50 protein-coding genes (1 of these 50 running past the window's edge) are annotated in these 56533 nt (G+C 72.3%); 31 read left to right on the top strand and 19 right to left on the bottom strand.

The window, feature by feature from the left end:
* Positions 1-174 precede the first annotated feature (174 nt).
* From ACZ4Z5_RS03340 to ACZ4Z5_RS03325, 4 genes are all read left to right on the top strand, one after another.
* Positions 175-546: a winged helix-turn-helix transcriptional regulator gene (locus ACZ4Z5_RS03340; protein WP_468255941.1), complete on the top strand. Its 372-nt coding sequence runs from the start codon at positions 175-177 to the stop codon at positions 544-546.
* Between the two features lie 349 nt (positions 547-895).
* Entirely contained in the window at positions 896-2350 is a 1455-nt protein-coding gene (locus tag ACZ4Z5_RS03335; protein ID WP_468255938.1) for a DUF2252 domain-containing protein, read from the top strand.
* Positions 2351-2429: 79 nt separating this feature from the next.
* Positions 2430-3263 (top strand): J domain-containing protein, encoded by an 834-nt coding sequence (locus tag ACZ4Z5_RS03330; RefSeq protein ID WP_468255935.1) that lies wholly within the window; start codon positions 2430-2432, stop codon positions 3261-3263.
* Between the two features lie 392 nt (positions 3264-3655).
* Positions 3656-4000, top strand: coding sequence for a rhodanese-like domain-containing protein (locus ACZ4Z5_RS03325; RefSeq protein ID WP_468255932.1), 345 nt, complete (start codon positions 3656-3658; stop codon positions 3998-4000).
* Between the two features lie 129 nt (positions 4001-4129).
* On the opposite strand, the gene ACZ4Z5_RS03320 is transcribed toward ACZ4Z5_RS03325, so the two are convergent.
* The 6 genes from ACZ4Z5_RS03320 to paaA form a co-directional block, all read right to left on the bottom strand.
* Positions 4130-5263: an acyl-CoA dehydrogenase family protein gene (locus ACZ4Z5_RS03320; RefSeq protein WP_468255930.1), complete on the bottom strand. Its 1134-nt coding sequence runs from the start codon at positions 5261-5263 to the stop codon at positions 4130-4132.
* A gap of 306 nt (positions 5264-5569) precedes the next feature.
* On the bottom strand, positions 5570-6622 hold the full coding sequence (locus ACZ4Z5_RS03315; protein ID WP_468255927.1) for a 2Fe-2S iron-sulfur cluster-binding protein: 1053 nt from the start codon (positions 6620-6622) through the stop codon (positions 5570-5572).
* A complete protein-coding gene (gene paaD, locus ACZ4Z5_RS03310) occupies positions 6623-7132 on the bottom strand; it encodes a 1,2-phenylacetyl-CoA epoxidase subunit PaaD (RefSeq protein WP_468255925.1) in 510 nt (169 codons plus the stop codon).
* Positions 7126-7842, bottom strand: coding sequence for a 1,2-phenylacetyl-CoA epoxidase subunit PaaC (gene paaC, locus ACZ4Z5_RS03305; protein ID WP_468255922.1), 717 nt, complete (start codon positions 7840-7842; stop codon positions 7126-7128). Before paaC ends, paaD begins: the two co-directional genes overlap by 7 nt.
* Positions 7839-8129, bottom strand: a complete 291-nt coding sequence (gene paaB / locus ACZ4Z5_RS03300; RefSeq protein ID WP_468255920.1) for a 1,2-phenylacetyl-CoA epoxidase subunit PaaB — start codon at positions 8127-8129, stop codon at positions 7839-7841. Before paaB ends, paaC begins: the two co-directional genes overlap by 4 nt.
* Positions 8126-9142, bottom strand: a complete 1017-nt coding sequence (gene paaA / locus ACZ4Z5_RS03295; RefSeq protein WP_468255917.1) for a 1,2-phenylacetyl-CoA epoxidase subunit PaaA — start codon at positions 9140-9142, stop codon at positions 8126-8128. Before paaA ends, paaB begins: the two co-directional genes overlap by 4 nt.
* Before the next feature lie 124 nt (positions 9143-9266).
* Here paaA and ACZ4Z5_RS03290 point away from each other — a divergent pair, with 124 nt between their 5' ends.
* Genes ACZ4Z5_RS03290 through ACZ4Z5_RS03280 form a run of 3 tightly spaced genes read left to right on the top strand, consistent with a single transcriptional unit; the run spans position 9267 to position 11940 of the window.
* Positions 9267-10055: a DUF5819 family protein gene (locus tag ACZ4Z5_RS03290; protein WP_468255915.1), complete on the top strand. Its 789-nt coding sequence runs from the start codon at positions 9267-9269 to the stop codon at positions 10053-10055.
* Positions 10052-11284: an HTTM domain-containing protein gene (locus ACZ4Z5_RS03285; RefSeq protein WP_468255913.1), complete on the top strand. Its 1233-nt coding sequence runs from the start codon at positions 10052-10054 to the stop codon at positions 11282-11284. The genes ACZ4Z5_RS03290 and ACZ4Z5_RS03285 overlap by 4 nt, the downstream gene beginning before the upstream one ends.
* On the top strand, positions 11281-11940 hold the full coding sequence (locus ACZ4Z5_RS03280) for a TrmH family RNA methyltransferase (protein ID WP_468255910.1): 660 nt from the start codon (positions 11281-11283) through the stop codon (positions 11938-11940). Before ACZ4Z5_RS03285 ends, ACZ4Z5_RS03280 begins: the two co-directional genes overlap by 4 nt.
* Positions 11941-12409: 469 nt before the next feature.
* On the opposite strand, the gene paaN is transcribed toward ACZ4Z5_RS03280, so the two are convergent.
* Positions 12410-14110, bottom strand: a complete 1701-nt coding sequence (gene paaN, locus ACZ4Z5_RS03275; protein ID WP_468255907.1) for a phenylacetic acid degradation protein PaaN — start codon at positions 14108-14110, stop codon at positions 12410-12412.
* A gap of 123 nt (positions 14111-14233) precedes the next feature.
* On the opposite strand from paaN, the gene ACZ4Z5_RS03270 reads away from it, so the two are divergent.
* Positions 14234-15754 (top strand): 3-hydroxyacyl-CoA dehydrogenase, encoded by a 1521-nt coding sequence (locus ACZ4Z5_RS03270; protein ID WP_468255904.1) that lies wholly within the window; start codon positions 14234-14236, stop codon positions 15752-15754.
* On the top strand, positions 15751-16338 hold the full coding sequence (locus tag ACZ4Z5_RS03265; RefSeq protein WP_468255901.1) for a TetR/AcrR family transcriptional regulator: 588 nt from the start codon (positions 15751-15753) through the stop codon (positions 16336-16338). Before ACZ4Z5_RS03270 ends, ACZ4Z5_RS03265 begins: the two co-directional genes overlap by 4 nt.
* 84 nt (positions 16339-16422) lie before the next feature.
* Here the strand turns inward: ACZ4Z5_RS03265 and ACZ4Z5_RS03260 are convergent, their stop codons facing one another.
* Positions 16423-16962 (bottom strand): Lrp/AsnC family transcriptional regulator, encoded by a 540-nt coding sequence (locus tag ACZ4Z5_RS03260; RefSeq protein WP_468256605.1) that lies wholly within the window; start codon positions 16960-16962, stop codon positions 16423-16425.
* A 215-nt stretch (positions 16963-17177) separates the two neighbouring features.
* Here ACZ4Z5_RS03260 and pdhA (ACZ4Z5_RS03255) point away from each other — a divergent pair, with 215 nt between their 5' ends.
* The 7 genes from pdhA (ACZ4Z5_RS03255) to ACZ4Z5_RS03225 all read left to right on the top strand — a co-directional run bounded on the left by pdhA (ACZ4Z5_RS03255) (position 17178) and on the right by ACZ4Z5_RS03225 (position 25298).
* Positions 17178-18323 carry a pyruvate dehydrogenase (acetyl-transferring) E1 component subunit alpha gene (pdhA, locus tag ACZ4Z5_RS03255; RefSeq protein ID WP_468255898.1) on the top strand — a complete coding sequence of 382 codons (1146 nt, stop codon included), beginning with the start codon at positions 17178-17180 and terminating at the stop codon, positions 18321-18323.
* The gene (locus tag ACZ4Z5_RS03250; protein ID WP_468255895.1) at positions 18320-19324 is read left to right on the top strand and encodes an alpha-ketoacid dehydrogenase subunit beta; all 1005 of its coding nucleotides are present in this window, start codon (positions 18320-18322) and stop codon (positions 19322-19324) included. Before pdhA (ACZ4Z5_RS03255) ends, ACZ4Z5_RS03250 begins: the two co-directional genes overlap by 4 nt.
* On the top strand, positions 19324-20691 hold the full coding sequence (locus ACZ4Z5_RS03245; protein WP_468255892.1) for a dihydrolipoamide acetyltransferase family protein: 1368 nt from the start codon (positions 19324-19326) through the stop codon (positions 20689-20691). Before ACZ4Z5_RS03250 ends, ACZ4Z5_RS03245 begins: the two co-directional genes overlap by 1 nt.
* Before the next feature lie 549 nt (positions 20692-21240).
* Entirely contained in the window at positions 21241-22104 is an 864-nt protein-coding gene (locus ACZ4Z5_RS03240; protein WP_468255889.1) for an NTP transferase domain-containing protein, read from the top strand.
* Positions 22101-24026, top strand: a complete 1926-nt coding sequence (locus ACZ4Z5_RS03235; RefSeq protein WP_468256603.1) for a molybdopterin molybdotransferase MoeA — start codon at positions 22101-22103, stop codon at positions 24024-24026. Before ACZ4Z5_RS03240 ends, ACZ4Z5_RS03235 begins: the two co-directional genes overlap by 4 nt.
* On the top strand, positions 24023-24238 hold the full coding sequence (locus ACZ4Z5_RS03230) for a hypothetical protein (protein WP_468255886.1): 216 nt from the start codon (positions 24023-24025) through the stop codon (positions 24236-24238). The genes ACZ4Z5_RS03235 and ACZ4Z5_RS03230 overlap by 4 nt, the downstream gene beginning before the upstream one ends.
* A 70-nt stretch (positions 24239-24308) precedes the next feature.
* Positions 24309-25298, top strand: a complete 990-nt coding sequence (locus ACZ4Z5_RS03225) for an NAD(P)H-quinone oxidoreductase (protein ID WP_468255883.1) — start codon at positions 24309-24311, stop codon at positions 25296-25298.
* Between the two features lie 419 nt (positions 25299-25717).
* Here the strand turns inward: ACZ4Z5_RS03225 and ACZ4Z5_RS03220 are convergent, their stop codons facing one another.
* The 6 genes from ACZ4Z5_RS03220 to ACZ4Z5_RS03195 all read right to left on the bottom strand — a co-directional run bounded on the left by ACZ4Z5_RS03220 (position 25718) and on the right by ACZ4Z5_RS03195 (position 33514).
* Entirely contained in the window at positions 25718-26257 is a 540-nt protein-coding gene (locus ACZ4Z5_RS03220) for a bacterial proteasome activator family protein (protein ID WP_468255880.1), read from the bottom strand.
* Positions 26258-26438: 181 nt separating this feature from the next.
* Positions 26439-29300, bottom strand: coding sequence for an FtsX-like permease family protein (locus tag ACZ4Z5_RS03215; RefSeq protein ID WP_468255877.1), 2862 nt, complete (start codon positions 29298-29300; stop codon positions 26439-26441).
* The gene (locus ACZ4Z5_RS03210; RefSeq protein ID WP_468255875.1) at positions 29297-30067 is read right to left on the bottom strand and encodes an ABC transporter ATP-binding protein; all 771 of its coding nucleotides are present in this window, start codon (positions 30065-30067) and stop codon (positions 29297-29299) included. The genes ACZ4Z5_RS03215 and ACZ4Z5_RS03210 overlap by 4 nt, the downstream gene beginning before the upstream one ends.
* Before the next feature lie 20 nt (positions 30068-30087).
* Complete coding sequence (locus tag ACZ4Z5_RS03205; RefSeq protein WP_468255872.1) at positions 30088-30723, bottom strand: PadR family transcriptional regulator; 636 nt, start codon at positions 30721-30723, stop codon at positions 30088-30090.
* Positions 30724-30771: 48 nt separating this feature from the next.
* Positions 30772-30945 carry a hypothetical protein gene (locus ACZ4Z5_RS03200; RefSeq protein ID WP_468255869.1) on the bottom strand — a complete coding sequence of 58 codons (174 nt, stop codon included), beginning with the start codon at positions 30943-30945 and terminating at the stop codon, positions 30772-30774.
* A gap of 976 nt (positions 30946-31921) precedes the next feature.
* The gene (locus tag ACZ4Z5_RS03195) at positions 31922-33514 is read right to left on the bottom strand and encodes a protein kinase domain-containing protein (protein WP_468255867.1); all 1593 of its coding nucleotides are present in this window, start codon (positions 33512-33514) and stop codon (positions 31922-31924) included.
* Between the two features lie 303 nt (positions 33515-33817).
* Here ACZ4Z5_RS03195 and ACZ4Z5_RS03190 point away from each other — a divergent pair, with 303 nt between their 5' ends.
* Positions 33818-35458, top strand: a complete 1641-nt coding sequence (locus tag ACZ4Z5_RS03190) for a protein kinase domain-containing protein (RefSeq protein WP_468255865.1) — start codon at positions 33818-33820, stop codon at positions 35456-35458.
* Between the two features lie 63 nt (positions 35459-35521).
* Here ACZ4Z5_RS03190 and ACZ4Z5_RS03185 read toward each other — a convergent pair whose 3' ends face one another.
* Positions 35522-36568, bottom strand: a complete 1047-nt coding sequence (locus ACZ4Z5_RS03185) for a phosphotransferase (RefSeq protein ID WP_468255862.1) — start codon at positions 36566-36568, stop codon at positions 35522-35524.
* A gap of 304 nt (positions 36569-36872) precedes the next feature.
* On the bottom strand, positions 36873-37535 hold the full coding sequence (locus ACZ4Z5_RS03180; protein ID WP_468255860.1) for a response regulator: 663 nt from the start codon (positions 37533-37535) through the stop codon (positions 36873-36875).
* Positions 37536-37863: 328 nt separating this feature from the next.
* Here ACZ4Z5_RS03180 and pdhA (ACZ4Z5_RS03175) point away from each other — a divergent pair, with 328 nt between their 5' ends.
* The 5 genes from pdhA (ACZ4Z5_RS03175) (at position 37864) to ACZ4Z5_RS03155 (ending at position 43745) form a co-directional block, all read left to right on the top strand.
* On the top strand, positions 37864-39051 hold the full coding sequence (gene pdhA, locus ACZ4Z5_RS03175) for a pyruvate dehydrogenase (acetyl-transferring) E1 component subunit alpha (protein ID WP_468255858.1): 1188 nt from the start codon (positions 37864-37866) through the stop codon (positions 39049-39051).
* Positions 39052-39054: 3 nt separating this feature from the next.
* A complete protein-coding gene (locus ACZ4Z5_RS03170) occupies positions 39055-40035 on the top strand; it encodes an alpha-ketoacid dehydrogenase subunit beta (RefSeq protein ID WP_468255855.1) in 981 nt (326 codons plus the stop codon).
* 9 nt (positions 40036-40044) lie between these two features.
* Complete coding sequence (locus ACZ4Z5_RS03165; protein WP_468255853.1) at positions 40045-41475, top strand: dihydrolipoamide acetyltransferase family protein; 1431 nt, start codon at positions 40045-40047, stop codon at positions 41473-41475.
* 237 nt (positions 41476-41712) lie between these two features.
* Positions 41713-42432 carry a GntR family transcriptional regulator gene (locus tag ACZ4Z5_RS03160; RefSeq protein ID WP_468255851.1) on the top strand — a complete coding sequence of 240 codons (720 nt, stop codon included), beginning with the start codon at positions 41713-41715 and terminating at the stop codon, positions 42430-42432.
* Positions 42429-43745, top strand: coding sequence for an MFS transporter (locus tag ACZ4Z5_RS03155; RefSeq protein WP_468255848.1), 1317 nt, complete (start codon positions 42429-42431; stop codon positions 43743-43745). Before ACZ4Z5_RS03160 ends, ACZ4Z5_RS03155 begins: the two co-directional genes overlap by 4 nt.
* A gap of 222 nt (positions 43746-43967) precedes the next feature.
* On the opposite strand, the gene ACZ4Z5_RS03150 is transcribed toward ACZ4Z5_RS03155, so the two are convergent.
* The gene (locus tag ACZ4Z5_RS03150; protein ID WP_468255845.1) at positions 43968-44792 is read right to left on the bottom strand and encodes a maleylpyruvate isomerase family mycothiol-dependent enzyme; all 825 of its coding nucleotides are present in this window, start codon (positions 44790-44792) and stop codon (positions 43968-43970) included.
* A 147-nt stretch (positions 44793-44939) separates the two neighbouring features.
* Here ACZ4Z5_RS03150 and ACZ4Z5_RS03145 point away from each other — a divergent pair, with 147 nt between their 5' ends.
* From ACZ4Z5_RS03145 to ACZ4Z5_RS03115, 7 genes are all read left to right on the top strand, one after another.
* Complete coding sequence (locus ACZ4Z5_RS03145) at positions 44940-45773, top strand: carbon-nitrogen family hydrolase (protein WP_468255843.1); 834 nt, start codon at positions 44940-44942, stop codon at positions 45771-45773.
* Between the two features lie 404 nt (positions 45774-46177).
* Complete coding sequence (locus tag ACZ4Z5_RS03140; RefSeq protein WP_468256601.1) at positions 46178-46612, top strand: hypothetical protein; 435 nt, start codon at positions 46178-46180, stop codon at positions 46610-46612.
* A 302-nt stretch (positions 46613-46914) separates the two neighbouring features.
* The gene (locus ACZ4Z5_RS03135; protein ID WP_468256599.1) at positions 46915-47526 is read left to right on the top strand and encodes a toxin; all 612 of its coding nucleotides are present in this window, start codon (positions 46915-46917) and stop codon (positions 47524-47526) included.
* Complete coding sequence (locus tag ACZ4Z5_RS03130) at positions 47523-48791, top strand: MAB_1171c family putative transporter (protein WP_468255840.1); 1269 nt, start codon at positions 47523-47525, stop codon at positions 48789-48791. The genes ACZ4Z5_RS03135 and ACZ4Z5_RS03130 overlap by 4 nt, the downstream gene beginning before the upstream one ends.
* Complete coding sequence (locus ACZ4Z5_RS03125; protein ID WP_468255837.1) at positions 48788-49495, top strand: hypothetical protein; 708 nt, start codon at positions 48788-48790, stop codon at positions 49493-49495. Before ACZ4Z5_RS03130 ends, ACZ4Z5_RS03125 begins: the two co-directional genes overlap by 4 nt.
* A 280-nt stretch (positions 49496-49775) precedes the next feature.
* On the top strand, positions 49776-51002 hold the full coding sequence (locus ACZ4Z5_RS03120) for an MFS transporter (RefSeq protein ID WP_468255834.1): 1227 nt from the start codon (positions 49776-49778) through the stop codon (positions 51000-51002).
* Positions 51003-51006: 4 nt separating this feature from the next.
* Complete coding sequence (locus ACZ4Z5_RS03115) at positions 51007-52122, top strand: sulfite oxidase (RefSeq protein WP_468255831.1); 1116 nt, start codon at positions 51007-51009, stop codon at positions 52120-52122.
* Between the two features lie 290 nt (positions 52123-52412).
* On the opposite strand, the gene ACZ4Z5_RS03110 is transcribed toward ACZ4Z5_RS03115, so the two are convergent.
* Together ACZ4Z5_RS03110 and ACZ4Z5_RS03105 are read right to left on the bottom strand one after the other, a co-directional pair.
* Entirely contained in the window at positions 52413-53693 is a 1281-nt protein-coding gene (locus ACZ4Z5_RS03110; protein WP_468255829.1) for a DUF1254 domain-containing protein, read from the bottom strand.
* Positions 53690-54139, bottom strand: coding sequence for a hypothetical protein (locus ACZ4Z5_RS03105; RefSeq protein WP_468255827.1), 450 nt, complete (start codon positions 54137-54139; stop codon positions 53690-53692). The genes ACZ4Z5_RS03110 and ACZ4Z5_RS03105 overlap by 4 nt, the downstream gene beginning before the upstream one ends.
* Before the next feature lie 373 nt (positions 54140-54512).
* On the opposite strand from ACZ4Z5_RS03105, the gene ACZ4Z5_RS03100 reads away from it, so the two are divergent.
* Positions 54513-55913 carry a hypothetical protein gene (locus ACZ4Z5_RS03100; protein ID WP_468255824.1) on the top strand — a complete coding sequence of 467 codons (1401 nt, stop codon included), beginning with the start codon at positions 54513-54515 and terminating at the stop codon, positions 55911-55913.
* Between the two features lie 247 nt (positions 55914-56160).
* Positions 56161-56533 carry the start of an NADP-dependent oxidoreductase gene (locus ACZ4Z5_RS03095; protein ID WP_468255822.1) on the top strand. The gene runs 575 nt beyond the window's last position, so the window shows 373 of its 948 coding nt (coding positions 1-373); the start codon lies at positions 56161-56163; the stop codon falls past the right edge of the window.

Below are 56533 nucleotides of genomic sequence, written 5' to 3'. Positions count from 1 at the left end.
CCAGAAGTACCGGCGAGTAGCCGAAAGCAGCAGCTCAGGGTCTTTCGTAAGGCCCTTCACTTTTCGATGCACCTATTAATAACACAGGGACTTACTTTTTTTCATCCCCTGGGGTCTTGCCGGTACCCTGGAAGCTCATGGCGGGCAGGGCGACTGGGCGGCGGGATGAGGGGAATGGACCACGACGAGCAGACGTGCCGAAGCGTCGACGAGGGGATGACGCGAGTCTTCGAGCTGCTCGGCAAACGGTGGACCGGGCTCATCGTGTCCGTGCTCATGCAGCGCCCGGTGTACTTCGCGGAGCTGCGCCGTGCGATCCCCGGCATCAGTGAGCGCATGCTCTCCGACCGGCTGACCGAGCTGGGCACGGCGGGACTGGTGGTGCGCGAGGTCGACGAGGGCCCGCCGCTGCGGGTGTCGTACCGGCTCACCGAAGCCGGCGCGGCGATGGGACCGGCGCTCGACGAACTCGCCAAGTGGTCGAGGACCTATCTGCCGGGCAAGGCCGGGCCCGACGGCATGACTTGCCCGAAGTTCACTCGCTGACACCGGACGCCCGGGAGTCGACTCGGGTGGTCGGCACGGGGACTGCCGGCCCACGGGCGGTCGTCATGGCGCCGCCGGTTCGCGGACCTGTCGGCATGCGGGCCTGTCGGCATGCGGTCCCGCCGGGGAGATCGCCGGCATCCGTACGTGCAGGTGGGAGCCGATGAACCGAGCGTGGTCGCCACCCGGCGAAGGTGCTCCTCACCGTCCGCCGCCACCGCCACGCCAAGGTTTTCCACAGGGGGAGACGGCTTCCGTGCGACGGCTGTACGGTCTTGCCGGTTGATGTTGCGGTGACATGTGCCGCACGGACGGACGGTGTCCGGGAGCGGGGGAGGGGCGGCGAGCCATGAGCAGTGAAGAGACCGTGGTGCCGGTGCCGGAGGAAGTCGGCCGCGCACAGGGCGAGGGCATTCCCCGTCAGCGCATTCCGCATGTGCGGGGATTCGCCTGGCGGGGTGAGGACGGATCACCCAAGGCGGAGGGCAAGGCGCTCCGCAGCCGGGTTCCCCGGGCCGGCCTCGCCGATCTGGTGCTCGCCGACGACCGCCCCGACGCCGTGCAGGCCGTGGAGGAGTCCAGCCGCGGCCGCGTGCCGGCGCTCACCCCGATCCGGGTCGGGCGCATGGCGGCTTCGCCGTTCGCTTTCCTGCGCGGCGCTGCCGGACTCATGGCACACGACCTGGCGGGCACGCCTGTCACCGGGATCGCCACCCAGATCTGCGGTGACGCCCACGCGGCCAACTTCGGCCTGTACGGTGACGCGCGGGGCCGCCTGGTCATCGACCTCAACGACTTCGACGAGACGGTCGTCGGCCCCTGGGAATGGGACCTCAAGCGGCTCGCGACGTCCCTGGTGCTCGCCGGCCGCGAAGCCGGCGCCGACGAGGACACCTGCCGCAACGCCGCCTTCGACGCGGTCGGCGCCTACCGGCGCACCATGCGCCTGATGGCGAAGCTGCCCGTCCTGGACGCGTGGAACGCGATCGCCGACGAGGAACTCGTCTCGCACACCGACGCCCGCGACCTGGCCGGCACCCTCGAACGGGTGTCGGAGAAGGCCCGCAACAACACCAGCGCCCGGTTCGCCGCGAAGTCGACCGCGGTGACCGAGGACGGCGGCCGCCGGTTCCTCGACGCCCCTCCCGTGCTGCGTCGCGTCCCCGACGCGGAGGCGGCCGCCGTCGCGGCCTCCCTCGGTCCGTACCTGGAGACGTTGCCCCCGGACCGGCTGTCACTACTGGCCCGGTACGCGATCCACGACGTGGCGTTCCGGGTCGTCGGCACCGGAAGCGTGGGGACCCGTTCGTATGTGGTGCTGCTCCTCGACCACCGCGGTGAGCCGCTGGTGCTCCAGGTGAAGGAGGCGCGACCTTCCGTGCTGCTGCCGCACCTGGCCGCCGTGGGCTTTCCCGAGCCGGAGCGGCTCCACGAGGGCCGCCGGGTCGTGCTCGGACAGAAGCGCATGCAGATGGTCAGCGACACGCTGCTGGGCTGGACAACGGTCGACGGGCGGCCGTTCCAGGTCCGTCAGTTCCGGAATCGCAAGGGCAGCGTGGACCCGTCGGCACTGGCCGCCGACCAGCTGGACGACTACGGCCGGATGACCGCCGCGCTGCTGGCCCGCGCCCACGCCCACAGCGCCGACCCCCGGCTGATCGCGGGCTACTGCGGAAAGACCGACGAGATCGACACGGCGGTGGCCACGTTTGCCCTGGCGTACGCGGACCGTACCGAGGCCGACCATGCCGGTCTGCTCACCGCGATACGGGAGGGGCGCATCCCGGCCGAGGCAGGGGTGTGAAGCCGAGGCAGGGGTGTGAACCGGAACGCCCGGCGCAGTGCGGGGCGGACCCCGGCCGGGTCTGCCCTACGCTGGTCGGGTGACGCAGGATGCTCCCCAGGACACGACGACGGTCCCGGACGACGCCGTGCCGGCCGACGAACGCCCGGAGGCGCGGCTGGCGAAGGCCGTGCGCGCCGCCGAGCAGGCGCTGATCGAGTTCGAGATCGCAGTGGAGACCTTCCGGGTGGAGGTGGAGAACTTCTCCCGGCTCCACCACCAGAGACTCGGCCCGATGTACGCACGGCTCGACGAGCTGGACGCGCTGATCGCGGAGGCGCGGGCGGCCCGCACCGGTGATCCGGAGGACGTGCGCAGGGCCCAGGAGGCACGGGCGGCGGTGCTGCCCATGCCGGGAGTCGAGGAGCTGTTCCACGACTGGATGGACTCCGACGGGGTCTCGCCGGAGGCCGCGGCGATGCTGACGGGCCGGCCCGTGCAGCCGCCCCGCCGGGTGCGGCCGACCGAGGCGGCGCGGAAGCTCTACCGGGACCTGGCGCGCCAGGCGCACCCCGACCTCGCGCAGGACGAGACCGAGCGGGCCCGGCGTGACGAGTTCATCTCCCGGGTCAACGCCGCGTACGCCCGGGGGGACGAGGAACTGCTGAAGGAGCTCATGGCCGAGTGGGAGGCGGGGCCGCCGCCCGAGGAGCCCCCGATGAGCGCCGCCGAGGAGCTGTACGCGCGACTGGAGTGGCTGGCACAGCGCAAGGAGTTGCTGACGCTGATCGCCCAGGATCTGGAGGAGAGCGCCATCGGGGCCATGCTCAGGATGGCGCCCGACGATCCCGACCGGCTGCTGGAGGAGATCGCCGAACAGCTGCTGGCACAGGTCGGCGAGCGAGAGGCCGAACTGGCGCAGCTGGTGGAGTAGGTTTCGGGGAGGCCGGGGAGGCCGGAGTTCCGCAGGCTCACAGCGGCACGGCGCGGACGAGGCGGCGCGTCGCGTGTACGCAGAAGTCCTGTGGACGTGGAGCTCCGGGAGACCGAAGGCCTCACAGGGCTTCGAGGCCAAGAGGCAGGCAGGTGGGCAGGCCAAGGGGCCATGAGGTCGAGCGGCTGAGAGGCTGAGCGGCCGAAGGGGCTCGACCGCCGGGAACCGGAGCACCGGGACCCGGTCGCCGGACCCGCCCAGTCCGGAAGGCACGGACGGTGGTTCAGGCATGAAGGGCAAGGAAGGCCGACGCCCGGACCGCGCCGCCCGCCCGACCGACCCGACACCGTTCCGACCGACGTACCCGACACCGTAGAGAGAAGGCTTGACCCATGAATTTCGCTCCGCTGCCCTCGGTCGACGTCGCGGCGGTGTCGTCCGACGCCCTGGTGCTGGACGTCCGGGAGGACAACGAGTGGGCGGCCGGCCACATCGAGGGCGCGCTGCACATCCCGATGAGCGACTTCGTCGCGCGTTTCGGTGAGCTCACCGAGGCCGTCGAGGACGGCCGCCGGGTGCATGTGATGTGCCGGGTCGGCGGACGGTCCGCGCAGGTCACGCAGTACCTGGTGCAGCAGGGCTTCGATGCGGTGAACGTCGAGGGCGGAATGCTCGCCTGGGACGGCGCGGGCCGCCCGATGGTCGCCGAGGGCGGGAACCCGGCGTTCGTTCTCTAGACGGCTCCAGACGTCCTGGCGAGCCCTGCGGCGGCGTCCCTGAGCGGGTGCGGCCACGCCGGGCGTGAAGCCGCAGCCGCTCCGGCGTCTCCGCTGCCTCCGCTTCGAAGCCGGCCCCGGTCGGCCCGGTCAGGCGAGGGGGTGGGCGGCCAGGAGGTCGCCGAGGGCCTCCTCGTGGGCGGCCGCGGGCCCCAGGGAGAGCTCCAGGTGCTTGGCCCAGGCGTGGTAGCGGTGCAGGGGGTAGTCGACGTCCGCGCCGAACCCGCCGTGCAGGTGCTGTGCCGTCTGCACCACCCGTCGGACACCCTCCGACGCCCAGATCTTCGCGACGGCGACGTCCCCCGCCACCGGCAGGGCGCCTCCGGCGTCACTGCCGATCCGCCAGGCGGCCTGCCACAGTGTGGCCTCCATGGCACGCAGGTCGATGTACCGGTCGGCTGCCTGCATCGCGACGGCCTGGAAGGTGGCGAGCGGGAAGCCGAACTGTTCCCGCTTCCCGGTGTAGTCGCCGGTCATGGCGAGCGCGCCCTCCCCCAGGCCGAGGGCCAGGGCGCAGGTCCCCGTGGCGAGCAGGTCGCGCAGCCACTCCCAGGCTCCCGGGGTGTCGATCACCTCGTGTCCGTCGATCCGCACCGCCTCGAAGCGGAGTTCGGCGAGCCGCTCCCCCGTGGTGGAGATCTGTTCGGCGTGGGACAGGCCGTCGTGGTCGCGCCCGACGAGGGCGAGCACGGTCCGTCCGTCCCGTGTGTGTGCGGGAACGGCGACCCGGTCGGCGACCGGAGCCCATGGGACGGCGGTCTGGACCCCTTCGAGCACCCAGTCGTCCCCGTCGCGCCGTGCGGTGACGGCCAGTTCGGCCGGGCCGTGTCCGGTACGGCCGTTCGCCGCGGCGGTCAGCACCAGTTCGCCGCGGCCCACCCGGGGCAGCAGCTGGTGGACCGGTCCGGCCGGGGCGAACCGCTGCAGGGCCATGGCGACCGCGCAGGTCTCCAGCAGCGGCACCCGCGCCAGGACCTTCGCCGACTCCCGCAGCACCAGGCACAGTGCCACCGCGTCCAGTCCGGCGCCCCCGTGTTCCGGCGCCAGGACGAGGCTCAGCAGGTCGGCGTCGGCGAGCCGCCCCCACAGCGGCCGGTCGAAGTCCTCGGCCACCGCTCCCGGCGTCAGGGCGGGGCTCGGTACGGCGTCGGGGGCGACGCCGGAGAACACCGCGCTGGCTGCCTCGACGGCCGCCCGCTGCTCCTCGGTGAAGGTGAAGTCCACAGTCCTGCCCCTCCCGTGCACCCGGCTCCTGCCCGGCGGACCTTAGCTGACGGTCCGTCAAAATAGAACAGGTTGCAGTGAATGGGAACGGCAGGACCGGTCGCCGGGGCGGTGGCGACGCCGCTGACGGCACGACGGCAGGACCAACGGCAGGGTCGACGCCAGGCCGACGGCAGGACCGCCGCAAAGGGCGACCGGGCGACCGGAGCGACGGGAGCGACCGGATCCGAACGACCGGCGCGACGACAGCGACCGGAACAACCGGAACAACCGGAACGCCGGGAACGGCCGGACGCCGGATCCCCCTCAGCGGTCGAAGTCCAGCTCCACCTCGGACGTCAGCGGATGCGACTGGCAGGCCAGCACATACCCCGCGTCGGTCTCCTCCGGTTCCAGTGCGAAGTTGCGGTCCATCCGCACCTCACCCGAGACGAGGAACGCACGACACGTCCCGCACACCCCGCCCTTGCACGCGTACGGCGCATCGGAACGGGCACGCAGCACCGTCTCCAGCAGGGTTTCCCCGGTCTGCACGGCCCAGCTGCCCGAGCGGCCGTCGAGCGTCGCCGTCAGCATGCTGTTCTCGGGCGCCGAATCCGCCGGAGCAGGGGCCGGGGCGCCGTCGACGTGGAAGATCTCCTCGTGGATACGGCCGCGGTCGACGCCGAGGTCCCGCAGCGCCCGCTCGGCGCCCTGGACCAGGCCGAGCGGCCCGCAAAGGAACCAGCCGGCGATGTCCTTCACCGGCAGGAGCGCGGGCAGCAGCCGGCCGAGCCGCTCCTCGTCCAGCCTGCCGGACGGCAGACCGGCCTGCTGTTCCTCCCGGGACAGCGCGGTGACCAGCTGGAAGCGGTCGGGGTAGCGGTCCTTGAGGTCGGCGACCTCCTCCAGGAACATCGTGGACGCCGCCGTGCGGTCGCTCCGTATCAGGCAGAACCTGGCGTCAGGGCGCCGCTTCAGCAGGGTGGCCGCCATCGACAGCACCGGAGTGATGCCGCTGCCGCCGACGATCGCCGCGAAGTGGCCGTCGCGCGGCTCCAGCAGGAAGCGGCCGGCAGGCGCCATGACGTCGACGACATGGCCGACGGCCAGCTCCTTGAGGGCGAACGTGGAGAACTCGCCGCCCTCGACGAGCCGGATGCCGACCCGGAGCACCGGCTCCTCGTCCCCCGCCGTGGCCGGGGAGCAGATCGAGTACGTGCGTCGGATCTCGGCGCCGTCCACGACCCGGCGCAGGGCGATGTGCTGGCCGGGCGTGTGCCGGAAGGTCTCGCGCAGCTCGGGCGGCACCGCGAAGGTGACGGCCACCGAGTCGTCCGTGAGCCGTTCGATCTCGCTGACCCGGAGCGGATGGAACATCTACAACTCCTTGAAGTGGTCGAACGGTTCGCGGCAGCTCGCACAGCGGCGCAGCGCCTTGCACGCGGTCGACGAGAACCGGCTCAGCAGTTCGGTGTCGGTCGAGCCGCAGTGCGGGCAGCGCACCGAGAGCGTCAGTGGAACCGGTCCGTCCGTGGCGTGCGGCCGGGGAGGGGCGATGCCGAACTCCGCGAGCTTGCGGCGGCCCTCGGCGCTGATGTCGTCCGTGGACCAGGCGGGGGTGAGCACCCGGACGACGGTCACCTCCGGTATGCCGTGTTCGTGCAGCACCTGTTCGATGTCCGCCGTCATGGTCTCGACGGCGGGACAGCCGGTGTAGGTGGGGGTGAGCTCGACCTGCACCCGGCCGGGGCCCAGGACCTGGAGTCCGCGCAGCACACCCAGTTCCTCCAGGGTGAGCACGGGCAGCTCGGGGTCGGGCACCGAGCCGGCGAGCCGACGCAGCTCCTCCTCCACGGGGGTGGCGGCCGTGGCCGCTCCGGTCACCATGACGCCCCCGGGTGGCTGCGGTGCAGATGCTGCATCTCGGCGAGCATCCGGCCGAACGATTCGGTGTGGATCCCCTGGCGTCCCGCCCCGGCGCTCCATGCGCCGGTCTGCGGACCCTCCGGGACGGTGAGGGTGCCACGCTCCAGCACCGACGTCACCCGGGCGTGCCAAGCGTCGCGCAGTGCCTCGGTGTCCACGTCGAGGCCGTCGACGGGCTGGAACAGTTCGCCGGTGAACCGCCACAGGGCGTCGACCGCGCGCTGCATCCGCTGGTGGCTCTCCGCGGTGCCGTCGCCGAGCCGCAGCGTCCACTGCTCGGCGTGGTCCTGGTGGTAGGCGACTTCCTTGACGGCCTTGGCCGCGAGTCCCGAGAGGTCGCCCCCGCCGGCCGCGAGCTGTGCGTAGAGCAGCCGCTGGTAGACGGAGAAGTAGAGCTGGCGGGCGATGGTGTGGGCGAAGTCGCCGTTGGGCTGTTCGACCAGCTGGACGTTGCGGAAGGCCCGCTCCTCGCGGAGGTAGGCCAGTTCGTCCTCGTCGCCGGCGAGGGACAGCAGCGTCCGGGCCTGGCCCAGCAGGTCCAGGGCGATATTGGCCAGCGCCACCTCCTCCTCCAGGACGGGCGCGTGGCCCGCCCACTCGGCGAGGCGCTGCGACAGCACCAGGGCATCGTCGCCGAGGGCCAGAGCGGCACTGTTCACGGTCGTCGTCACAGGTGCTTCACTCCCTCGGGGATCTCGTAGAACGTCGGGTGGCGGTAGGGCTTGTCGGCGGCCGGCTCGAAGAACGGGTCCTTCTCGTCGGGGGACGAGGCGGTGATCTCCGCGGAGGGCACCACCCAGATCGAGACGCCCTCGCTCCTGCGGGTGTAGAGGTCGCGGGCGTTGCGCAGGGCCATCTGGGCGTCCGGCGCGTGCAGGCTTCCGGCATGGGTGTGGGACAGTCCGCGGCGGGACCGCACGAACACCTCCCACAAGGGCCAGTCGGTCGAGCTGCTCATGCCTTCGCCTCCACACGCTGTTCGCCGTTCGCGGCCTTCGCCGCGTAGGCGGCCGCTGCCTCCCTGACCCAGGCGCCTTCCTCGTGCGCCCGGCGCCGCTGTCCGAGCCGCTGCTCGTTGCACGGCCCGTTGCCCTTCAGGACCTCCCAGAACTCGGTCCAGTCGATCGCCCCGAAGTCGTAGTGCCCGCGCTCCTCGTTCCACTGCAGGTCCGGGTCGGGGAGGGTCAGGCCCAGCGCCTCGGCCTGCGGGACGCAGATGTCCACGAAGCGCTGGCGCAGTTCGTCGTTCGAGTGGCGCTTGATCCTCCAGGCCATGGACTGCGCCGAGTGCGCCGACTCGTCGTCGGGCGGGCCGAACATCATCAGCGACGGCCACCACCAGCGGTCCACGGCGTCCTGGGCCATGGCGTGCTGCTCCGGGGTGCCCTTGCTGAGGGCGTGCAGCAGCTCGTAGCCCTGCCGCTGGTGGAAGGACTCCTCCTTGCAGATCCGGACCATCGCGCGGGCGTAGGGGCCGTAGGAGCAGCGGCACAGCGGGACCTGGTTGGTGATCGCGGCGCCGTCCACCAGCCAGCCGATCGCGCCGACGTCGGCCCAGGTCAGCGTCGGGTAGTTGAAGATCGACGAGTACTTCTGACGGCCGGAGTGGAGCTTGTCGAGCAGCTCGTCGCGGCCCGTGCCGAGGGTTTCCACGGCGCTGTAGAGGTACAGCCCGTGGCCGGCCTCGTCCTGCACCTTGGCCATCAGGATCGCCTTGCGTCGCAGGGACGGGGCGCGGGTGATCCAGTTGGCCTCCGGCTGCATGCCGATGATCTCGGAGTGCGCGTGCTGGGCCATCTGCCGCACCAGCGAGGCGCGGTACGCGTCCGGCATCCAGTCGCGGGGCTCGATGCGCTCGTCGGCGGCCACCGCGGCGTCGAACGCCTCCTCGCGCGAGGTCGCGGCCTCCGCGCCGGACGGGCCCTGGGCCGTCGCGTCCCCCGTGGTGTGGTCCGCAGCCGCTGTTGCCATTCTGGCTCCCTACCGACCGATCGTTCGGTTCATTGACTTCAATGGTGAGTCGACGGCCCGTAGGGTGTCAACCCTGTGGATGACCGACCGGGGACCGAGAGGGTCTGTCAAGGAACGGGGCGGGATGGACTCGTACGCCGACAAGAGCGTCGCCGACAGCGGGCGCGACCCTTCGTCGGAGGACGAAGGCACAGGTCGTGAGCAGTACGCGGACCCGGCCGCCGCAGGATCCGGGCGTACCGCCCGCGAGGGCATCGTGGCGCTGTCGCTCCCTTACCAGATCGTGGCCGCCGTCGCGCTGGCCGTCACCGCCGTCCTGGCGTGCGTCCACGTGGCGATGGTGTTCCTGCACGTCGCCCCGTCCAACACCGTGAGCAAGCAGTACGGCAAGGCCGTGGACGCCTGGGTGTACCCCGAGTTCGAACAGAACTGGAAGCTGTTCGCACCGAACCCGCTCCAGCAGAACATCTCGGTGCAGGCCCGGGCCGAGATCCGTTCCCCGTCCGGCGCCCGCAGCACCACCGGCTGGATCGACCTCTCCGCCCAGGACTACGCCGACATCCGCTCGAACCCGCTGCCCAGCCACGTCGTGCAGAACGAACTCCGCCGCGGCTGGGACTTCTACGTGAACTCCCACACCACCGACAACAAGCCCAACGGGCTCCGCGGCGATCTCTCCGAGCGCTACGTCCGGCGCATCGTCATGCTGCGCCTCGGCGCGGAACGGGACGGCGGCACGGTCGAGCGGATACAGATCAGGTCCTCGACCCGGACCGTCCCCGCCCCCGCGTGGAGCAACGAGAAGACCGACACCAAGCCGTACTTCCGGGTGCTCCCCTGGTGGACGGTGACCGCGGCGGACCTGCCCGGCGCGGTACGCGGCGACGTGTCCCGTACGGAGGCGAACCGGTGACCACCCCCCAGACCCGCGGCCGTCCCCGGGCCGCCGCCCGCCTCGCCCGTGCCATCCAGCGCGTGACCGCGTCCCCGCTGGGCCGCTACCAGAGCGCGGTCGTCCGCATCGGCTTCTCGCTGACCTGGCTCCTCTTCCTGCTGCGCGAGCTGCCGCACCGGCACGAGCTGTACGGCCCCGACGGGCCGTGGGGCACCGACATGGCGCGTCAGCTGATCGAGGACACGCCCACGACCGACGGCAGCGGCGCCTTCACCCTGCTGATGTGGTCGGAGAGCACGGTCTTCTTCGAGGCCGTGTACGCGCTCTCCGTCGCTGTGAGCCTCCTGCTGCTGCTCGGCTGGCGCACCCGCGCCATGTCCGTGCTGTTCATGGTGGGCGTGCTGTCGCTCCAGAACCGCAGCGTCTTCATGGGTGACGGCGGCGACAACGTCATCCACCTCATGGCGTTCTACCTCGTCCTCACCCGCTGCGGGCGGGTCTGGTCGCTGGACGCCGGCCGTGCGGCCCGCGCGGTGCGGGAGGACGGAACGGTCCGGCCCGACCGGGTGGGACCGGTCCTCTGGTGCGTCCTCGGTGCGGCCCTGACCGGTGCCACCTTCTTCGCCCCGACCGGCGAATGGTGGCTGTGGGTGCTGTTCTGGATCCTTTGGCTGGGGCAGGGTCTGTGGTGGCTCGCCGAACGCCACGCCCCGGGCGAGCCGCGGATCCTGCTCGACGTCCTCGCCAACCTCACGCACAACGCGACCCTCGTCGTGATCATGGCCGAGGTGTGCCTCGTCTACGCCACGGCCGGCTGGTACAAGATCCAGGGATCGCGCTGGCAGGACGGGACGGCGCTCTACTACCCGCTGAACCTGGAGTACTTCTCGCCCTGGCCGGCCCTGTCCGACCTCCTCGACGCCAGCGGTGTGATCGTCATGCTGGTGACCTACGGCACGGTCGCCGTCCAGGTGGCGTTCCCGTTCACGCTGTTCAACCGGCGGGTCAAGAACGTGCTGCTGGCCGTGATGATGCTGGAGCACGCGGGCATAGCCGTGCTGCTCGGGCTGCCGTTCTTCTCCCTGGCGATGATCACGGCCGATGCGGTCTTCCTGCCGACGGGGTTCCTGCTGCTGGTCGGCCACTGGGCAGGGCGGCTGCGCGGGCGGCTGCCTGCCCGTACGAAGCCGGTGCCCGGGCAGCGGCAGGCCCCCGAGTACGAGACTCCCCGTACTCTCGTCGGGTGAGCACCGAGACCCCGATCCAGTACGACGACGGCTTCGGCACCGAGGTCGGTGTCGGCCCGCACCCGCAGCCGTGGCCCGAGGGCGACCGGTACGACCCGGAACTGCTCGCGCACGGCGACCGCCGCAATGTCGTCGACGAGTACCGGTACTGGACCCGGGAGGCGATCGTCGCCGACCTGGACACCCGGCGCCACGACTTCCACGTCGCCGTCGAGAACTGGGGCCACGACTTCAACATCGGGTCCGTCGTGAGGACCGCGAACGCGTTCCTCGCCAAGGAGATCCACATCGTGGGGCGGCGGCGGTGGAACCGGCGCGGGGCGATGGTCACCGACCGGTACCAGCATGTACGCCACCACCCCGACACGGCCGGTCTCACCGCCTGGGCTGCGGAGGAGGGCGTGGCGATCATCGGGATCGACAACCTGCCCGGCGCCGTGCCGCTGGAGCGGACCGAGCTGCCGCGCCGCTGCGTGCTGCTGTTCGGGCAGGAGGGGCCCGGGCTGAGCGAGGAGGCCCGCGCACACGCGTCGATGGTCTGCTCGATCGCGCAGTTCGGCTCGACCCGGTCGATCAACGCGGGCGCGGCGGCGGCGATTGCCATGCACGCCTGGGTCCAGCGGTACGCCGACATACCGCAACCGCCCGTAGCCTGATCTGCCTGGAGCCTGGCCCCGCCCCGCCCCGCCTGGAGCCTGCCCCGCCTGGAGTCCGACCGCCCCGGGGCCGGTACCGCCCGGGGGCGGGGCACTGCCTCGGACGGCAGGCCTCTTTTTCGGTCGGCCTTACGCCTGGCCGAGTCTTCCCGACGCTGCACGGCTCACCCCCCTCAGGACCGCGCGCCGCCTTCCGGTCGGCGTTCGCTCGGGGTGGCGAGACCGCGCGGACGGCCGCCCGTTCCGCCTCGGGCGGTACTCCCGGGACGGTCCGACGCGATCCCCGGCCGGCCGCATGTCGTCGAAGGCCGGCCGGGATCACAGGACCGCTGTCACCGGCCGGGACGGCAGGAGCACTGACGCCGCGGCCGGGACCACAGGGCCGCTGTCACCGGCCGGGACACGAGGCCCACTGTCACCGGCCGGGACCCGCTGGAGCGGTGTCACCGGCCGGCACCGTCGGGCCGTGTCAGCGGCGGACCTCCACCACACGGAAGCGGTTGGAGACGAACGCGCCGTCGCAGAGCGCGGCGTTCGCCGCCGGGTTGCCGCCCGAGCCGTGGAAGTCGGAGAACGCGGCGGTCTGGTTGACGTACACGCCGCCGGTGAGGTTCAGCGACAGCTGCGCCGCCTCCTCCAGGCAGACCTCCTCGACCGCCCGCTCGGTGTCGGCCGACGTGGTGTACGCGCCGACCGTCATCGCGCCCTTCTCCCGCACCGTGCGGCGCAGCAGGTCCAGCGCGTCCTCGGTCGAGTCGACGGCGACGGCGAACGACACCGGGCCGAAGCACTCGGAGAGGTAGGCCACGTCCTCGTCGCCGCCGTCCCAGTGCTTGCGCGCGCCGTCCAGCTTGACGATGACCGGGGTGCGGACGACCGCGTCAGGGAATTCGGGGTTGGCGACCTCGCGGGAGGCCAGCGCGACCTCGCCGATGCCCGGTGCCGCTTCGAGGCGGGCCTTCACATCGGGGTTGACCAGCGCGCCCAGCAGCGCGTTCGCCCTGGCGTCGTCACCGAGCAGGCCCTCGACCGACTTCGCCAGATCGGTCACGACCTCGTCGAAGGTCCTGTGGCCGGCGTCCGTGGCGATGCCGTCGCGGGGGATCAGCAGGTTCTGCGGGGTCGTGCACATCTGGCCGCTGTAGAGCGAGAGGGAGAACGCCAGGTTGGACAGCATTCCCTTGTAGTCGGCGGTGGAGTCCACGACGACCGTGTTGACGCCGGCCTTCTCCGTGTAGACCTGGGCCTGCCGGGCGTTCGCCTCCAGCCAGTCGCCGAAGGCGGTGGAGCCGGTGTAGTCGATGATCCGGACCTCCGGGCGGACGGCCAGGACCTTGGCGATGCCCTCATCGGGCCGCTCGGCGGCCAGGCAGACCAGGTTCGGGTCGAAGCCCGCCTCGGCCAGCACCTCGCGGGCGACCTGGACGGTCAGCGCGAGCGGCAGCACGGCGCGCGGGTGCGGCTTGACCAGGACCGGGTTACCAGTGGCCAGGGAGGCGAACAGACCGGGGTAGCCGTTCCACGTCGGGAAGGTGTTGCAGCCGATCAGCAGGGCGATGCCCCGGCCGACCGGGGTGAACGTCTTGCGCATCTCCAGCGGCTCGCGCTTGCCCTGCGGCTTCGACCAGTCGGCGGCCTGCGGGGTGCGGGTCTGCTCCGCGTACGCGTACGCCACCGCCTCCAGGCCGCGGTCCTGGGCGTGCGGGCCGCCGGCCTGGAACGCCATCATGAACGCCTGGCCGCTGGTGTGCATCACGGCGTGGGCGAACTCGTGGGTCCGGGCGCCGATGCGGGCCAGGATCTCCACGCAGACCAGGGCGCGGGTCTCGGCGCCCGCGTCGCGCCAGGCGGCCATGCCCGCGCGCATCGCGGGGAGCAGCACCTCCAGGTCGGCGTGCGGGTACTCCACGCCGAGCTCCGGACCGTAGGGCGAGACCTCGCCGCCGGTCCAGCCGTCCGTGCCGGGCTGGCCGAGGTCGAGGCGGCTGCCGAGCAGCGCGTCGAAGGCGGCCTTGCCGTCGGCGGCGCTCTGCGAGCCGTTCTCGCCGTAGGCCTTGGGATGCTCGGGGTGAGGCGACCAGTAGGCGCGAGTGCGGATCGCGTCGAGGGCCTTGTCGAGTGTGGGCCGGTGCTTCTCGGTGAGCTGCTGAACGGTGAGGTCGGCGGCCATGGTGGACCAACTCCTCGGTGAGCTGGGCAAGGACAGGCGGACAGAGTTAGAGTAACCGAACGATCGGTCGGGACAAGGGGGTCCGCGCAACCTGTGGACATCTCGTAGGGGAGGATCGCTGCCATGACCGCCATCGAGCAGAGCCGCACCGTCGCTGTCGTCGGTACCGGCACCATGGGCCAGGGAATCGCCCAGGTGGCCCTCGTCGCCGGCCATCCCGTACGCCTCCACGACACCGTTCCCGGCCGTGCGGAGGAGGCCGCGAAGGCGATCGGTGCCCGCCTCGACCGGCTGGTCGAGAAGCAGAAGCTGGACGCGGCGGCCTGCGCGGAGGCCAAGGCCCGGCTGTACCCCGCCACCGCACTCGCGGAGCTCGCCGACGCGGCGATCGTCGTCGAGGCGATCCTCGAACGGCTCGCGATCAAGCAGGAACTGTTCACCGAGCTGGAGAAGGTCGTCGACGACGACTGCCTGCTCGCCACGAACACCTCGTCGCTCTCCGTCACCGCGATCGCCGGCCCGCTGCGGCTGCCGGGACGTTTCGTCGGACTGCACTTCTTCAACCCCGCGCCGCTGCTGCCGCTCGTCGAGGTCGTCAGCGGCTTCGCCACCGACGAGGACGCGGCAGCGCGTGCGTACGCGACGGCGGCGGCCTGGGGGAAGACGCCGGTGCGCTGCGCCGACACCCCCGGCTTCATCGTGAACCGCGTCGCCCGGCCGTTCTACGCCGAGGCGTTCCGCGTGTACGAGGAGCGCGGCGCGGACCCCGCGACGATCGACGCGGTCCTGCGGGAGTGCGGCGGTTTCCGGATGGGCCCGTTCGAGCTGACCGACCTCATCGGCCAGGACGTCAACGAAGCGGTGACCCGGTCCGTGTGGGAGTCCTTCTTCCACGACCCGAGGTTCACCCCCTCGCTGGCCCAGCGCAGGCTGGTGGAGTCGGGCCGGCTGGGCCGGAAGACGGGGCACGGCTGGTTCTCGTACGCGGAGGGCGCCGACCGCCCCGAACCCCACACCGCCGGTCCCGAGGAGGCCCCCGCGGAGGTGGGCTTCCATGCCAGGCTGCACGGCCCTGCGCAGGTCCTCCGGGAGATGATCGAAGAGGCCGGCATCAAGGTCTCCAAGGACCGCACTCCCGGCATGTCCGAGGGCTTCGTCCGGCTGCCCGGTGGCACCTGCCTCGCCCTCGTCGACGGCACCCTCGCCACCGACGACATCTGTCCGCACATCCGCTTCGACCTCGCCCTGGACTACCGGACCGCGACGCGGATCGCCCTGGCCCCTGGTGACAACGTCCCCGAAGGGGACCTCAAGGCCGCGATCGGCCTCTTCCAGGCCCTCGGCAAGAAGGTCAGCGTCATCGACGACGTCCAGGGCATGATCGTCGCGCGTACGGTCGCCATGCTGGTCGGCATCGCCCTGGACGCGGTGCAGCGCGGTGCAGCGAGCGCACCGGACATCGACACCGCCATGCGCCTCGGCGTGAACTACCCGCGCGGCCCCCTGGAGTGGGGCGACGCCGTCGGGGCGGAGTGGGTGAGAGGCATGCTCTGCACGCTCGACGGGGCCTTCCCGGGCGGCCGCTACGCGGGGCCCCCGCTGCTGGACCGCCGTATCGCGACCGGAGAGGAACTGGCCCGATGACCACCGTCAGGCGCGACACCTACACGCCGGAGACACTCCTCGCCGTCGCCGTGCGCGTCTTCAACGAGCGCGGCTACGACGGCACGTCCATGGAGCACCTCTCCAAGGCGGCCGGTATCTCTAAGTCCTCGATCTACCACCATGTGGCGGGCAAGGAGGAACTGCTGCGGCGCGCGGTCACCCGCGCGCTCGACGGGCTGTTCGCCGTGCTGGACGAGCCGGGAGCGCTGCGCGGCCGGGCCATCGAACGGGTCGAGTACGTGACCCGGCGGACGGTGCAGGTCCTGATGGCGGAACTGCCCTACGTCACGCTGCTGCTGCGGGTCCGCGGCAACACCGGGACCGAGCGGTGGGCGCTGGAGCGCCGCCGGGAGTTCGACCACCGGGTCGCCGATCTGCTGAAGGCGGCGGCGGCCGACGGCGACATCCGCCCGGACGTCGACATACGCCTGGCGACGCGGCTGCTGTTCGGCATGGTCAACTCCCTGGTGGAGTGGTACCGACCGCAGCTCGCCGACGCCGCCGACAAGGAGCAGGTGGCCGAGACCGTCGTCCGCATGGCCTTCGAGGGCATGCGCACCTGACCGGCACCGCGGCCGGCGGCGTCGCCGCTGCCCGGGCCGCCCAGGTGCGGGAGGCACCCGTCCGACCGGCCGGGTCACCCGCCGCTACTCCTCCCTGAGCAGGTCCGTCTCCTCGAACACCAGCAGCGTGCGGGTGCTGAGCACCTCCGGGATCGCCTGGAGGCGGGTCAGCACGAGCTCGCGCAGTGCCCGGTTGTCCGGGGTGTGCACCAGCAGCAGGACGTCGAAGTCGCCGCTGACCAGTGCGATGTGCGCGGCCCCTGGGAGCTTGCGCAGCTGTCCGCGGACGGTGCGCCAGGAGTTCTGCACGATCTTCAGCGTGATGTATGCGGATGCGCCCTGACCTGCTCGTTCGTGGTTCACGCGGGCGCCGAAACCGCGGATCACCCCGTCCTCGACCAGGCGGTTGATGCGCGCGTACGCATTGGCGCGCGACACATGGACCCGTTCGGCCACGGAACGGATGGACGCACGGCCGTCCGTCTGCAGGATGCGCAGAATGTCCCGGTCGATGGAGTCCAGGCTGCGGGGCACCGCGACGGACAGCGGACCCTCGGCCAGCGGGGGCTCGTCGGAGACCGGGTCGTCGTGCAGCGGGTCCTCGGGCGTCGGACCGTCGGCCATTTGTTCAGCTGTCACGTGCCCCCGCCTTCCTGTCGTGGACGACCTGTCTCTATCTGAAGCTGTGGAGAACCGTTTGTCCACAGGCTCTGGGTGCCTGTAGCCAAAATGCGCTCACGACCGAACAATCGGTAGGTGAGGCGTGTCACAGGCGACACCGCTCGGCGCGCCCTCGTACCCGCTCCCACGAGGAGGTGCACGCGTTGAGGAAGGACAGCATGACGGTCCAGGAGCTGCCCAGTGCCGCCTACCGGCCCACTCCGCCCCCGGAGTGGCGTCCGCGCACCGATCCCGCGCCCCTGCTTCCGGACGCCGAGCCGTACCGCGTGCTGGGCACCGGCGCCGCCGCGGAGCTCGACCCCGAGCTGATGCGCCGGCTCTACGCCGAGCTGGTGCGGGGTCGCCGGTACAACGCGCAGGCCACCGCCCTCACCAAGCAGGGACGGCTCGCCGTCTACCCGTCGACCACCGGCCAGGAGGCCTGCGAGGTGGCCGCAGCGCTGGTCCTCCAGGACCAGGACTGGCTGTTCCCCAGCTACCGCGACACGCTCGCCGCAGTCGCGCGCGGCCTCGACCCGGTGCAGGCCCTGACGCTGCTGCGCGGCGACTGGCACACCGGGTACGACCCCCGCGAGCACCGCATCGCCCCCCTGTGCACCCCCCTCGCCACCCAGCTCCCGCACGCCGTGGGCCTCGCCCACGCCGCCCGCCTCAAGGGTGACGACGTGGTCGCGCTGGCCATGGTCGGCGACGGCGGCACCAGCGAGGGCGACTTCCACGAGGCCCTGAACTTCGCCGCCGTCTGGCAGGCGCCCGTGGTCTTCCTCGTCCAGAACAACGGCTTCGCGATCTCCGTGCCGCTGGCCAAGCAGACCGCTGCGCCGTCCCTGGCCCACAAGGCCGTCGGCTACGGCATGCCGGGCCGGCTGGTCGACGGCAACGACGTGGCCGCGGTGCACCAGGTCCTCACCGAGGCCGTCGCCCGCGCCCGCCGCGGTGGCGGGCCCACCCTGGTCGAGGCCGTCACGTACCGCATCGACGCCCACACCAACGCCGACGACGCCACGCGGTACCGCGGTGACGCCGAGGTCGACGCCTGGCGGGCACACGATCCGATCCTGCTGCTGGAGCGTGAGCTGACGGAGCGCGGAATGCTCGACGAGGACGCGAAGAGGAACGCGGCCGAGGCCGCCGAGGTGATGGCCGCGGCCCTGCGCGAGCGGATGAACGCGGACCCGGCCCTCGAACCGATGGACCTCTTCTCGAACGTCTACGCCGAGCAGACCAGTCAACTGCGCGAGCAGGCCGCCCTGCTGCGTGCCGAACTCGACGCCGCAGCGGCAGAAGGAGAGCACGACCGATGACCACCGTCGCGGCGAAGCCCGCAACCATGGCGCAGGCCCTCGGCCGCGCCCTGCGCGACGCGATGGCCGAGGACCCCACCGTGCACGTGCTCGGTGAGGACGTCGGCACCCTCGGCGGCGTCTTCCGGATCACCGACGGACTCACCAAGGAGTTCGGCGAGGACCGCTGCACCGACACCCCGCTCGCCGAGGCCGGCATCCTCGGCACAGCGGTCGGCATGGCCATGTACGGGCTGCGGCCCGTGGTGGAGATGCAGTTCGACGCGTTCGCCTACCCGGCCTTCGAGCAGCTGATCAGCCATGTGGCCCGGATGCGGAACCGCACCCGGGGCGCGAGGCCGCTGCCGATCACCGTGCGCGTCCCGTACGGCGGCGGAATCGGCGGCGTCGAGCACCACAGCGACTCGTCCGAGGCCTACTACATGGCGACTCCGGGGCTCCATGTGGTCACCCCCGCCACGGTCGACGACGCCTACGGGATGCTGCGCGCCGCGATCGCCTCCGACGACCCCGTCGTCTTCCTGGAGCCCAAGCGGCTCTACTGGTCCAAGGCCGCATGGTCGCCGGACGCCCCGACCACCGTGGAGCCGATCGGGCGGGCCGTGGTGCGGCGCCCCGGCCGCAGCGCCACCCTGATCACCTACGGGCCGTCCCTCCCGGTGTGCATGGAGGCCGCGGAGGCGGCCCAGGCCGAGGGCTGGGACCTGGAGGTCGTCGATCTGCGGTCCCTGGTCCCGTTCGACGACGAGACGGTGTGCGCGTCCGTGCGCCGCACGGGCCGTGCGGTCGTCGTCCACGAGTCGAGCGGCTTCGGCGGCCCCGGCGGCGAGATCGCCGCCCGGATCACCGAACGCTGCTTCCACCACCTGGAGGCCCCGGTGCTGCGGGTCGCCGGCTTCGACATCCCGTACCCGCCGCCGATGCTCGAGAAGCACCATCTGCCGGGCGTGGACCGGGTGCTGGACGCCGTCGCCCGGCTCCAGTGGGAGGCGGAGCACTGATGGCCCAGGTCCTGGAGTTCAAGCTGCCCGACCTCGGTGAGGGGCTCACCGAGGCGGAGATCGTCCGCTGGCTGGTGGACGTGGGCGACGTCGTCGCCATCGACCAGCCCGTCGTGGAGGTCGAGACGGCGAAGGCCATGGTCGAGGTCCCGTGCCCCTACGGCGGTGTCGTCACCGCGCGGTTCGGGGAGGAGGGCACGGAACTTCCCGTCGGCGCGCCCCTGCTGACCGTCGCCGTCGGCGCCACGGAAGGCGGTGCCACCGGCACCCCGGCCGCGGCTCCGGCCCCGGCCGCCGAGTCCGAGAGCTCGGGGAACGTGCTCGTCGGCTACGGCACCGGAGCGCCCGCGGCGCGCCGCCGGCGGGTCAGGCCGCCGAGCGTGACGGCCCCGAAGAGCACGGCCGGTCCGGCGCGCCCGGTGGCCCCGGCCGCGCCGACCGCCCCCGTCTCCCTCGCCGTCCCCGTTGCTCCGGCCGACCGGACCGGGCCCGTGCCGGTCATCTCGCCGCTGGTGCGGAAGCTGGCCCGGGAGCACGGGCTGGACCTGCGGGAGCTGACCGGGTCGGGACCCGAGGGGCTGATCCTGCGCGGTGACGTCGAGAACGCGATCCGGGCGGTGGAAGCCCCCACAGCGCCGGCCGCACAGGCCGCCGCCCCGGCCGCCGTGGCTGTCGCGGCCGCCGAGCGGGTGCCGCTCCGCGGTGTGCGGGGGGCCGTCGCCGAGAAGCTCAGCCGCAGCCGTCGCGAGATCCCCGACGCCACCTGCTGGGTCGACGCCGACGCCACCGAGCTGATGGCCGCGCGCGCGGCCATGAACGCGGCAGGTGGCCCGAAGATCTCGGTGCTCGCCCTCTTCGCCAGGATCTGCGCGGCCGCCCTCGCCCGGTTCCCCGAGCTGAACTCCACGGTCGACATGGAGGCCCGTGAGATCGTGCGCCTGCCGGGCGTGCACCTCGGCTTCGCCGCGCAGACCGAGCGCGGGCTCGTCGTCCCGGTCGTCCGGGACGCCCACACCCGCAACGCGGAGTCCCTGACCGCCGAGTTCGCCCGCCTCACCGAGTCGGCCCGGGCGGGCACGCTCACGCCGGCGCAGCTCACCGGCGGCACGTTCACGCTCAACAACTACGGCGTGTTCGGTGTCGACGGCTCCACGCCGATCATCAACCACCCCGAGGCGGCGATGCTCGGCGTCGGCCGGATCATCCCGAAGCCCTGGGTGCACCAGGGCGAGTTGGCGGTCCGTCAGGTCGTCCAGCTCTCGCTGACCTTCGACCACCGGGTCTGCGACGGCGGCACCGCGGGCGGCTTCCTCCGCTACGTGGCCGACTGCGTGGAGCAGCCCGCGGTCCTGCTCCGCACCCTGTAGTCGCCGGTTGGGGTGCCGCCCGGTCACGGTGGCACCCGACGGCCTTTCGGCGCCGGGAGGCTCTCTCCGGGTACCGCCATGTGCCCGGGGCGTCCCTGGGCACCGCCATGTGCCCGGGGCGTCTCCGGGTATCGCCGCCATGAGGCCGGGGCGTCTCCGGGTACCGCCATGAGGTTCCTGCGGGAGTCCGGCGCGGTGGAACCTCGGGCGAGTTCCGCCGGGTCCGGCGCGGTGAGGTGCCGGGCGTGCTCCGACGGGTTCGTGCCGTCGTGCGGGTCCGTGCCGTCGTAGTGGTGATGGGCACGGGGCACCCTGTCGGCGCCGCCGCATGGGCCGGAGGGCGCGGGGCCGCAAGGGCCGGTGGGTGCGGGCACTGCAACGGGGCCCGCCGCGAGAACCGGGGGGCGGGGCATCTCAACGGTCCGCCGCATGGGCCGGAGGGCCGGAGGTCTCGTGGCGTGACTCCTGACGATCTGTCCCCAGGCACCCGCGAGCGCTGGAACCGGTACCGGTGGGTTCGCCCCGGCGACCGTGAATCATACTTCTGGGGTGACCGCGTATGACGCCGTAGTGCTCGCCGGGGGTGCCGCCAGGAGACTGGGCGGTGCCGACAAACCGGGCGTGAGCGTGGGAGGCCGGACGCTGCTCGACCGGGTGCTCACCGCGTGCGCGGGCGCCGGTGCGACCGTCGTCGTGGGTGAACGGCGGGCCACGGCACGACCCGTCGTCTGGACCCGTGAGAACCCGCCCGGTGGCGGACCGGTCGCCGCCCTCCACGCGGGACTCCGGCACGTCACCGCCGAAAGCTTGCTGGTGCTCTCCGCCGATCTGCCGTTCCTCGGCCCGCGGACGGTGCGGGAGCTGCTGGACGCCCTGGAGCACGGCGACCGCGAGGGCGCGCTGTGCACCGACCCGGACGGCCGCGACCAGCCTCTCGTAGCCGCGTACCGGGCGGAACCGCTCCGGCGCGAGCTGGCGCTGCTGGCCACCGAGCACGGCGGTCTGACCGGGCTGCCCCTGCGGCTGCTCACCCATGAGCTCGACCTCGCCCGTATCGCACCCGAGCCGCTCGCCTCCTTCGACTGCGACACCTGGGAGGACATCGCCGCCGCCCGCGCCCGTATCAGGGAGCATGGAAGCGTGCTGGACGAATGGATTTCCGCGGTCAAGGACGAACTGGGCATCGACCTCGACGTCGACACAGGCGTCCTCCTGGACCTGGCCCGAGACGCGGCCCACGGCGTGGCGCGCCCCGCCGCCCCGCTCACCACCTTCCTCGTCGGCTACGCGGCCGCGAAGGCCGCCGGCGACGGCGAACAGGCCGTCGCCGAGGCGGCGCGCAAGGCGGCGGCCCTCGCCGCCCGCTGGGCGAAGGAAGCCGAAGGGGCCGAAGGGACGGACGGACCGGAATGACCTCCCCCACCTCCCGGCCCCTGACCGGCTCGGCCGATCCGGACCCCTTCACCGAGATCTGGGAGGGCCCCTGCGGAGTGTCGCCCCGGACCGACACCGACGCCGGCCACTTCGACGCCCCTGGCCCCGGCGCTGCCCACTCCGACGCCGCCGGCTCCGACGCCGCGCACTTCGTCGCCGACGAGGCGTCCGACCCGGACTCCCCGGGCCCTGCGCCCTCGCGCAGTCCGGACACCGACCGGCCGCTCCCCAGCGAGCACATGGACACCGGTGAGGCCGCGGCGGGCGACGAGGAGCACGCCGTGGAGGAGGCCCTCGCCCTGGTGAGCAGGACGGGAGGCGCCGGGCGGAGCGCGGGCGGCGCGGCACGGAAAGAGGTGGCGCACAAGGCGATGGCGTGGGCCGATGCCCGGACCGTGGCCCGCCGGGCCGGGGCCGAGTCCGCCCCGCGGACCCACAGGGCCGGGCTGGCGGACGCCCTCGGGAGGATCCTCGCGCAGCCGCTCACCGCACTCGTCGACCTGCCGTCGTTCGACACCTCGGCCATGGACGGCTGGGCCGTCGCGGGGCCGGGCCCCTGGGCCGTGGCCGAGGAGGGCGCCGCCGCCGTACTTGCCGGCCGCACCCGGTCCGAGGCGCTGTCCGACGGGGAGGCGGTCGTGATCGCCACCGGTGCCAAGATCCCCCCCGGTGCCACGGCCGTCGTCCGCAGCGAACATGCCCGGATCGAGCACGCCCCCGCCGGGCAGACCGGGGTCGGGGACCCCCACGCGGTGAGCGCCCTCGTCGAGGCCGTTCAGGGCGTCGTCGGCAGTGAGGCCGGCCGGGCGCGCGAAGCCGACCGCGCCTGCGAGGACGTCCGCGGCCCCGAGGACGGTCGCACCCCCGAGGACGGCCCCGCGCCCCGGTCCGACCGTGCGCCCCAGTCCGACCGTGCGCCCCAGTCCGACCGTGTGCGCCAGGACACCCGACGGTCCGAGGACACCCGACGGTCCGAAGCCTCCCCACCGTCCGAGGACACCCGCCCCCACGACCGCGACCGGCCGGCCGCGGGCGGCCCCACCCGCTGGCTCCACGCGCAACGCGAGGTGGTCCAGGGCCAGGACATCCGCCCGCGCGGTCAGGAATGCCGTCGAGGGGACCGACTGGCACCGGCCGGTACGCCGGTCACCCCCGCCGTGCTCGGCCTTGCCGCGGCCGCGGGCTACGACGAGCTCCTCGTGGTGGCCAGGCCCCGAGTGGAGGTCCTGGTCCTCGGCGACGAGCTGCTGACCGAGGGGCTCCCGCACGACGGGATGGTCCGGGACGCCCTCGGACCCATGACGGGACCGTGGCTGAGGGCGCTCGGCGCCGAGGTGGTGGCGACGCGTCGGGTCGTCGACGATGCCGAGGTCCTGTTCCGCGCGGTCAGCGGTTCCGACGCCGATGTGATCGTCACAACCGGTGGCACGGCGTCGGGTCCGGTCGACCATGTGCATCCCGTGCTGCGGAAGGCAGGCGCGGAGCTGCTGGTCGACGGTGTCGCCGTGCGGCCCGGACACCCCATGCTGCTGGCGCGCCTCGCGCCCGGCCGGTGGCTCGTGGGGCTGCCAGGGAATCCGCTCGCCGCGGTGTCGGGACTGCTGACGCTGGCCGAGCCGTTGCTGCGTGCGCTCTGCGGCCGGGCCGGAGCCGAGCCGTACTCGGCACCGGTACGGGGGGCGGTGCCCGGGCATCCGCACGACACCCGGCTGGTTCCCGTGGTGCACCGTGCCGATGAGGCGGTGCCGCTGCACTTCAGCGGCCCGGCGATGCTGCGGGGCGTGGCCGCCGCGGACGGGCTCGCCGTGGTACCCCCGGGTGGCGCGGAGCCCGGGCAGGAGCTGGTGGTCCTCGATCTCCCCTGGACAGCTCCGATGCCCGAGGTGGGATGTTTCACGTGAAACTGCCCGGACAGGACGCGATGGCCCGCGAGGCCGGTGAGCATCTGGTCATGGGCACGGTGAAGCTGCCCCGCAGGCCCATCCAGCCCATGCACCAGGATCCGGAGGCCAGCGCGCTGCAGCCGACCGACCGAGTGATCACCATCGTGCGGGCCGCGGGCGGCTCGGGACGCAACGGCAACGGCAACGGCTGGGAACCTGACGGCAGGTGACGTGTCCGCAGGTGCGTGACACGTCCGTCAGGCAGGTCCGTCGCGCGGGTCCCGGAGTAGCCTCGCGGCCATGTATGCGATCACCATCCCAGAAGCAGGCGGCCCCGAGGCCCTGGTGTGGGCCGAGGTACCGGATCCCGTGCCCGGTCAGGGAGAGGTCCTCATCGAGGTGGCGGCCGCCGCCGTGAACCGTGCCGATGTGCTCCAGCGGCAGGGCTTCTACGATCCGCCGCCGGGCACGTCCCCCTACCCCGGGCTGGAGTGCTCGGGCCGGATCGCCGAGCTGGGCCCCGGGGCGTCCGGCTGGGCCGTGGGCGACGAGGTGTGCGCGCTGCTGAGCGGTGGCGCCTACGCCGAGAAGGTGACCGTCCCGGCGGGGCAGTTGCTTCCGGTGCCGAAGGGCCTGGACCTGGTCACCGCGGCGGCACTGCCCGAAGTCGCCTGCACGGTATGGTCCAACGTCTTCATGGTGGCCCATCTGCGGCCCGGCGAGACGCTGTTGGTCCACGGCGGTTCTAGCGGCATCGGCACCATGGCGATCCAGCTGGCGAAGGCCGTCGGCGCGCGGGTCGCGGTGACGGCGGGCAGCGCGGAGAAGCTGGCCCGCTGCGCGGAACTGGGTGCGGACATCCTCATCGACTACCGCGAGCAGGACTTCGCCGAGGAGATCCGGCGGGCGACGGACGGCGCCGGCGCGGACGTCATCCTGGACATCATCGGTGCGAAGTACCTGGACCGGAACGTACGGGCGCTCGCCGTGAACGGCCGGCTCGCCGTGATCGGCCTCCAGGGCGGCATCAAGGGCGAACTGAACCTGGCGGCGCTGCTGGCGAAGCGGGCCGCGATCACGGCCACGACCCTGCGCGCCCGGCCCAGGGGCGAGAAGGCGGCGATCGTCGCAGCCGTACGGGAACACGTATGGCCGCTCATCGAGGCCGGGCGGGTGAGGCCGGTCGTGGACCGTACGCTGCCGCTCGCCGATGCGGCGCAGGCGCATCGGGTCATGGAGTCCAGCGAACACGTCGGCAAGATCCTGCTGGCGGCGCCCACACCGGTGTAACAGGGCGGAGCAGCACACCCGTTGCCGACCTCGGCCATCGACCGCCGACTGCCCTGGTACGCCGCCCGCCGCCCGCCGCCCGCCGCCCGTCGCCGGTCGTTGCGCGTCCCCGGCTGCCGGTGCCCGTCCGCGGTCGCCAACCGGTCCGGCCTCGCCAACCGGTACAGCTCCGCCGTCCGCCCCTGCCCCGCTGCCCGTTCCCGTCCGTGCCTTCCCCCCGGCCCCGTCCGGCTCCTGTCCCGGCCGAACCCCGGCCGTACCCCCCGGCCCCGTCCGTCCCCCGCTGTGCGAAGGCCCTTGGAAACCGCCACGAGGGCCCTCCATACGAAGGCCCCCTCCGTGCGTGATGCGCGGCGGGGGCCGTGGAGCCGGGCCGCCCGGTGGGTGCGACGGGCGGCGGGGCCGGATGGGCGGTGCTCCTACAGGTACGGGCCGGAGCGGGCCGCCCCGCGGCGGTGGTCGTCGTCATCGTCGGTCGGCGCACCGGGCGGAAGGGCACGGCGCATCTGCTCCAGCTGCGCGCGGGCCGCCATCTGCTGGGCGAACAGCGCGGTCTGGATCCCGTGGAAGAGCCCTTCGAGCCATCCCACCAGCTGGGCCTGGGCGATGCGGAGTTCGGAATCGGACGGCACCGCGTCGTCGGTGAACGGCAGCGACAGGCGCTCCAGTTCCTCGACCAGTTCGGGCGCGAGGCCGTCCTCCAGCTCCTTCACGGAACTCGCGTGGATCTCCTTGAGGCGCACCCGGCTCGCCTCGTCCAGAGGAGCCGCGCGGACTTCCTCCAGGAGTTGCTTGATCATGCTGCCGATGCGCATGACCTTCGCGGGCTGCTCGACCATGTCCGTCACGGGCACCTCGCGCGACTCGTCGTCACCGCCGCCGATTGCCATCCCGTCCTGGCCCACTACGAGGACCTGGGGGCTTTCCTGCGACGACCGTTCACTCCTCGGCATCTCCATGCCGCCATTCTCTCGCACAGGTTGTTCTGCCTCACAGCTCGGTGTGCCCCGGGAGACGGTTGATCCACCGTCTTCCGGGGCGACAAACCGCTTTCGACCGGGGCGACGAACAGCTTCGACCGGGCGACGAACCGTTTCGGACGGGACGACGAACGGTTTTCGGACGGTCCCGGCGGCCGGTTCAGCCCGCTCGGCGGGCGAGCACCAGCCGGGAGCGGGTGAACGCGGCGGCGAGCAGTCCGGCGAGGAGCGGGACGACCACGGCGAGCAGTCCGATGGCCTCCCACGGCACCTCGATGGGCGTGTACGCCGACTCCATCGGGTTCTCCCGCATGTCCTCCACGGCCTTCCGGAGATCGGCCAGCCGCAGGGCCACGGCGGGCACCACGCCCGCGGCGGTGCCCAGCAGGACCCCGGTGCCCGCGACGACCGCGCACTGGAACCCGGTGAGGGAGCGCCGTACCCGCGGAGGTGCGCCGACCGCGCTCAGCGTGGTCAGATCGGCTTCCGCGTCGGCCTTGGCGAGGCCGGTGGTGATGGCGGCCGCGCCGAGGGTGACGATGCCCGCGAAGAGGATCAGGATCAGGCTGAAGACGTTGTCGTTCCTTCCCTGCTCGTAGACGGTCGTCAGGTGTGCCTCGTTGCCCGCCAGTGCGAGGCCTGCGGCGATCCGCTGCTCCTCCTCGGGGCTGGGGTTCCGGGACACCTCGTAGATGCTTCCGGCGGGGCCGCTGCGCAGGCCGATCCGGTCCGCCAGCGACTGCGGGACGATCATGCGGATGCCGGGGGTGCCGGCGTACTCGTCGGGGGCGACGTAGGCCTGCAGGAGGTCGGTCCTGGTCCGCTGCGGGGCGCGGGCGTCTTCGGGGCGGGAGGTGTCGTTCGGGCTGTAGCGGTGCTCGGACTTCACCGTCACCTTGCCGTCCTTGGCGTACGCGCTGTTCAGCAGGACGGGCCTGCCCTCTTCCAGGGCCCTGGCCGCCGCCGGGTCGTCGAGCTTCACGTAGGTGCGCAGCAGGGCGGCGTCCCCGACGATGATCTTGCTTTCGGTGGAGACGAGCGTGCCGTAACCGACGTACTCGTCGACGCAGACCGGCGAGGTCATCAGCTTCTTGTGTTCGTCGGCGGAGAGCCGGGCCGCGAGTTCCTTGCCGCCCTTGTCCGCGAGGGGGCAGACGCGCCCGGCGGGCCGGACCAGTTCGACGTTGCCGCACTGGTCGCCCTCGCCGTTGTACACGTCGCAGTCGCTGCCCGCCCACACCCGGCCGTAGTCGGCCCGGCCGCCGACGACGGGCAGTTCGCGTTCCGCGACCGCGCGGGCCCGGGCCAGCGCCACCTCCGGCCTGGCGTCCTCGCGATAGGTGTCGGCGGCCATCGCGACGGTGCCGGGGGTCAGGTTGGGGTGGTTCTCGAAGCGCGCCTCGGCGTCCTCGCTGACCATGTACGTCAGCAGGGCGACGGTTCCGGCGACGGCGGCCATGACGGCGGCGACGGCGGGTGCGGTGCGGCCCCTGTTGCGGGCGGCGTCGCGGAGGGCGAGCCGGGGCGCCAGCGGCAGTCCGCGTCCGAGTCGGCCGAGGAAGCCGACGATGACGGGGATGCAGGCGAGCACGCCGAGCTCGGCGACCACCGAGCCGGCGGCCACGATCATCGGGCTCTGGCCGGTGAGTCCTGCGTACAGGGCGACGGATACGCCGAGGGCGATGGTGGCGAGACCGATCAGCGGCAGGACACGGGAGCTGCGGCGTACTCCGCGGCGGCCGGAGAGTGCCTCCAGGACGGACTGCCGGCCGGCCACGATCGCCGGGGCCAGCGCCGCCAGTACGCCCGTGACCAGGCCGATCACGGCGATGGTGAGGATCTCGACGGCGTCGATCTCCAGCGTTCCGAAGCGCTGGCCCGTCCACTGTTCGATCGTCGGCCGGAAGACCACGGTGAGCAGGAGGCCGGCGGCGGTGCCGAGCACGGCTCCGGCGCCGCCGAGGACCACACCGCCCGCGAGGACGACGGCGCGGATGTGACGGCGGTCGCCGCCGCAGGTGCCGACGAGGCCGAGTTGCCGACGGGAGCGCCGGGCGCCGACGGCGAAGGCCGGACCGGCGAGGAGCACGATCTCCAGGACGGCCATGGCGACCACGGTGACCAGCGCGGCGGTCAGCTCGGCCGTGCTGCCCCCCTCCCACTGCACGGTGTCGTCCATCATCGGCACCTGGGACGCGGGCGGCGGGTCGAGGGCGACCTGCCGGGACAGTACGAGCGCGCCCTTCCGGTTGGCGGCGAGGACGTTCTGCCAGGTCACTCCGTTCGACCCGGCGGGTGCCTCGACCAGCAGGTCCGCGGACTCGGCGTTCGGCGGGACGAGGTTCTTGTCCTTGGCGGCCCTGGCCTTCCACGGGGCGATGACCGCGCCCGGTTCGGCGAACAGGTACGGCACGTCGAGTTCCGCGGGCTTCTCCACCGCGCCGGTGATGGTGAAGGTCAGGTCCGGGCCGCGGAGGGTGGTGCGGGAGCCGACGTGGAGTCCGGTCCTCTCCAGGAACGCTTCGGTGGCGACGACCTCACGGTTGTTCTTCGGGTAGTCGCCGCGCACCAGTTCGACGAAACCGCGCACCATCGGGTCGGCGGTCCTGAGCTCGACGAGCTGCACGCCGGTGATGCCGTAGCGGGTCTCCGCGGTGACCGGGACCGACTGGCGGGTGAGGACACGGGACCCCTGGGGGACGGTCGCGGCGAGGTCGACGTCGGCCTCGGCAGCCGGGGCGTCCTGGTCGACCGTCGTGTAGCCGCTCTCGTCGGGCATCTGCTGGATGGGGGCGGTGCCCATGCCCGGGTCGTCGAACCGGGCGTCGGCCGAACCCAGTTCGGCGGTCAGTCGTTCCACCGGGGTCGGGTCGGCGCTGCGGTACGAGATGTCCGCGGCGGTCACGCCGAGCACCGGCAGGGCGATCATCGCGACGACCAGGGCGCTGCGTTTCTTCGCGCGCAGCGCGTCACGCCGGGCGATGCGGAGGGCGGCGCGCCATCCGCCGACGAATCCGCTCACAGGGCGCCTCCGGACGCGAGCAGCGAGGTGGCGTCGGCGGAGAGCGTCTGGTCGACGAGCGAGCCGTCGCGCAGGAACACGACGCGGTCCGCCCAGGCGGCGAAACGGGGTTCGTGGGTGACCATGACACCGGCGGCGCCGGCGTCGCAGCGGGTGCGCAGCAGGGCGAGGACGGCTTCGCCGGTCTCGGAGTCGAGCGCGCCGGTCGGTTCGTCGGCGAGCACCAGGCGGCGGTGGCCGACGAGGGCACGGGCGATGGCGACGCGCTGCTGCTGGCCGCCTGACATCTCGTCGGGGAACCGGTCGGCGATCTCGGAGAGGTTCAGCTCGGCGAGAGCGTCGTGGGCTTCCTTGCGGGCCCTGCGGACGGGTACGCCGTCGAGTTCGCGGGGCAGGGCGATGTTCTCGGCGGCGGTCAGTGCCGGGATGAGGTTGTAGTCCTGGAAGACGTAGCCGACGCTGCGGCGGCGCAGCGCGGCGAGTCCCCTGCGGCCGAGGCCGGAGAGGTCCTGGCCTTCGATGATCACCTGGCCGGAGCTGGCGGTGTCGAGGCCGCCCGCCAGGGTGAGCAGGGTGGACTTGCCGGAGCCGGAGGGGCCCATGACCGCGACGAGTTCGCCGGCGTGGACGGTGAGGTCGATTCCGCGCAGTGCGTGCACCTCGGCCACGCCCGAGCCGTGCGTACGGGTCAGGGCGCGGAGTTCGAGGACGGGTGCGGACGACGGGGCGCCTGACGCGCCGGATGACGGTGTGTGCGCTGCGGACATGTGGGTCCCCCCTGGCGGAGTCAGCTGGTGTGGTGCGTACGGGCGGCCCGGTGGCGGGCTTCGAGCGGCGGGGCGGGGGCCGTACGGGGTGTCGGCGGCCCCGTGTCCGGGTCGTTCGCGATGGCGTCGGCGAGGCGCACCAGGCGGGTCTCGCAGTGGTCGAGCCAGCGGGCCTCGGCCTCGGCCTGGAAGATCAGCTGTTCGAGTACGAGGAGCCAGGCGACCTCGTCGCGGTCGCCGGGGCCGTTGCCGAGCGCCTGGGCCTTGAGCCGGGTGTAGTCCTGCATGGCCTTCAGGGTGTGGGTGCGCTGGGCCTGGATGACCGCGCGGATGTCGACGCCGGGGGTGCCGACGGCCATGGCGAGCTTGATGGCGAGTTCGTCGCGGGGCGGGCTGGTGCGGTCGACGGGCGTGCCGAACCACGCGGTCAGCTCCCGGCGTCCCGCGTCGGTGATCGCGTACAGCGCGTGGCCCGCCTGGTCCTCGCCGTCCTGGACGACCATGCCGTCGCGCTCCAGGCGGCCGAGCGTCGTGTAGACCTGGCCGACGTTGAGCGGCCAGGTGGCGCCGGTACGGGACTCGAACTCCGTGCGGAGCTGGGAGCCGTAGCGGGGGCCGCGTTCGAGGAGGGCGAGGAGCCCGTGGCGGATCGACATACTCAGTATGTATACCGAGTATGTCGAGGGAGACAAGCCGCGCCGGTGTCACTGGCGGCGCAGGCGCCACCCCAGGAACCCCAGCCCCAGGCCGGTGAGCGTCAGCCCCGCCCCCAGGGACAGCACATGGACCCGCACGTCGGCGCCGGTGGGGACGAGCCGCTCGGGCGCGCGGTGGGCGGCGGCCGGAGGCGGCGGACTCGGCGACGAGATCTCCGTCACGGTCGTCCCGTACTCCTCGGCCTCCGGAGCCGAAACATCCGGTTCGTCCGTTTCGTGTTTCCATGGGGGCCGGTCGTGCCGTCCGCGCCCCGGGCCGTCCCGGTGGTCACGCGATGTGTCCTTCGACGGGCGGACGACGTCGCTCTCCGCCGGCTTCACGGACGGCCGCTCCCCGGGCTTCCCGAGGGGCTTCCCGGGCCGCCGCGCCGGAGGCTCCGCACGCGCGCCGGGCGTCCGGGTCGCCTGCGGTGTGCCCGGCACGGTCCCACCCGGCGTCGACGGCTCACCGGTGACCTCGGCCGCGTCGTCCCGATGCTGCTCCTGCGCCGTCCCCGGGCCGACGGACACCGCGCCGTCCTGCGGCCGCCCGCTCTGCTCGTGCCGCCCGGCGTCCTCCGCCGGGGGGCGCGCCCCATCCGACCTCCCGGGACGCGGCCGTCCCTCGCCCGCGGGCCGTCCGGCGAGCTCCCCGTCCGGGCTCCGCCCGGCCGCCACCGTCGTAAGCGGCTGGGGTCCGCCAGGCCCCGTCCCGTGCGCCCCGGGCGGAGTCGACCCCACGCCCAGCAGCGCCACTCCCGCCAAGGCGCACCCACCGACCGCGACGCCGCTGAGTGGCCGGATCCCTGGAGCCATTGCGCGGCCCCCTCCCGTACTGGCACGGAGTCCCGAGGTGACAGAGAAAAGCGTCACACGGAGAGCCCCGGCGGGCACGTCGCACTACTGCGTACGCGTGGACCACGGCCACGGCTATCGCTATCGCTATCGCTATCGCTATGGCGCCGGCTACGGGGGCCGGCGCCGGAACCGGGCAGGGCGGACCGCGGCTACGGCTACGGCGCCGGCACCGGGAAGTCCGACCGCCGGGGGGAGCGCCTCCCGGACAGTGCACCGGACGCGCACCAGCCGGCGCCTCCGCAACAGGGTGCCGGAGACGACGAAGGGGCGGCACCGCAGTGCCGCCCCTTCGTCGGGAAGATCACTTCGGGGGGTTGCCCGTCGAGACCTCAAGCGTGAACGTCGTGCCCGACGGGTCCACTGCCGTGCCCTTGGCGGGCCACTGCTGCACCACCACGCCCTCGCCCCACTGGGCGTTGTCCACGTCCTTGGGGTCGACCTTCCAGCCGGCGGCCTGGAGGCATTCCTTCACCGACAGGATGTCCTTGTAGACGAAGTCGGGGGCGCGGACCTTCTCCGGGTCCAGGGAGTCCTTGGACGGATCCGTGCACTCCTCTGCGTCGATCTTGCGGTGGCGTTCCGGACCCTTGTGGTCGGCGGCCGGAGCGCTGGTCTCGGTGCCGCCGCCCCGGTTGCCGCCTTCCTCCTCGTCGCCGCCGCGGGTGAGGGCGGTGACCAGACCGCCGATGGCGATCAGGGCGACCAGGACCGCACCCACGACGACCGGCGCGTTCCGCCTGCCGCCGCCCGGGGCCATCGGGACGGGCGTGGGGGAGACCGCGTACGGCGGCGGCGTCTGCGCCACCGGCGGCGCGGGCTGCTGCGGGTAGCCGTACGACGGGGCCGGCGTGTGGGCCGGGGCCGACGGCGCGTACGGGCCGGGCTGGTACGGGGTCTGGACCTGGCCGACGGGCATCCCGCCCGACTGGTCGACCGGCGGGAAGACCGTGGACCCGACTGCCGCACCGCTGCTCACCGGGCCGTTGCCGGTGATGGCGGGCGCGCCGATCGGCTGGCCCGAGCCCATCACCCGCGCGCACTCGTCACGCATCGCCGCCGCGCTCGGGAAGCGCTCGTTCGGGTTCTTCTTCAGTGCCCGCGCGACCAGGGCGTCCAGCGCCGGCGGGATCGAACGGTTCACCGAGGACGGCGGTACCGGCTCCTCCTGCACATGCGCGTACGCGATGGCGAGCGGCGAGTCCGCGTCGAACGGCAGCCGGCCGGTCAGCAGCTGGAACAGCATGATGCCTACGGAGTACAGGTCGGAGCGGGCGTCCACGCCGCGGCCCAGCGCCTGCTCGGGCGACAGGTACTGCGGAGTGCCGACCACCATGCCGGTCTGCGTCATCGACGTCACACCGGACTGCATGGCGCGCGCGATGCCGAAGTCCATGACTTTGACCACACCGCGCTTGGTCACCATGACGTTGCCGGGCTTGATGTCCCGGTGGACCAGCCCCATTTCATGACTGGCCTCCAGCGCGGCCAGCACATCGGCCGTCACCTTCAGTGCCTTGTCGGCCGGCATGGCGCCGTACTGCTGGATGTCGGCCTGGAGCACGGAGCCCAGCGGCCGGCCCTCGACGTACTCCATGACGATGTACGGCATCGGAGCGCCGTCCAGCACGTCCTCACCGGTGTCGAACACCGAGACGATGTTGGTGTGCTGAAGCTTCGCCACCGCCTGCGCCTCGCGGCGGAACCGCTCGCGGAACGACTGTTCCCGGCCGAGCTCGGTGTGCAGCGTCTTGATGGCGACCTGGCGGTCGAGTGCGGTGTCGTGCGCGAGATAGACGGACGCCATGCCGCCCTCGCCGAGCAGATCGCGCAGCTGATAGCGCCCGCCCGCGACGGACCCGCCTGCGTAGCGGCCCCGTGCGCCGTCCTGGCTCATGACTCTTGCATCCCCCTTGGCGCGAAGGCCCGCTGCCGTGCACTGCGATCCAGACCCTTTATGTACGCGCCAAGTCTGCCCGAGGGCCGGGGCACGTCAAGCCGCGGGCCCGTTCCGTGACGGTACGCACAACAACCGTCTCGGAAGCGTTACAGGACCGCCACCGATTTGCACCGGTGTACGGGCAACGACGGCGCCGCCCCGCTCATCTCAGACCGTGAGGTCGTACCGAGGCTGTAGCGTGCACTACCGGAACACCGTAACGACCACCGCACCAGCGGCCAGATACGACGGCGAGGAAAGATGGCACCCGAACCCGAGGGAAACGGCGCCGGGATGGCCGATGCGCACGACCAGGAGGCATGGGGAGTCGGCGGTCTCGTCGGCGACGGGCGCTACCGGCTGACGCACCGCCTGGGCCGGGGTGGCATGGCGGAGGTGTTCGCTGCCGAGGACGTACGGCTCGGCCGTACCGTCGCCGTCAAGCTGCTGCGTCCGGACCTGGCCGAGGATCCGGTCTCCAAGGCCCGGTTCACCCGTGAGGCACAGTCCGTCGCGGGGCTCAACCACCATGCGATCGTCGCCGTCTACGACTCCGGCGAGGACGTCGTGGGCGCCAACTCCGTTCCGTACATCGTGATGGAGCTCGTCGAGGGCCGGACCATCCGTGATCTGCTCGTCAGCGCGGAGGCTCCGCCGCTGGACCAGGCGCTCATCATCGTCTCCGGTGTCCTTGAGGCCCTCGCGTACTCGCACCAGCACGGCATCGTGCACCGGGACATCAAGCCGGCGAACGTCATCATCACCAACAGCGGCGCCGTGAAGGTGATGGACTTCGGCATCGCCCGCGCCCTGCACGGCGCGCAGTCGACGATGACGCAGACCGGCATGGTGATGGGCACGCCCCAGTACCTCTCCCCGGAACAGGCCCTGGGCAAGGCCGTGGACCACCGCAGCGACCTGTACGCGACGGGCTGTCTGCTCTACGAACTGCTCGCCCTGCGGCCCCCGTTCACCGGTGAGACCCCGCTCTCCGTCGTCTACCAGCATGTACAGGACATGCCCGTTCCGCCGTCCGAGGTGTCGGACGGGGTGCCGCCGGAGCTCGACGGCATGGCCATGCGCGCGCTCGCGAAGGACCCGGACGACCGGTTCCAGAGCGCCGAGGAGATGCGCGGCCTGGTCCAGTACGCGCTCCAGATGCTCCAGGAGCAGGGCGGCCACAGCGGCACCTGGAACACCGGACCGGTCGCCGTCCACGACGGCCGGAACGCCACCAGCGGCGTCGCCGCGACCACCGTGATGGGCCACCAGCCCCACCCCGTCCACGGAGAGACGTCGCAGTTCGGTGCGCCGATCCTGCCGCCGCCGAACCCGCACGACGGCGGATACGACGGCGGTCACGGGTCCGGCGGCACCGGGCGCGGAGGCCGCGGCAAGGTCGTGCTGTTCCTCGTGCTCGCCCTGGTGGCGATCACCGCGGGCGTCGCGTTCGCGATCAAGGCGGCGAACACCGGCGGCGGTACGCAGGAGAACCAGAAGCCGACCAACAGCCCCACCTCGACCAAGCCGTCGCCCTCGCCCACGCCCGAGGAGAGCACCGGCGAGGAGGAGGAGACCGGAACCTCCACCGACGGAGGCGGCGGCTGGACCCAGGACCCGCCCAAGACCCAGGAACCGCCCAGCCAGCAGCCCAGCTACACGCCGTCCGGCGAGCCCTCTGACCCGACGGACCCCGGCACCACCGACGGCGGCACCGACCCCGGCACCACCGACGGCGGGACCGACCCCGGCACCACCGACGGCGGGACCGACCCGGGTACCGCCAACGGCGGCACCGACCCGGGTACCGCCAACGGCGGGACCGACCCGGGCACCGCCAACGGCGGCGCCGACGGCAACGTCACCACCGGTACGGGCACGACGACGGGTACGACTCCCTGAGGACGGCCTGAGGCCCCGCGGGGGCCCGAGAAACTTCACCAGGGCGCGTTCACCGGAGCGCGCTCATCCGGAGAACGCGTCGCACACCGCCTCGTACTCGCGGGTCCACCAGACCGCAAGGGCCGATGCCGCAGGGAACTGCGCGTCGGCCCTTCGGTCTCCCAGCTGGTAGCGCCAGCGCAGGTGCCAGAAGTCGTTGAGGCGCTCCCACCACACCCGGTGGGCGGCCGCGGCCAGCTCGCCCGCCGCCGCACCGGCGGCACGCCGGTAGGCGCGCGCATAGGCGCGGATCTTGGGCAGCTCCAGCCGGCCGCACGGCGCCACGAAGAAGATCACCGCGGCCCGGACCGCCTCCTCGGCGCGCGGCTGGACGTCCAGCCGGTCCCAGTCGACGATCGCCACCGGCTCGCTGCCCCGGTACAGCAGGTTCAGCGGATGGAAGTCGCCGTGCACCCAGCCCGCGGCGGGAGCGCCCGGCGAGGGCGGCCTGCGGTGTACCTGCCGGTGCAGCATTGCGCGACGCTCCACCAGCCGGTGCTCGGCGAGCTCGTCGAAGGCGTCCCGGGGCCTCCTCCCGCGGACCAGCGTCAGCAGTTCGTCGATCACGCCGAAGGTGTCGGCGGGGTCGGCGCTGCTGTGTTCCTGCCGTGCGGACCGCTCTCCGTCGGCCTTCCCGGGCCGGTCGGCCGCGTCCACGCCCATCACCTGCTCCAGACGCGTGTGCACGAGTCCGAGGAGCGCCCCGAGGCGCCGGGACTGCAGGGTGCTCAGCTGGGCGCCGTCCCGGTGCCGGCCGTCGATCCAGGGGTGCAGGGCGTAGCAGCGGCCGTCGATCACCGTGACCGTGTTGCCGTCGTCGTCCGCGACCGGCGGTGCGACCGGCACCCCGACCGCCTGGAGCAGCTGGGTCGCACGGTGCTGGCGGACGATCGCGTCCCGGTCGCCGTCGAGATGGTGCTTCAGGAAGAAGGTGCCGCGGGTGGTGGTGAGACGGTAACCGTGGTTGAGCAGCCCCTGCGCGACGCGTTCGCAGGTCAGAGGCTCGGCTGCGGGCCGGTAGCGGCGCAGCAGGGCGCCCACGGGAGGAAGGGTTGCAGATGAGCGCGACACGTCCCAGATGTTAGATCACGCAGTGTGCTCATCCGGTCGACGCTTGACATGAGCGGTGCCGAGCCTTAGGGGCACGGGGATCGTGGGGTTCGCCGGGGCACGGGGATCGCGGGGGTTCGCCGGGACGCGGGGATCACGGGGATCACGGAGACCCCAGAGCCACTGCGACCCGGCAGGCGTAACGAGCTCGGGGATCACAACGAGCCCAGAGATCAAGGCACGCCAGGGAATCACGGCGCGTTCGGTAATCACGTCGGCGGCATCAGTGGGCGCGAAGCCGTGCGCCCCGGTCCCGCCCCGCGCGTCACTTCTGCTTCTCGGCCTTGAGTCGCGCCACGTACGCCGCCGCCTGCGAGCGGCGTGCCATGCCCAGCTTGGACAGCAGGCTGGACACATAGTTCTTGATCGTCTTCTCGGCGAGGTGGAGCCGCTCCCCTATCGCCCGGTTCGTCATGCCCTCGCCGATGAGGTCCAGGATCTTCCGCTCCTGGTCGGTGAGCTGGGACAGCCGGTCGTCGCCCTTGCCGCCGGCGCCGTTGCGCAGCCGCTCCAGCACCCGGGCGGTGGCGACCGGGTCCAGCAGCGACCTGCCGGCCGCCACGTCCCGGACCGCCGCCAGCAGCTCGCTGCCGCGGATCGCCTTGAGGACGTAGCCGGAGGCGCCCGCCATGATCGCGTCGAAGAGGGCCTCGTCATCGGCGAACGAGGTCAGCATCAGGCACTTGATGTCCTCGTTCCGGGAGCGGACCTCACGGCACACCTCGACCCCGCTGCCGTCCGGCAGGCGCACGTCGAGCAGGGCCACATCGGGGCGGGTGGCCGGGATCCGCACCAGGGCGTCCGCAGCGGTGCCCGCCTCACCGATCACTTCGATGTCGTCCTCGGAGGAGAGCAGGTCGTGGACTCCGCGGCGGACGACTTCGTGGTCGTCAAGGAGAAAAACCGTGATTTTTCCTTCTTCACCCACGGAGCCAGTTTCACACATTCACTCTTCCCGTGGCGCGGGTCACCGGGATAACGTGCCCCTGTTCCGGCGGTCTGCAAGGCTGTGACCAGTGGTTGTTCCCAGCATTCCCGATTTACTTGGAAATCCAAGCAAAATCGCAGGTCAAATGGGGTTTCGCAGTAATGCGGTGCACTGGGTAACGTGCCTTCGGCAGGGCACTCGCCGGGGTACCTGTCACGCCTGTCTCCCGGCCGAGTAGCACCCACCCCCGTGCACACGTACGGATACAGGCGAGCCGCACTGGCACACCCGGCGAACCCGGGGGCCGGACAGACGGAGGAGCACGCACGTGACCGTGGAGAGTACTGCCGCGCGCAAACCGCGTCGCAGCAGCAGCGGCAGCAGCAAGCGGGCCGGCACCGGTGCCGCGAAGCAGCCGCAGAGCACGACGGAACCCCAGCTCGTACAGCTGCTCACGCCCGAGGGCGAGCGCGTCGAGAACCCGGAGTACGACGGCTTCGTGGCCGACCTCACCCCCGAGGCGCTGCGCGGTCTCTACCGGGACATGGTCCTGACGAGGCGCTTCGACGCCGAGGCCACCGCCCTGCAGCGCCAGGGCGAGCTGGGCCTGTGGGCGTCGCTGCTCGGCCAGGAGGCCGCCCAGATCGGTTCGGGCCGCGCCCTGCGCGACGACGACTACGTCTTCCCGACCTACCGTGAGCACGGCGTCGCCTGGTGCCGCGACGTCGACCCGACGAATCTGCTGGGCATGTTCCGTGGCGTCAACCACGGCGGCTGGGATCCCAACACCAACAATTTCCACCTGTACACGATCGTCATCGGTTCGCAGACGCTGCACGCCACCGGCTATGCCATGGGCGTGGCGAAGGACGGCGCCGATTCGGCCGTGATCGCGTACTTCGGTGACGGCGCGTCCAGCCAGGGCGACGTAGCCGAGGCCTTCACCTTCTCCGCGGTCTACAACGCGCCCGTCGTGTTCTTCTGCCAGAACAACCAGTGGGCGATCTCCGAGCCCACCGAGCGGCAGACCCGTGTCCCGCTGTACCAGCGCGCGCAGGGCTTCGGCTTCCCCGGTGTCCGCGTCGACGGCAACGACGTCCTCGCCTGCCTGGCCGTGACCCGCTCTGCGCTGGAGCGCGCCCGCCGCGGCGAGGGCCCGACCCTGGTCGAGGCGTTCACCTACCGCATGGGTGCCCACACCACCTCCGACGACCCGACCCGCTACCGGCACGACGACGAGCGGGCCGCCTGGGAGGCCAAGGACCCGATCCTGCGGCTCAAGGCGTACCTGGAGAGGGAGGGGCACGCGGACGAGGAGTTCTTCGCCTCCCTGGAGGAGGAGAGCGTCGCGCTCGGCAAGCGGGTGCGCGAGGCCGTGCGTGCCATGCCGGACCCGGACCACATGGCGATCTTCGAGAACATCTACGCCGACGGGCACGCCCTCGTCGACGAGGAGCGCGCGCAGTTCGCCGCGTACCAGGCGTCGTTCGCCGATGCGGCCGAGGAGGGCAAGTAAGCCATGGCAGTGGAGAAGATGTCGGTCGCCAAGGCGCTCAACGAGTCGCTGCGCAAGGCTCTCGATACCGACCCCAAGGTCGTGATCATGGGTGAGGACGTCGGCAAGCTCGGTGGCGTCTTCCGGATCACCGACGGGCTGCAGAAGGACTTCGGCGAGGGCCGGGTCATCGACACCCCGCTCGCCGAGTCGGGCATCGTGGGCACCGCGATCGGTCTGGCGCTGCGCGGCTACCGCCCGGTCGTCGAGATCCAGTTCGACGGTTTCGTCTTCCCCGCGTACGACCAGATCGTCACGCAGCTCGCGAAGATGCACGCCCGGGCCCTCGGCAAGGTCAAGCTCCCGGTCGTCGTCCGTATCCCCTACGGCGGCGGCATCGGCGCGGTCGAGCACCACTCCGAGTCCCCGGAGGCGCTGTTCGCGCACGTCGCGGGCCTGAAGGTGGTCTCGCCTTCCACGCCGTCCGACGCGTACTGGATGCTGCAGCAGGCCATCCAGAGCGACGACCCGGTGGTGTTCTTCGAGCCGAAGCGCCGCTACTGGGACAAGGGCGAGGTGGACACCGAGGCCATCCCCGGCGAGCTGCACTCCGCGCGCGTCGCCCGTCAGGGCACCGACCTCACGCTGGCCGCCTACGGTCCGATGGTGAAGGTCTGCCTGGAGGCCGCGGCCGCGGCCCAGGAGGAGGGCAAGTCGCTGGAGGTCGTGGACCTTCGCTCGATGTCGCCCGTCGACTTCGACACCGTGCAGACGTCGGTGGAGAAGACGGGCCGGCTGGTCGTGGTCCACGAGGCCCCGGTGTTCCTGGGCGTGGGCTCCGAGATCGCCGCGCGGATCACCGAGCGCTGCTTCTACCACCTGGAGGCCCCGGTGCTGAGGGTCGGCGGCTACCACGCGCCGTACCCGCCGGCGCGCCTGGAGGAGGAGTACCTCCCGGGCCTGGACCGTGTGCTCGACGCCGTCGACCGCTCGCTGGCGTACTAGGAGAGGTTCGTGACGACGATGACCGAGACCCGGTTCCGCGAGTTCAAGATGCCCGACGTGGGCGAGGGACTCACCGAGGCCGAGATCCTCAAGTGGTACGTCCAGCCCGGTGACACCGTCACCGACGGCCAGGTCGTGTGCGAGGTCGAGACGGCGAAGGCCGCCGTCGAACTGCCCATCCCGTACGACGGAGTGGTGCACGAGCTGCGTTTCGCAGAGGGCACCACCGTGGACGTCGGCACGGCGATCATCACCGTGGACGTGGCGCCGGGCTCCGGCCCGGCCGTCGAGGAGCAGCCCCCGCCGGCCGCCACCGAGCCGACGCTCGCCGCCGCGGAGCCGGCCCCCGCCGAGAAGCCCGAGGGACGCAAGCCGGTCCTGGTGGGCTACGGCGTCGCCGAGTCCTCCACCAAGCGCCGGCCGCGCAAGGGCACGGCCGCCCGGCAGGCGCCGGCAGAGGCAGCGGCCGGCGGGCAGACCGCCGTGCAGGCCGAGCTGAACGGGCACGCGCCCGTGCAGGCCCGGCCGCTGGCGAAGCCGCCGGTCCGCAAGCTGGCGAAGGACCTCGGGGTCGACCTGGCGTCGGTGACGCCGACCGGCCCGGACGGGATCATCACCCGCGAGGACGTCCACGCGGCCGCGGCGACCGCAGCGGCCCCGGTGGCTCCGGCGGTCCCGGCCGAGGCGCCCGCGCCCGCCGCGGTGCCGGCCCCTGCGGCGGCCGTCGTGTCGCCCGGGGCGCGCGAGACCCGCATCCCGGTCAAGGGGGTCCGCAAGGCCACCGCGCAGGCGATGGTCGGCAGCGCCTTCACCGCGCCTCACGTCACCGAGTTCATCACGGTCGACGTGACCCGCACGATGAAGCTGGTCGACGAGCTCAAGGCCGACAAGGACATGGCGGGACTGCGGGTCAACCCGCTGCTGCTCGTCGCCAAGGCCCTGCTGCTCGCCATCCGCCGCAACCCGGACGTCAACGCGGCATGGGACGAGGCCAACCAGGAGATCGTGCTCAAGCACTACGTCAACCTGGGCATCGCGGCCGCCACCCCGCGGGGACTGATCGTGCCGAACATCAAGGACGCGCACGCCATGACCCTGCCGGAGCTGTCCCAGGCGCTCTCCGAGCTGGTCTCCACCGCCCGTGAGGGCAAGACCTCCCCGGCGGCCATGCAGGGCGGCACGGTCACCATCACCAACGTCGGCGTCTTCGGCGTCGACACCGGTACGCCCATCCTGAACCCCGGCGAGTCGGCGATCCTCGCGGTCGGCGCGATCAAGCTCCAGCCGTGGGTCCACAAGGGCAAGGTGAAGCCCCGTCAGGTCACCACGCTCGCCCTGTCCTTCGACCACCGCCTGGTCGACGGCGAGCTCGGCTCCAAGGTCCTCGCGGACATCGCCGCGATCCTGGAGAACCCGAGGAAGCTCATCACCTGGGGCTGACACCCCGTCCGTCCGGACCCGGAGCAGCAGCCCGGGGCCCCGCGACGAGTCCGAAGGGTCCCGCGACGACGTGTACGGCGTCGGCGCGGGACCCTTCGGCATTCAGGACGGGCTCCGCGCCGTCTGTACCAGGACGGCTCCGCCCCTTCGGCGCTCGCGGACGGGCTCCTCACGAACCCGTCCCGTATGGCGGACGAAGCCTCCCCCCGGGACACCTGTTGTATCTATGCTGTGCGCATGCCTGTCGCGCCGCCTGCCGGGAACCCGAAGTCCGCGACGCCCCCGAAGCAGCAGCCTGCCGCCGAACGCGTCTACGCACACGTCAAACAGGCGGTGCTGGAACGGCGTTACGAGGGAGGCACCCTCCTCACGGAGGGCGAACTCGCCGAGGCCGTCGGGGTGTCCAGGACCCCCGTACGGGAGGCACTGCTCCGGCTTGAGGCGGAAGGCCTCATCAGGCTCTACCCGAAGAAGGGCGCGCTGGTCCTCGCGGTGTCCGCGCAGGAGATCGCCGACGTCGTCGAGACCCGTCTGCTGGTGGAGGAGTTCGCGGTCCGGAGGGCGGTGCCCGCTCCCGCCGCGCTGCTCGGCCGGCTGGAGGCGCTCGTCGAGGAGCACCGGGCCCGCGCCGCCACCGGGGACCTCGGCGCCGTCGCCGTCACCGACCGGTGCTTCCACGCGGAGATCGTCCGGCACGCCGGCAATGAGATCCTGAGCAGGCTGTACGACCAGATGCGGGACCGGCAGCTCCGCATGGGCGTGACGGTGATGCACGCGCAGCCCGACCGGATCGCCAAGAACATCGAGGAGCACACCGAGATCCTCGACGCGATCAGGGCGGGGGACGCCGAACTGGCGGCACAGCGGGTGCGGCGGCATCTGAGCTGGGTCGAGGTCGTCGTCTGGGGAGATACCCGGGGGGACGTCAGGGGAGACATCCGGGGAGACGTCCGGTGAGCGCAGGGCCAGGCGCCGGGGCGGGCGCGGGACTCCCGGGGGACCCTCCCGGCGGCCGTCGGGCGGCGTTCGTGTGGGGGATCGGCGTCTCGGTCTACTTCGTCGCCGTCATCTTCCGGACCAGCCTCGGTGTGGCGGGCCTCGACGCCGCCGAGCGGTTCGACGTCAACGCCTCGGCCCTGTCGACGTTCTCGATCCTCCAGCTGCTCGTCTACGCAGGGATGCAGATACCCGTCGGCCTCATGGTCGACCGGCTCGGCACGAAGAAGGTGCTGGCCATCGGGACGGTGCTGTTCACCGCCGGACAGCTGGGCTTCGCACTGTCGCCCTCGTACGGGACGGCGCTGGCCTCCCGGGCGCTCCTCGGCTGCGGTGACGCGATGACCTTCATCAGTGTGCTGCGGCTCGGCTCCCGTTGGTTCCCCGCACGGCGGGGGCCGCTGATCGCCCAAGTGGCCGCGCTGTTCGGGATGGCGGGCAATCTGGTGTCCACGATCCTCGTCTCGCGGCTGCTGCACGGCCTCGGGTGGACCACCACCTTCGCCGGGAGCGCGGCGGCCGGCGCGGTCGTGCTGCTCCTCCTGCTGCTGTTCCTCCGGGACCACCCGGACGGGCGCCGCCCGGTGCCGGCCCGGCACTCGGGCATGGCCTTCGTCCGTGGGCAGATCGCCGAGTCGTGGCGTGAGCCCGGCACCCGGCTCGGCCTGTGGGTGCACTTCACCACGCAGTTCCCGGCGATGGTGTTCCTGCTGCTCTGGGGGATGCCCTTCCTGGTCGAGGCGCAGGGGCTGACCCGGGCGGCGGCCGGCGAGCTGCTGACCCTCGTGGTGGTGTCCAACATGGTGGTGGGGCTCGTCTACGGGCAGCTCGTCGCCCGGCGCCAGACGGCCCGTGCGCCCCTGGCGCTCGCCACGATCGCGGCGACCGCGCTGCTCTGGGCCGCCACCATCGCGTACCCGCGGGACCATGCGCCGCTGTGGCTGCTGGTCATGTTGTGCACGGTGCTCGGGGCGTGCGGGCCGGCGTCGATGATCGGGTTCGACTTCGCGCGCCCGGCGAATCCGCCGGAGCGTCAGGGAACGGCCTCGGGCATCGTCAACATGGGGGGCTTCGTCGCATCCATGGTGACGCTGCTCGCGATCGGGGTGCTGCTGGACGCCACCGGCGACGACTACCGGATCGCATTCGCCTCGGTCTTCGTGCTCGAAGCGCTCGGCCTCGTGCAGATCCTGCGGCTGCGGTCCCGTACCGCGCGCCGGGAGCGCGACCAGCTCATGGCGAGCCGGGTCGAAACGGTCCACGTGCCGGTGTGAGATCACGGTCCATGTGGGCGCGCCATGGACGGCCAGTGCGATGTGTCCGTGCCTTGTGCCCCTGCCGTGTGCCCCAGCCATGGGCCGCCCCCGGCGGGGGCGCCACCCGACGGGGACGTGGACGTGCGCCGAGCTTCGGGACGGGGGCGTGGACGTGTGCCGGGCCCGCCGCGGTCGACCGATCCGGGCGGGCGCACAACGTGCCCTCGGCGCCGGCCAGCCCTACGGCGTGACGGCGAAGGCGCTCAGGATCGCGTCCGCGAGCGCCCGGTCGCCCTCGATCTTCAGCCGGTCCGCGACGGTGGCGGGGCGGACCCGGCCGCAGGCCAGGCGGACGTAGGTCTCCCAGTCCATGGCCAGCGTCACCGCGGGGCCGAGGGACGGGGCGGCGTTGATCGTGCCCCGGCCCTGGGCGTCCACGCGCACCGTGCGCATGAACTCGACCGGCCCGTGGACGTCGAGCACGACCGCCGAATGCGACGGGGCCTTCGCGTCGTTCGCGATGACCTTCGGCAGGGCCTCCAGCAGGACGTCGCGGGTCACATGGGCGCCGGGCGAGTCGAGGTTGCCGGGCACACCGAGCGCCGTACGCAGATCCTGCTCGTGCACCCAGATGTCGAACGCCCGCATACGCATGGCCAGTTCGAGTGTCTGCTGGGCACCCAGCGGGGCGCGGACCATGTGGTCCGGGGCGCGGTTCTCATTGCGCAGCTGCCGGTTCCGCCGGATGATCGTGTACTCCAGCTCGGCGAGCATCTCGGGCGCAGTGTGGTGCCGCCGCACATCGACCTGGGCCTCCATGTAGCGGGCGAAGTCGGTCCGCACATGGAACAGGTCGCGGGGCAGCGAATGGATGGGCCTCGGGTCTCCCAGCATCTCGCAGTCCAGGCCGATGACGTGCGACACGATGTCCCGCACGGACCAGCCGGGGCACGGTGTGGGACGGTTCCACTCGCCCTCGACGAGTGGCTGGACCAGCTCTGATATCGCTTCGACGGAGTGGGTCCAGGCGTCGGCGTAGGGCTGCAGGCTTGCGTGGATGGTCACGGGACCCCTCGGGCGGTTCTTCGGTTCTCTGCGGGCGGCATGGGAGGCTTGGCAGCTAAGTTACGCTGCCCAAAGGCACCCCGGCAGTGCTTTCGTGTGACGATCGTAGGCCCGTGTTGACGACTCGAATGCCAGGACGGTGGTAGTGTGCGCGCCTCGCTGATCCAGATCGGTGCAGACCCGGAAGAACCGGTGGAAACCCGAAGGCGGCGTGCCGCAGCCCTGGTACGGGAGCAGGCGGGCGCCGATGTCGTGGTGCTTCCCGAACTGTGGACCACGGGTGCGTTCGCCTACGAGTCGTTCGCCTCGGAGGCCGAGCCGCTGGACGGGCCGACCCACGAGATCATGGCGAAGGCCGCGGCGGACGCGGGGGTGTGGCTGCACGCCGGCTCCATCGTCGAACGCGCGGTGTCCGCCAGCGGATCCGCGGACGAGGGCGCCACCACGCTCTACAACACCTCGCTGGTGTTCTCTCCCGCCGGGGAACTGGCCGGCACCTACCGCAAGATCCACCGCTTCGGCTTCGACACGGGCGAGGCCGTGATGATGGGTGCGGGTGACGAACTGGTCACCGTGGAGCTCCCGGGCGGGCCGGTCCTCGGCCTGGCCACCTGCTACGACCTGCGTTTCCCCGAGCTCTTCCGCGGTCTGGTCGACGCGGGCGCCACCGCCTTCGTGATCCCGGCCGGCTGGCCGGCCCGCCGCCGTGAGCACTGGACGCTGCTGGCCCGCGCCCGCGCGGTCGAGAACCAGTCGTTCGTGCTCGCCTGTGGCAGCGCCGGTACCAACGGAGGCGTGGAACAGGCCGGCCACAGCATCGTCGTGGACCCGTGGGGCGAGGTGCTCGCCGAGGCGGGATCCGGCGAGCACGTCCTCACGGTCGACCTGGATCCGGCCAAAGTGGCGGAGATCCGGGAGCAGTTCCCTGCGCTGAAGGACCGTCTGCTCGGCGTTCCGGCCCCGGCGCGCCGTCGGCCGTAGTGTCATACTGGAGGCGCAGCCCTTCGTGCATCCCCCGTCGCGAAGGGCTGCGTCCGTGCGCGCCCGGTGTGCCGCCAGGGGGCGGGCGGCCGGGCGGCTGCCGCGAGCTCCGCCCGTACGTGTCCGGCGTACCCGTACGGACCGTCAACTGCCAACGGACACACGGGCAAGAGACTCCCCTCGTGGCCTCCTGCCCGCGTGTTTTTTCGAGTTAACAGTGACGTAGAGTGTTTTCGCAAGCCCGGCCCGGTCCGTGGAGCGGGATGCGCCCTTTTGTCTCGGATGTTGAGGCTGTCGGTACGGGGTCGGTTACAGTACGAGCCCGTCGACCGGATATCGAGCACCGCGAGCACCGCATGACCAGGCGGGCTCACCAGGCGGTGGACGTGAACGTGGGGGCCCCGATGGAGAACGGCGCAGAGCAGACGCCAGAGTTGAGAAGTCTGCAGCAGAAGGTCGAGTACATGGTCGAGAAGACCTTCCCGGGCCGGAAGGTCTCCGGCCGGGCGTTCGCCGACCTCGTCAAGGAGCGTGGCGGCGCCCTTTCGCACAGCTACTTCTCCAACATCCTCGCGGGCAAGGTCACCCACCCCTCGGAGGACATCCTCAAGGCACTCGGACTGGGCTTCGGCGTCGACTGGCGGTTCTTCAAGGAGGAGTCCGAGATCGTCGACGACGTCGTCGCCGGGCTGCAGTTCCTCGCGAAGCGGCGCACCGGGGAGATCAGCGGGGTGGCCGGGCGGGGACTCGACGACGACGGACTCCCCGCGGAACTCCTGGAGTTCGCGCTCGCCCTGCTGGAGGACAACACCAGGGGAAAGGGCGGCGACGACTCCTGACGGCGCGGCTCCCGGGGCGGCATTCGGCGCGGCGCCGACCTCGTCGCTCCGTCCCTGCGCACCCGCGCGACGCATCGGCGCCGCGTATTCTCGGCGCGCGGCACGGCGCACCGGTGCCGCGTACGCACAGACGCGGAACCGGCCGCGTACGCGCAGACGCGGGGCTGCAGGGCGAGCCGACGGGAATACGTGGTGCGGCAGGGGCGTCGGCCACCCCCTCTGAATGTTGGGGCCGTTGGGGCAGTTGGCTAAAATCGCCGACCGCATGTCACATGACACGTGACGACGACCAAGAGGCCCCGATGTCCATGCGTGAGCTGCGGAAAGAGTGCGAAGCCGGACTGGCCGACCTTCCCATCCCGGCCCCTTTCAGCATCGAGGCACTGGTGGCCAACATGGAGGCCGCCCGTGGCCGCACCATCGTGCTGAGGGAGCTTCCCGACCGCCTGGCCCGGGTGAACGCCGCCTGCGGACTGCGCCTCAAGTCCGGTGACACGAGCTTCGTGCTCTACCGCCGGCGGCCCACGGAGTACCAGACCCAGCACGTCATCCTGCACGAGCTGTGCCACGAGTGGTTCGACCACGGCACCAGCCTCGACGCGGAGCAGCTCCGGAAGCTGCTGCCGGTGTTCGACACCTCGCTGATCAGCCGGATGGTGGGGTCGGGCGCCACGGTCCAGGCCCGTGCCCAGTACGACACCCACGACGAGCGCATGGCCGAGTTCGGCGCCTCGCTCATCCCGCGCATGGCGAGGGAGGTGGCGAGCGACGACATGGTCGGACGTCTGGCGAACTCCCTGTCCCGGCCGGTGGCCCACCGCCGCAGGGCGCTCTTCCGCCGCCGCTGGAACACCGCGGAGCGGAGCCGCCCATCCGTGCTTCCCGACCCCCCACACCCCGAGGATTCCCCGTGACCCCGCTCGACCTCGCCGGCTACCTGATAGCCGGTCTGATGACCGCCGTCGCCCTGTGGCGCATGCCGGCCGCGCTGTGGGGCGACGAAGAGGACAAACGCCGACGCGCCCTGTGGGGCTGCTACGCGGGCTTCGCCGTCGCCCTGTGGACCAAGACGTACGTCGTCCGCACGGCGCTCAACAACAGCCCCGTCGTGGACCTCGCCGTCCTGATCAAGCACTACACGGCCACCGTCGCCATCCTGGCCATCCTCAGCTACATCGTCGCCATCTACGGACACTTCCCGGACGACGGGGCCATCCCCCGGCACGTCCGGTTCGCGCGGGCCATCCAACACGTGGCGGCCAAGGCGTCGGTGGCCACCCTGCTCCTGCTGACCGTGCTCTTCTTCACCGTGGTCGACCGCTCCGTGCCCTCCGACCGCTTCGTCTCCGAGCACGCCGGTCAGTGGGGCGCCACGCTCTACATGAGCGTGTTCTACCTCTACCTGGGTGCCGCCTCCGCCGTCTGCGCGTACCAGTGGGCGCTGGCGACCGCCGACGCGAAGCTCCGCCATCTGCGGGTCGGCCTGGGCATGATGACCTTCGCGATGTTCATCGGGGTCGGCTACACCGTGAGCAGGACCCTGTTCATGTGGGTCAGCGTCGTGGACCAGCCCGGCAGGAGCTTCGCGCTGTACTTCGACGAGGTCACCGAGGCCGCGCAGGTCGTGCTGTTCGCTTTCTTCGCGGTGGGCGCGTCCATCCCGGCCTTCAGCAAGGGCTGGCGCCGCGTGCGGCTCTGGAGGGCCCAGGCGCGGCTGCACCTGCTGTGGCGGGAGCTGATGACCGCCTTTCCCGACCAGCCCTTCGAGCCGCCGGCCCCCCTGCTCCGTGAACTGACCCGGTTCGACACCCCCGCGGACCTCCGTGTGGACCGGTGGGCCGCGGACATCGCGGACGCCGTCGAGAAGCTCCGGCACTACGTCCCGGACAGCCTGCTGCGGGCCGCCAAGGAGGCCGCCGAGGGCTCCGGCGCGGACGGCACCACGACGGCGGGGGACACCGGTCCGCTGGCCGACGCGCTCTGGATCAGGGCGGCCCTCGCCGCCAAGGCCGGCGGTGCGCCGGCCGGGCGGGCCGCGGCCGTCGAGCCGAAGCACGCGACCGACCAGGACGACGAGGTCGCCTGGCTGGTGCGGGTCGCCGTCGCGTTCCGGACCGTCGGCGACGACCGGGCCCGTGCCGTCCTGGAGGCATCGGGCTCCCTGGAGGCCACGGCATGAGGCAAGAAGCGAACAAGGCGGAGGCCACCGTGACGGCATCCGTGACGGATGCCGTGTCGGCAGCCACGACTGCCGACAGGAACGGCCGGCCCCCGGCGCCGGCCGACGCCACCGAGCCGTCCCCGCCGACGGGCCGTACCGCCGCCGTCGCCCGGACCGTCACCGACGTCCTGCAGCCTCGCAACATCCTCCTTGCCGGCATGCTGGGCGTCGGTCTGGCCGCGGCCGGCGACTGGACGGGTGTGCCGTGGGGGCTGCTCGGCGCCCTGTGCGCCGGGCTCGTCCCGGCCGGCTACATCGAGTGGGAGCGCAAACGCGGCACCTGGGGCGACCGCCATGTGGTCGACCGCACCAAGAGGGCCCCGATCTTCTTCGTCATCCTCGGTTCCATCGGCACCGGCTCCGCCCTCATGGTCCTCGGCAATGCGCCGCTCGGCATCCTGGTGGCGATGCTCGCGCTCTGGGTGATGACCATCGGGCTCCTGGCCGTCAACACCGTGTGGAAGATCTCGGTCGACTCGGCGGTCGCCGCGGCGGTCGTGGCCCTCCTGGTCATGGTCCACGAACCCTGGTGGCTCCTCGCCGCCCCCCTGACGGTCGCCGTCTGCTGGTCCCGGGTGGCCCTGCGCTATCACACCGTCGCCCAGACGGTGGCCGGCGCGTCCCTGGGCGCGGCGACGGCGACGGCGTTCCTGTTCGTCTGAGCGCTTCCTACCCAGCCCCTTCGTCTCGTCCGAGGTCTTCGTCCGAGCCCTCTTGCCCGAGCGCTTCATTCGGACTCCCGCCCGCACGGGTCGAGCGCACCCCAGCGATACGTCAGGTACGCGTCAATCCACTTTCTGCACGAGCGGAGCGGTCCGTAGACTCCCCGGCATGAGCAGACGACATTGATCCTCGGCAGCGGGTCCGGGAACGGGCTGCCGCGGGCCGCCGCACGGGTGAGCACCCGGCGACCCCGTCCGTTCCGCAGAAGGACCCACACCGATGCTCACCTCTTCGTCATGCCTGCTCGACCCCCGGGTGCGACGGCTGGAGCGAACGCTCTACGCCTACGCGGGACTAGAGGACTTCGTCCTGCTCTACCCCGTCTACGCGCTGCTGTTCGCCGAGCACGGCCTCGGCACCGCCGAGATCTCCTCCCTGTTCGCCCTCTGGTCACTCGTCGGCCTGTTGCTGGAAGTCCCCTCGGGCGTCTGGGCCGACGTCGTGTCCCGCCGTCTGATGATGATCGTCGGCCCCCTGCTGACGGCGGCCGGCTTCGCCCTGTGGGTGCTGGTCCCGTCGTACGGGGCGTTCGCCGCCGGATTCGTGCTCTGGGGCATCGGCGGCTCCCTGCGCTCCGGTGCGCTGGAGGCGCTGGTGCACGACGAGCTCGAACGGCTCGGCGCGGCCTCCCGCTACGCCCGCGTCATGGGGCGGGCCACCGCGGCGGGCATGGCGGCGACCGCCACGGCCACAGCGGTGGCCGCCCCCGCCCTAGCCTTCGGCGGCCACCTCCTGCTCGGTGCGGCGAGCGTCGCCGCCTCTCTGCTGTGCGCGGCCGTCGGCGCGCTGCTGCCCGAGCACCGGACGCAGAGCCGGCCTGAGGCCGGGGCCCCGTCCCCCGGCTACGCCGCCACCCTGCGCGCCGGTCTCGCGGAGGTGCGCGGCAGCCGCCCCGTACGGCAGGCGCTGGTCCTGTCCGTCGTGGTGACCTCGGTCTGGGGCGCCCTCGACGAGTACGTGCCGCTGCTCGCCGCCGCGACCGGCGTGGCGGCGGCCGCCGTTCCGCTGCTGGCGCTGGTCGTGTGGGGCGGTGTGACGCTCGGTTCGCTGCTGGTGGGGCGGGCCGAACGGCTCACCGGCCGTGCCCTGGGCGTCTGCGTGGCGGGTGCCGCCGTCGCCCTCTCGGCCGGTGCGCTGTCCGGCAGGCCGGCCGGATTCGTGCTCGTCGGCGCCGGCTTCCTGGTGTTCCAGCTCGCCGACGTCCTGGCCGACGCCCGCCTTCAGGAGTCCATCTCCGGTCCGAGCCGCGCGACCGTCACCTCCCTCGCCGGATTCGGTACGAGCCTGGCCACGCTCCTCGTCTACGGCGCGTACGCGGCGCTGTCCGCCCACGCGTCGCACGGCACCGTCTTCGCCCTGCTCGCCGTCCCCTACCTCCTTGTCGCAGTGGCCCTCGCCGCCCCGCGGCCGGGGACTCGCCGTCGCGACCGCGGCGGCGCACGATGAAGGGGTGGACGGACGCATCGACGACGTCAGCGGCCCCGCCCGTCTTGCGGAGGACGGCGAAGCCATCGGCTTCGACGAGCTGGCGCTCGCCGCCCGCAACCACGGCCTCCCCCTGGAGGCCCTGCGCTACGACGTCACCCCGCCGGGACTGCACTACGTCCTCGTCCACTACGACATCCCCGTGGCCGACGCCGGCCACTGGCACCTCCGGGTGCGCGGGCGGGTCCGGTCCGAACTCGACCTCGACGTCCCTGCCCTGCAGCGGTACCCCGCGGTGACCCACCGGGTCACCATGGAGTGCGCCGGCAACGGAAGGGCCCGCCTCGCGCCCCGCCCGGTCAGCCAGCCCTGGCTGGTCGAGGCGGTCGGCACGGCCGAGTGGACGGGGGTGCCGCTGCGCACCCTGCTCGCCGAGGCCGGGATCGGGGAGGACGCGGTCGAGGTGGTGTTCACCGGGGCCGACCACGGTGTGGAACGCGGCGTGGAGCAGGACTACATGCGCAGCCTGCCGGTCGGCGTTGCGACCGCCGGGCACCCCGAGGTGCTCGTCGCGTACGGCATGAACGGCGTGCCGCTGCCGCCGCAGCACGGGTATCCGCTACGGCTCGTCGTGCCGGGCTGGTACGGCATGGCGCACGTGAAGTGGCTGACGGCAGTCGAGGTCACGGACACCCCGTTCACCGGGTTCCAGCAGTCCGTCGCGTACCGCTACCGCCGTACCCCCGACGACCCGGGCATCCCGGTGACCCGGATCGCGCCGCGGGCGCTGATGGTCCCGCCGGGTTTCCCGGACTTCATGTCACGGGAGCGGGTGGTGCGGCCCGGCACCGTACGGCTGGAGGGCCGCGCCTGGTCCGGGTACGCGCCGGTGACGGACGTGCACATGAGCACCGACGGCGGGCGCACCTGGCACGAGGCGGCACTGGACGCCGTCGGCGGGCACGAGTGGGCGTGGCGGCGCTGGCGCGCGGAATGGACCGCCGTCCCGGGCCGGTACGTGCTCTGTGCCCGCGCCACCGACGGGGACGGACGCACCCAGCCGCTGGAACAGCCCTGGAACCGGGGCGGGTTCGGCAACAACCTCGTCCAGCGGGTGTCGGTGCTCTGCCTGCCGGGCTGACGGTCACGGACGGGGGCGGCCCGGAGGACGGGGGCGGCCCGGAGGGCGCGTCCGGGCCGGGACGGGGTCTACGCCGGATGGGCGAACCGCAGCGGCGCACGAGGAAGCGGGTGTGCGCGGCCGCGAGTCGTGTGTGGTGGCTGCCGGAGGCTGTGCGTTTATTGCTGCCGGGGTCGGAGGCTGTGCGTCCATTGCCGCCGGGGTCGGAGGTTGTGCGTCCATTGCCGCCGGGGTCGGAAGCCGTGCGCTCCCTGCTGCCGGGCCGGAACCGTGGGCCCTCGGCTGCCCGGTCAGAACCGTGACAGCACCGGTGGCCGCCACGCCCCCGTGAGCACCGACTCGTGGGGCCGGCACAGCCGGAGGACGGGGGCGATGGCCTCAGCGGGAGGTGCCGGCAGCCAGTTCGCGCCCTCGGTGTCCTCGGCGTCCTCGGGGCCGGTGGGCCGCTCGCGCTGGACGAGGACCGTCACGGACCCGTCAGGGCCGTGCACCAGACCGGGGGTGTCGCTTCCGATGTGCTGCCCGGTCCCGGCCGTGAGGGTCCACAGCTCCGCGGGCGGCGGCTCCTCGAACCGGATCCGGTACGCGCGGTCGGCGCTCAACCGCTGCCCGGACGCGTCCGTACGGGCGTGCGCGGTGAGCGACTCGTAGGCGTGGGCGCCCCACAGTTCCGTCCGCGCGGCCAGTGCGCGCACCCGGTACGACTCGGTCCTGCCCGGCCACTTCCAGCGCGCCTCGTCGAGGGTGCCGGGCCCGAGGTGGTCGAGGTTGTGGTCGTGGAGGTGGAGGTTCATCTCCCAGCCGTCGGGCGGCACGTCGTCCGTCGGCCGGGCGGCTGCCGTCACCTGGGCGCGTCCCGCCTCCCGTCCGTCGGCGAGCGCGCGCACGAGACCGGGATCCGCGGCCGCGTACGGCGACGGGCCCTCCTCCAAAAGGCCCAGCGGCTGGAACCGGTCCTGGTAGGCCAGATCGGGCGCGGCGGGCGGGAAGTCCGCCATCCACACCCGCAACTTCTCGAAGAACGCCAGGGGTTCCGGGACGGAGGGTTCGGGGCGCGGCAGCCCGGTCATGTGCCCCTGCTCCACTGCGACCGCGGTCAGTCTCTCCTGGAACGCCCGCGCCGCGGATCCGTTCCCGCCGGCCTCCCCGTCCCCGGTGCCTGCGGCGATCCGGGCTAGTACGGTTACCACGGCGGTCGGCGCGTCCAGGATCCGTACGCCCTCCGGCGCCGTCCCCGCCCAGCCGGGCGGGGTGACCAGCCAGGCGCCCTCTTCCGTGCCGTCGCCGTCGGCACCCGGCCGGCCGAGGTAGGCGAAGGAGTTCGTCCACGCGTCCACGCACTGCACGACGCGGTACGCACCGCCGGTGTCCGGTACGTGGAGCAGCACCGGCCCGCCGGACAGGTCCAGTTGGGCCACCGACAGCAGCGTGCCGTCGTCGCCGGGCGCACCGGTATGCACGAACTCGTTGAACGCACGGCACGTCCCGGCCTCGGAGAGCCCGGCCACCAGCGGACTGCCGTACAGGTAGGCCTCCGCCGCGAGGGCCGCGAGACCGGCGCCCGCGTTCACTGCCGATGGTGGTGGAACGACGGCATCGGCTGTTCCACGGGCGGGTGTTGCCGCGTCTCGTGGGTGTAGAAGAGGTAGAACAGGGCCAGGCCGAGGCACACGCCGAGGAAGAGGCCCATGGCCATGGTCTTGATGATGCTGTGGCCCGCGAAGCTGTAGGTGAAGCCGGTCGCCGCGCCGAACACCGCGCCGTAGGCCGTCGCGCGGAGTTCACGCGGCAGCAGGCGCCCGTAGCGGGCGAGCGCGAAGCAGAGGCCGGTCATGACGGCCATGGAGACGAAGCCGAGCACGATCTGGCCGTCCGTGGACCAGCCCGCGCCGTTACGGGCCATGAAGGCCGCGTAATAGCCGTAAATCACCCCGATGACCAGCGGAATCGCCCACTCTGCGGTGGATATCCGGGTGCGGTGACGGTGCCCCGTGGACACCGCGGCGTGTGCGGCCATGACGGCTCCTTCCGCAGCGCTTCTTCTCCGTCACCAGAGCACACCCGGGCGCTGCGGCCGGCAAGTGGATCACGCCGTCACCGGGGCCCTCACGGGCCTGTGACCTGCGCGGTCGCGGGATCCGAGGCGCGTGCGGGCTCAGGCCTGTGACAGGTGCGTCCGGTCGCGGCAAGCGCTTTCAGGCCCGTCTCCTGCCCTGTCACGCCTGGCTCCCGCCCCGTCACAGGCCCGTGACACGGAACGGACCCCTCCGTCTTACAAGATCCTTAACGTAGTTCCTGCAGCCGGCCAGACCTCAACGGGAACAACCGAGAGAGAAAGCGGCATACGGCTCTTCTCCGACCAACCACTTCCATGCTTCACAGGAGTCGTCATGCGTTCCGCCCTCCGCACCGCCATCGCCACCGTCGCGCTCGCCGGCGCCGTGTTCGCCCCGCTCGCCGCGGCGGGCAGTGCCTTCGCCGCCGACGCGCCGCAGAAGCCGGCCGCCGCCACCGATGCGAAGGGCGAACTCGTCCTCACCACCCCGCTGCTGGACGGCCTGACCGGCAAGGTCTACGAGACGGCCGAGCACACCTACACCGCCGAGGTCCTCAAGGGCGGCGCCCTGGAGGGCGTGCTGCACGTGGCGGGCGGCTCCGCCGGCACGGTCGTCAAGGACTACCGCACCTTCGGCAAGGTCCAGGTGGTGCTGGCCTCCGACGGCACGCTGACCTCGCACTGGTCCGAGCCGGGCGACGCCGAGGGCGAACCGGTGGGCACCAAGGCGCTGCTGGACGGTCTCACCGCCCGGATCTTCCGGACGAACCCCGGTCTCTACATGGCAACGGTCCACTCCCAGAGCGGCGACACGGTCCTCGGCACCCTCCGGGCCGGCACGGCGGCCGGCGCCCGGCAGTCCGACTCCGAGGTCTTCGGCACCGTGCAGGTCACCCTGCGCGGCGACGGCACCGTGGTGAGCGAGCGGACCGGCAACGGCACCGGCACGCCCGAGGGCGAGCTCATCCGCACCCAGAAGCTGCTCAAGGGGCTCACCGGCAAGGTCCACCGGCTCACCCCGAAGATCCACCGCGCCGAGATCTCCGACGCCGACGGCAAGCTTCTCGGCATCCTGAAGGCCGGCCGCGGCGGTGACCTGCCGACCGTGGATCCCGAGGTCTTCAAGGGCGTCAAGGTCGCGCTGTACGACGACGGCGTCCTCGTCGCCACCATCCCCGGCGGGGGCCCGATCGCCCCCGCCGAGTGCACCGCGGTCAAGCAGGTGAGCATCGGCGCCGGGATCCGCACCGACCTCGCGATGTCGCCCGAGGGCCCGAAGGCCGTCCTCAGCGACGGCGACGGCCGCATCCTGAACGTCCTGGACCGCAAGCACCCGGCCCTGCCGAAGAACGCGGGCATCACCGCGGAGATCGTGAACCCCGACGGTGCCGCGCCCACGTTCAAGAGCCGGACCCAGGGCGGCGAGGGCATGAAGCCGGCCCACCACCCCTTCCCGAAGCTCCCCGCCGGCTGCAAGCTGGACTACACGCCGACGGGCGGCACCACCACCGGCACCACCACCGGCGGCAACAGCACCAGCCCGCAGGCCGCCGGAACGACCACCGTCACCACGACCCAGATCAACGTCGTCCCCAAGGGCGCGGTCGCCGCGGGCGCCGAGACCGCCGGGCAGGACGGCACCACCCCGCTCATCGCCTCCGGCGCGGGCGCTGCCGCTCTCGCCGCCGCGGGCCTCGGCTTCACCGTCCTGCGGCGCCGCGCCACCGACAACTGACCCACCCGTCTCATTGACCCGAGACACCTCACCCCACCCCACGGCGGGCCCGTCGCACTCCAGCGACGGGCCCGCCCTCGTGCCCGGCACCTTCCGACGCCCCTCCGATCCGCCCTGCCCCGACTGTCCCGCCCGACCTGCCCCACCCCCCGTCCCCTGACCGGCCCCTGGACGTCCTTCCTCCGGTCGCGCACGCGCACGCGCCGCCTGAGGCTGGAGGGGACCGACGGCGGGAGGCGGAGACGAGATGCGTGCTGTGGCGGTGGGGCGGTTCGGCGCCGTGCCGAGGGTGACGGAGGTCGCCACCCCCGCGCCCGGCCCCGGCGAGGTACTGGTCGCCGTCGCCGCGGCCGGGGTGAATCCCCTCGACTGGAAGATCGCCGACGGGGCGTTCGACGACGGCCGCACACCGCACGTCTTCCCGCTCGTCCTGGGCACCGACTTCGCCGGAACGGTCGAGCGCCTCGGTTTCGGGGTCACCCGTTTCGCCGTCGGGGACAACGTGTTCGGGCAGATCACCGGCCCGCCCGTGGGGCTCGGCAGCTTCGCCGAGTACACCACCGTGCCGCAGTTCGGGCCCCTGACCCGGGTGCCGAAGGGGCTGCCGTTCAGCGTGGCCG

It is taken from the genome of Streptomyces sp. NPDC030222 (genome assembly GCF_055573115.1).
This window is presented reverse-complemented; position numbering and strand designations above follow the sequence as displayed.

Bases quoted from the DNA above. Each gene is read 5' to 3' on its own strand.
- ACZ4Z5_RS03135 (WP_468256599.1), top strand. From the start codon at position 46,915: ATGTCCATGCGTGAGCTGCGGAAAGAGTGCGAAGCCGGACTGGCCGAC.
- ACZ4Z5_RS03125 (WP_468255837.1), top strand. From the start codon at position 48,788: ATGAGGCAAGAAGCGAACAAGGCGGAGGCCACCGTGACGGCATCCGTG.
- ACZ4Z5_RS03235 (WP_468256603.1), top strand. From the start codon at position 22,101: ATGACCTCCCCCACCTCCCGGCCCCTGACCGGCTCGGCCGATCCGGAC.
- ACZ4Z5_RS03220 (WP_468255880.1), bottom strand. From the start codon at position 26,257: ATGGAGATGCCGAGGAGTGAACGGTCGTCGCAGGAAAGCCCCCAGGTC.
- ACZ4Z5_RS03325 (WP_468255932.1), top strand. From the start codon at position 3,656: ATGAATTTCGCTCCGCTGCCCTCGGTCGACGTCGCGGCGGTGTCGTCC.
- ACZ4Z5_RS03315 (WP_468255927.1), bottom strand. From the start codon at position 6,622: ATGTTCCATCCGCTCCGGGTCAGCGAGATCGAACGGCTCACGGACGAC.
- ACZ4Z5_RS03195 (WP_468255867.1), bottom strand. From the start codon at position 33,514: ATGAGCCAGGACGGCGCACGGGGCCGCTACGCAGGCGGGTCCGTCGCG.
- ACZ4Z5_RS03245 (WP_468255892.1), top strand. From the start codon at position 19,324: ATGGCCCAGGTCCTGGAGTTCAAGCTGCCCGACCTCGGTGAGGGGCTC.
- pdhA (WP_468255898.1), top strand. From the start codon at position 17,178: ATGACGGTCCAGGAGCTGCCCAGTGCCGCCTACCGGCCCACTCCGCCC.
- ACZ4Z5_RS03290 (WP_468255915.1), top strand. From the start codon at position 9,267: ATGGACTCGTACGCCGACAAGAGCGTCGCCGACAGCGGGCGCGACCCT.
- ACZ4Z5_RS03160 (WP_468255851.1), top strand. From the start codon at position 41,713: ATGCCTGTCGCGCCGCCTGCCGGGAACCCGAAGTCCGCGACGCCCCCG.
- ACZ4Z5_RS03260 (WP_468256605.1), bottom strand. From the start codon at position 16,962: ATGGCCGACGGTCCGACGCCCGAGGACCCGCTGCACGACGACCCGGTC.
- ACZ4Z5_RS03210 (WP_468255875.1), bottom strand. From the start codon at position 30,067: ATGTCCGCAGCGCACACACCGTCATCCGGCGCGTCAGGCGCCCCGTCG.
- ACZ4Z5_RS03205 (WP_468255872.1), bottom strand. From the start codon at position 30,723: ATGTCGATCCGCCACGGGCTCCTCGCCCTCCTCGAACGCGGCCCCCGC.
- ACZ4Z5_RS03265 (WP_468255901.1), top strand. From the start codon at position 15,751: ATGACCACCGTCAGGCGCGACACCTACACGCCGGAGACACTCCTCGCC.
- ACZ4Z5_RS03190 (WP_468255865.1), top strand. From the start codon at position 33,818: ATGGCACCCGAACCCGAGGGAAACGGCGCCGGGATGGCCGATGCGCAC.
- paaA (WP_468255917.1), bottom strand. From the start codon at position 9,142: ATGGCAACAGCGGCTGCGGACCACACCACGGGGGACGCGACGGCCCAG.
- paaN (WP_468255907.1), bottom strand. From the start codon at position 14,110: ATGGCCGCCGACCTCACCGTTCAGCAGCTCACCGAGAAGCACCGGCCC.
- paaD (WP_468255925.1), bottom strand. From the start codon at position 7,132: ATGGTGACCGGAGCGGCCACGGCCGCCACCCCCGTGGAGGAGGAGCTG.
- paaB (WP_468255920.1), bottom strand. From the start codon at position 8,129: ATGAGCAGCTCGACCGACTGGCCCTTGTGGGAGGTGTTCGTGCGGTCC.
- ACZ4Z5_RS03340 (WP_468255941.1), top strand. From the start codon at position 175: ATGGACCACGACGAGCAGACGTGCCGAAGCGTCGACGAGGGGATGACG.
- ACZ4Z5_RS03170 (WP_468255855.1), top strand. From the start codon at position 39,055: ATGGCAGTGGAGAAGATGTCGGTCGCCAAGGCGCTCAACGAGTCGCTG.
- ACZ4Z5_RS03250 (WP_468255895.1), top strand. From the start codon at position 18,320: ATGACCACCGTCGCGGCGAAGCCCGCAACCATGGCGCAGGCCCTCGGC.
- ACZ4Z5_RS03120 (WP_468255834.1), top strand. From the start codon at position 49,776: ATGCTCACCTCTTCGTCATGCCTGCTCGACCCCCGGGTGCGACGGCTG.
- ACZ4Z5_RS03225 (WP_468255883.1), top strand. From the start codon at position 24,309: ATGTATGCGATCACCATCCCAGAAGCAGGCGGCCCCGAGGCCCTGGTG.
- ACZ4Z5_RS03335 (WP_468255938.1), top strand. From the start codon at position 896: ATGAGCAGTGAAGAGACCGTGGTGCCGGTGCCGGAGGAAGTCGGCCGC.
- ACZ4Z5_RS03270 (WP_468255904.1), top strand. From the start codon at position 14,234: ATGACCGCCATCGAGCAGAGCCGCACCGTCGCTGTCGTCGGTACCGGC.
- ACZ4Z5_RS03100 (WP_468255824.1), top strand. From the start codon at position 54,513: ATGCGTTCCGCCCTCCGCACCGCCATCGCCACCGTCGCGCTCGCCGGC.
- ACZ4Z5_RS03105 (WP_468255827.1), bottom strand. From the start codon at position 54,139: ATGGCCGCACACGCCGCGGTGTCCACGGGGCACCGTCACCGCACCCGG.
- ACZ4Z5_RS03140 (WP_468256601.1), top strand. From the start codon at position 46,178: ATGGAGAACGGCGCAGAGCAGACGCCAGAGTTGAGAAGTCTGCAGCAG.